At 73.1% G+C, this 56,475-nt stretch carries 50 protein-coding genes, 1 pseudogene and 1 riboswitch (2 of these 52 only partly in view); of the genes and pseudogenes, 22 read left to right on the forward strand and 29 right to left on the reverse strand.

The genetic code is table 11. The annotated features are described in order from the left end of the window. The 8 genes from cobO to ABZ117_RS22140 all read right to left on the reverse strand — a co-directional run. On the reverse strand, positions 1-288 hold the start of the coding sequence (gene cobO / locus ABZ117_RS22105; RefSeq protein ID WP_356823223.1) for a cob(I)yrinic acid a,c-diamide adenosyltransferase. Its footprint begins 312 nt before the window's first position; 288 of the gene's 600 nt are visible here — the first part of the coding sequence; the start codon lies at positions 286-288; its stop codon lies off the left edge, out of view. Beyond that, entirely contained in the window at positions 288-2,348 is a 2,061-nt protein-coding gene (locus ABZ117_RS22110) for a putative cobaltochelatase (RefSeq protein ID WP_356823225.1), read from the reverse strand. The genes cobO and ABZ117_RS22110 overlap by 1 nt, the downstream gene beginning before the upstream one ends. Continuing rightward, on the reverse strand, positions 2,345-5,995 hold the full coding sequence (gene cobN / locus ABZ117_RS22115; protein WP_356823227.1) for a cobaltochelatase subunit CobN: 3,651 nt from the start codon (positions 5,993-5,995) through the stop codon (positions 2,345-2,347). Before cobN ends, ABZ117_RS22110 begins: the two co-directional genes overlap by 4 nt. Further along, positions 5,992-7,500, reverse strand: coding sequence for a cobyric acid synthase (locus ABZ117_RS22120; protein ID WP_356823229.1), 1,509 nt, complete (start codon positions 7,498-7,500; stop codon positions 5,992-5,994). Before ABZ117_RS22120 ends, cobN begins: the two co-directional genes overlap by 4 nt. After that, positions 7,497-8,441, reverse strand: coding sequence for a cobalamin biosynthesis protein (locus ABZ117_RS22125; protein WP_356823231.1), 945 nt, complete (start codon positions 8,439-8,441; stop codon positions 7,497-7,499). Before ABZ117_RS22125 ends, ABZ117_RS22120 begins: the two co-directional genes overlap by 4 nt. A 112-nt stretch (positions 8,442-8,553) precedes the next feature. Further along, positions 8,554-8,696: riboswitch (cobalamin riboswitch) on the reverse strand. Between the two features lie 130 nt (positions 8,697-8,826). Next, positions 8,827-9,054 (reverse strand): hypothetical protein, encoded by a 228-nt coding sequence (locus ABZ117_RS22130; protein WP_356823232.1) that lies wholly within the window; start codon positions 9,052-9,054, stop codon positions 8,827-8,829. Positions 9,055-9,089: 35 nt separating this feature from the next. Then, on the reverse strand, positions 9,090-10,352 hold the full coding sequence (locus tag ABZ117_RS22135; protein WP_356823234.1) for an inorganic phosphate transporter: 1,263 nt from the start codon (positions 10,350-10,352) through the stop codon (positions 9,090-9,092). A 143-nt stretch (positions 10,353-10,495) separates the two neighbouring features. Then, entirely contained in the window at positions 10,496-11,251 is a 756-nt protein-coding gene (locus ABZ117_RS22140) for a lysozyme (protein ID WP_356823235.1), read from the reverse strand. A gap of 259 nt (positions 11,252-11,510) precedes the next feature. Here ABZ117_RS22140 and ABZ117_RS22145 point away from each other — a divergent pair, with 259 nt between their 5' ends. The 3 genes from ABZ117_RS22145 to ABZ117_RS22155 all read left to right on the forward strand — a co-directional run bounded on the left by ABZ117_RS22145 (position 11,511) and on the right by ABZ117_RS22155 (position 15,418). Continuing rightward, positions 11,511-12,197 (forward strand): class II aldolase/adducin family protein, encoded by a 687-nt coding sequence (locus ABZ117_RS22145; protein WP_356823237.1) that lies wholly within the window; start codon positions 11,511-11,513, stop codon positions 12,195-12,197. A 505-nt stretch (positions 12,198-12,702) separates the two neighbouring features. Next, entirely contained in the window at positions 12,703-13,830 is a 1,128-nt protein-coding gene (locus ABZ117_RS22150; RefSeq protein ID WP_356823239.1) for an alpha/beta fold hydrolase, read from the forward strand. A 172-nt stretch (positions 13,831-14,002) separates the two neighbouring features. Further along, positions 14,003-15,418: a hypothetical protein gene (locus ABZ117_RS22155; RefSeq protein ID WP_356823241.1), complete on the forward strand. Its 1,416-nt coding sequence runs from the start codon at positions 14,003-14,005 to the stop codon at positions 15,416-15,418. Between the two features lie 16 nt (positions 15,419-15,434). Here ABZ117_RS22155 and ABZ117_RS22160 read toward each other — a convergent pair whose 3' ends face one another. Beyond that, entirely contained in the window at positions 15,435-15,848 is a 414-nt protein-coding gene (locus ABZ117_RS22160) for a VOC family protein (RefSeq protein WP_356823243.1), read from the reverse strand. Between the two features lie 307 nt (positions 15,849-16,155). Here ABZ117_RS22160 and ABZ117_RS22165 point away from each other — a divergent pair, with 307 nt between their 5' ends. From ABZ117_RS22165 to ABZ117_RS22175, 3 genes are all read left to right on the forward strand, one after another. Further along, the gene (locus tag ABZ117_RS22165) at positions 16,156-17,754 is read left to right on the forward strand and encodes an ABC-F family ATP-binding cassette domain-containing protein (protein WP_356823245.1); all 1,599 of its coding nucleotides are present in this window, start codon (positions 16,156-16,158) and stop codon (positions 17,752-17,754) included. A gap of 336 nt (positions 17,755-18,090) precedes the next feature. Beyond that, the gene (locus tag ABZ117_RS22170) at positions 18,091-18,312 is read left to right on the forward strand and encodes a helix-turn-helix domain-containing protein (protein WP_010355597.1); all 222 of its coding nucleotides are present in this window, start codon (positions 18,091-18,093) and stop codon (positions 18,310-18,312) included. 117 nt (positions 18,313-18,429) lie between these two features. Further along, complete coding sequence (locus ABZ117_RS22175; protein WP_356823247.1) at positions 18,430-19,233, forward strand: enoyl-CoA hydratase/isomerase family protein; 804 nt, start codon at positions 18,430-18,432, stop codon at positions 19,231-19,233. Positions 19,234-19,660: 427 nt separating this feature from the next. Here ABZ117_RS22175 and ABZ117_RS22180 read toward each other — a convergent pair whose 3' ends face one another. The 5 genes from ABZ117_RS22180 to ABZ117_RS22200 all read right to left on the reverse strand — a co-directional run bounded on the left by ABZ117_RS22180 (position 19,661) and on the right by ABZ117_RS22200 (position 24,557). Further along, positions 19,661-20,416: an SDR family oxidoreductase gene (locus ABZ117_RS22180; RefSeq protein ID WP_356823249.1), complete on the reverse strand. Its 756-nt coding sequence runs from the start codon at positions 20,414-20,416 to the stop codon at positions 19,661-19,663. A gap of 5 nt (positions 20,417-20,421) precedes the next feature. After that, positions 20,422-22,212: a glycoside hydrolase family 15 protein gene (locus tag ABZ117_RS22185; protein WP_356823251.1), complete on the reverse strand. Its 1,791-nt coding sequence runs from the start codon at positions 22,210-22,212 to the stop codon at positions 20,422-20,424. A 157-nt stretch (positions 22,213-22,369) separates the two neighbouring features. Further along, positions 22,370-23,167 (reverse strand): SURF1 family protein, encoded by a 798-nt coding sequence (locus ABZ117_RS22190; protein WP_356823253.1) that lies wholly within the window; start codon positions 23,165-23,167, stop codon positions 22,370-22,372. 49 nt (positions 23,168-23,216) lie between these two features. Beyond that, on the reverse strand, positions 23,217-23,450 hold the full coding sequence (locus ABZ117_RS22195; protein WP_356823255.1) for a hypothetical protein: 234 nt from the start codon (positions 23,448-23,450) through the stop codon (positions 23,217-23,219). Positions 23,451-23,573: 123 nt separating this feature from the next. Continuing rightward, positions 23,574-24,557, reverse strand: a complete 984-nt coding sequence (locus ABZ117_RS22200; protein WP_356823257.1) for a DEDDh family exonuclease — start codon at positions 24,555-24,557, stop codon at positions 23,574-23,576. A 556-nt stretch (positions 24,558-25,113) separates the two neighbouring features. Between ABZ117_RS22200 and ABZ117_RS22205 the strand changes: the two genes are divergently transcribed. After that, complete coding sequence (locus tag ABZ117_RS22205) at positions 25,114-25,824, forward strand: VIT family protein (RefSeq protein ID WP_356823259.1); 711 nt, start codon at positions 25,114-25,116, stop codon at positions 25,822-25,824. A gap of 566 nt (positions 25,825-26,390) precedes the next feature. Here the strand turns inward: ABZ117_RS22205 and ABZ117_RS22210 are convergent. Together ABZ117_RS22210 and ABZ117_RS22215 are read right to left on the reverse strand one after the other, a co-directional pair. Next, entirely contained in the window at positions 26,391-27,794 is a 1,404-nt protein-coding gene (locus ABZ117_RS22210; RefSeq protein ID WP_356823260.1) for a CoA transferase, read from the reverse strand. A gap of 48 nt (positions 27,795-27,842) precedes the next feature. After that, positions 27,843-29,363, reverse strand: coding sequence for a S8 family serine peptidase (locus ABZ117_RS22215; RefSeq protein WP_356823262.1), 1,521 nt, complete (start codon positions 29,361-29,363; stop codon positions 27,843-27,845). Between the two features lie 506 nt (positions 29,364-29,869). Between ABZ117_RS22215 and ABZ117_RS22220 the strand changes: the two genes are divergently transcribed. From ABZ117_RS22220 to moaA, 3 genes are all read left to right on the forward strand, one after another. Beyond that, on the forward strand, positions 29,870-30,226 hold the full coding sequence (locus ABZ117_RS22220) for a DUF485 domain-containing protein (protein WP_356823264.1): 357 nt from the start codon (positions 29,870-29,872) through the stop codon (positions 30,224-30,226). Further along, positions 30,223-31,878 carry a cation acetate symporter gene (locus ABZ117_RS22225; RefSeq protein ID WP_356823266.1) on the forward strand — a complete coding sequence of 552 codons (1,656 nt, stop codon included), beginning with the start codon at positions 30,223-30,225 and terminating at the stop codon, positions 31,876-31,878. Before ABZ117_RS22220 ends, ABZ117_RS22225 begins: the two co-directional genes overlap by 4 nt. A 172-nt stretch (positions 31,879-32,050) precedes the next feature. After that, a complete protein-coding gene (moaA, locus tag ABZ117_RS22230; RefSeq protein WP_356823268.1) occupies positions 32,051-33,040 on the forward strand; it encodes a GTP 3',8-cyclase MoaA in 990 nt (329 codons plus the stop codon). 38 nt (positions 33,041-33,078) lie between these two features. Here moaA and ABZ117_RS22235 read toward each other — a convergent pair whose 3' ends face one another. Further along, on the reverse strand, positions 33,079-33,723 hold the full coding sequence (locus ABZ117_RS22235) for an NAD(P)-binding domain-containing protein (protein WP_356823270.1): 645 nt from the start codon (positions 33,721-33,723) through the stop codon (positions 33,079-33,081). A 59-nt stretch (positions 33,724-33,782) separates the two neighbouring features. Next, positions 33,783-34,583 (reverse strand): inositol monophosphatase family protein, encoded by an 801-nt coding sequence (locus ABZ117_RS22240; protein WP_356823331.1) that lies wholly within the window; start codon positions 34,581-34,583, stop codon positions 33,783-33,785. A 131-nt stretch (positions 34,584-34,714) separates the two neighbouring features. On the opposite strand from ABZ117_RS22240, the gene ABZ117_RS22245 reads away from it, so the two are divergent. Next, positions 34,715-35,647, forward strand: coding sequence for a LysR family transcriptional regulator (locus ABZ117_RS22245; protein ID WP_356823272.1), 933 nt, complete (start codon positions 34,715-34,717; stop codon positions 35,645-35,647). 56 nt (positions 35,648-35,703) lie between these two features. Here the strand turns inward: ABZ117_RS22245 and ABZ117_RS22250 are convergent, their stop codons facing one another. Together ABZ117_RS22250 and ABZ117_RS22255 are read right to left on the reverse strand one after the other, a co-directional pair. After that, positions 35,704-35,940 (reverse strand): hypothetical protein, encoded by a 237-nt coding sequence (locus ABZ117_RS22250; protein ID WP_356823274.1) that lies wholly within the window; start codon positions 35,938-35,940, stop codon positions 35,704-35,706. 216 nt (positions 35,941-36,156) lie between these two features. Then, positions 36,157-36,525: a DUF3099 domain-containing protein gene (locus tag ABZ117_RS22255; RefSeq protein WP_356823276.1), complete on the reverse strand. Its 369-nt coding sequence runs from the start codon at positions 36,523-36,525 to the stop codon at positions 36,157-36,159. Between the two features lie 255 nt (positions 36,526-36,780). Between ABZ117_RS22255 and ABZ117_RS22260 the strand changes: the two genes are divergently transcribed. Continuing rightward, positions 36,781-37,062, forward strand: a complete 282-nt coding sequence (locus ABZ117_RS22260) for a GlsB/YeaQ/YmgE family stress response membrane protein (RefSeq protein ID WP_356823278.1) — start codon at positions 36,781-36,783, stop codon at positions 37,060-37,062. Between the two features lie 91 nt (positions 37,063-37,153). On the opposite strand, the gene tyrS is transcribed toward ABZ117_RS22260, so the two are convergent. Genes tyrS through ABZ117_RS22275 form a run of 3 tightly spaced genes read right to left on the reverse strand, consistent with a single transcriptional unit; the run spans position 37,154 to position 41,396 of the window. Further along, positions 37,154-38,422: a tyrosine--tRNA ligase gene (gene tyrS, locus ABZ117_RS22265; RefSeq protein ID WP_356823280.1), complete on the reverse strand. Its 1,269-nt coding sequence runs from the start codon at positions 38,420-38,422 to the stop codon at positions 37,154-37,156. Between the two features lie 56 nt (positions 38,423-38,478). After that, complete coding sequence (locus ABZ117_RS22270; RefSeq protein WP_356823282.1) at positions 38,479-39,876, reverse strand: TldD/PmbA family protein; 1,398 nt, start codon at positions 39,874-39,876, stop codon at positions 38,479-38,481. Then, positions 39,873-41,396, reverse strand: a complete 1,524-nt coding sequence (locus ABZ117_RS22275) for a TldD/PmbA family protein (RefSeq protein WP_356823284.1) — start codon at positions 41,394-41,396, stop codon at positions 39,873-39,875. The genes ABZ117_RS22270 and ABZ117_RS22275 overlap by 4 nt, the downstream gene beginning before the upstream one ends. A 249-nt stretch (positions 41,397-41,645) precedes the next feature. Between ABZ117_RS22275 and fabG the strand changes: the two genes are divergently transcribed. The 3 genes from fabG to ABZ117_RS22290 all read left to right on the forward strand — a co-directional run bounded on the left by fabG (position 41,646) and on the right by ABZ117_RS22290 (position 43,651). Further along, positions 41,646-42,365, forward strand: a complete 720-nt coding sequence (gene fabG, locus ABZ117_RS22280; RefSeq protein WP_356823286.1) for a 3-oxoacyl-[acyl-carrier-protein] reductase — start codon at positions 41,646-41,648, stop codon at positions 42,363-42,365. A 5-nt stretch (positions 42,366-42,370) separates the two neighbouring features. Continuing rightward, a complete protein-coding gene (gene fabI, locus ABZ117_RS22285; RefSeq protein WP_356823287.1) occupies positions 42,371-43,138 on the forward strand; it encodes an enoyl-ACP reductase FabI in 768 nt (255 codons plus the stop codon). Between the two features lie 162 nt (positions 43,139-43,300). Beyond that, positions 43,301-43,651, forward strand: a complete 351-nt coding sequence (locus tag ABZ117_RS22290; protein WP_356823289.1) for a hypothetical protein — start codon at positions 43,301-43,303, stop codon at positions 43,649-43,651. Here ABZ117_RS22290 and ABZ117_RS22295 read toward each other — a convergent pair. Beyond that, positions 43,629-44,321 carry a FadR/GntR family transcriptional regulator gene (locus tag ABZ117_RS22295; RefSeq protein WP_356823290.1) on the reverse strand — a complete coding sequence of 231 codons (693 nt, stop codon included), beginning with the start codon at positions 44,319-44,321 and terminating at the stop codon, positions 43,629-43,631. The genes ABZ117_RS22290 and ABZ117_RS22295 overlap by 23 nt on opposite strands. Positions 44,322-44,391: 70 nt before the next feature. On the opposite strand from ABZ117_RS22295, the gene ABZ117_RS22300 reads away from it, so the two are divergent. From ABZ117_RS22300 to ABZ117_RS22315, 4 genes are all read left to right on the forward strand, one after another. After that, positions 44,392-45,720 carry a CynX/NimT family MFS transporter gene (locus ABZ117_RS22300; RefSeq protein WP_356823292.1) on the forward strand — a complete coding sequence of 443 codons (1,329 nt, stop codon included), beginning with the start codon at positions 44,392-44,394 and terminating at the stop codon, positions 45,718-45,720. A 47-nt stretch (positions 45,721-45,767) separates the two neighbouring features. Further along, positions 45,768-45,887, forward strand: a complete 120-nt coding sequence (locus ABZ117_RS22305; protein WP_356823294.1) for an SGM_5486 family transporter-associated protein — start codon at positions 45,768-45,770, stop codon at positions 45,885-45,887. A 222-nt stretch (positions 45,888-46,109) separates the two neighbouring features. Then, complete coding sequence (locus tag ABZ117_RS22310) at positions 46,110-46,316, forward strand: hypothetical protein (RefSeq protein ID WP_356823295.1); 207 nt, start codon at positions 46,110-46,112, stop codon at positions 46,314-46,316. A gap of 75 nt (positions 46,317-46,391) precedes the next feature. Then, complete coding sequence (locus tag ABZ117_RS22315; RefSeq protein ID WP_356823297.1) at positions 46,392-46,910, forward strand: histidine phosphatase family protein; 519 nt, start codon at positions 46,392-46,394, stop codon at positions 46,908-46,910. 276 nt (positions 46,911-47,186) lie between these two features. Here ABZ117_RS22315 and serB read toward each other — a convergent pair whose 3' ends face one another. Next, entirely contained in the window at positions 47,187-48,410 is a 1,224-nt protein-coding gene (gene serB, locus ABZ117_RS22320; protein WP_356823298.1) for a phosphoserine phosphatase SerB, read from the reverse strand. 734 nt (positions 48,411-49,144) lie between these two features. Between serB and ABZ117_RS22325 the strand changes: the two genes are divergently transcribed. Further along, a complete protein-coding gene (locus ABZ117_RS22325; protein ID WP_356823300.1) occupies positions 49,145-51,745 on the forward strand; it encodes an FHA domain-containing protein in 2,601 nt (866 codons plus the stop codon). A gap of 86 nt (positions 51,746-51,831) precedes the next feature. Here the strand turns inward: ABZ117_RS22325 and ABZ117_RS22330 are convergent, their stop codons facing one another. From ABZ117_RS22330 to ABZ117_RS22345, 4 genes and pseudogenes are all read right to left on the reverse strand, one after another. Beyond that, positions 51,832-52,608 (reverse strand): transglycosylase SLT domain-containing protein, encoded by a 777-nt coding sequence (locus ABZ117_RS22330; RefSeq protein WP_356823302.1) that lies wholly within the window; start codon positions 52,606-52,608, stop codon positions 51,832-51,834. 320 nt (positions 52,609-52,928) lie between these two features. After that, a pseudogene (locus ABZ117_RS22335) lies at positions 52,929-54,016 on the reverse strand (S-adenosylmethionine:tRNA ribosyltransferase-isomerase). Further along, positions 54,013-54,312, reverse strand: coding sequence for an SDR family NAD(P)-dependent oxidoreductase (locus tag ABZ117_RS22340; protein ID WP_356823304.1), 300 nt, complete (start codon positions 54,310-54,312; stop codon positions 54,013-54,015). The pseudogene ABZ117_RS22335 and the gene ABZ117_RS22340 overlap by 4 nt, the downstream one beginning before the upstream one ends. Before the next feature lie 147 nt (positions 54,313-54,459). Then, the gene (locus ABZ117_RS22345; RefSeq protein WP_356823306.1) at positions 54,460-54,705 is read right to left on the reverse strand and encodes an SDR family NAD(P)-dependent oxidoreductase; all 246 of its coding nucleotides are present in this window, start codon (positions 54,703-54,705) and stop codon (positions 54,460-54,462) included. A 230-nt stretch (positions 54,706-54,935) separates the two neighbouring features. Between ABZ117_RS22345 and ABZ117_RS22350 the strand changes: the two genes are divergently transcribed. Both ABZ117_RS22350 and ABZ117_RS22355 read left to right on the forward strand, forming a co-directional pair. Next, positions 54,936-56,105: a GAF domain-containing sensor histidine kinase gene (locus tag ABZ117_RS22350; protein WP_356823308.1), complete on the forward strand. Its 1,170-nt coding sequence runs from the start codon at positions 54,936-54,938 to the stop codon at positions 56,103-56,105. Continuing rightward, positions 56,098-56,475, forward strand: the 5' portion of a protein-coding gene (locus ABZ117_RS22355) for a response regulator transcription factor (protein WP_356823310.1). 264 nt of this gene lie beyond the right edge of the window; only the first 378 of its 642 coding nucleotides appear in the window; the start codon lies at positions 56,098-56,100; its stop codon lies off the right edge, out of view. The genes ABZ117_RS22350 and ABZ117_RS22355 overlap by 8 nt, the downstream gene beginning before the upstream one ends.

The following is a 56,475-nucleotide window of genomic DNA, read 5'->3' on the forward strand; positions in this document are numbered from 1 at the left end:
CACCCAGGACCAGCCCTCGCCCATCTTGTGCCAGTCGACGGTCCCGCCCTCGCCGGAGGCGCCGAGCACGCGCAGCGCGTTCTCCTCGCCGACCTTCCACTTCGCGGACTTGACGAACTGGAACACCCCGATGGGCCACCCCTGGTTCCAGGCGCGCAGCGCCAGCCCGAACGCGGCGGTGGACTTGCCCTTGCCGACGCCCGTGTGCACGACGACCAGCGGGCGGTTCCTGCGCTGCCGGGTCGTCAGACCGTCGTCCGGTACGACACTCGGCTGTCCCTGCGGCACTACGCGGCCCTCCTCGACGTTCCCTGTACATCCCTGACCAGCCCGGCGATCGAGTCGGCCCGCAGCTCCTCCAGCGTGACCGCCGTACCGCCCAGCTCCCCGGCCAGCCGGCCGGCGAGCCCCAGCCGCACCGGCCCCGACTCGCAGTCCACGACCACCGAGGCGATCCCGTCGGCCGCGAACAGCCGCGCCGCCCGCTCCGCGAGGGCCACCGGCTCCGCCCCGCCGGTCGCCCGCCCGTCGGTCACCACCACGACCAGCGCCCGCCGCGCCGCGTCCCGCAGCCGCTCCACCCGCAGCACCTCGTGCGCCTTCAGCAGCCCGGCGGCCAGCGGGGTACGGCCACCGGTCGGCAGCGACTCCAGCCGCACCGCGGCGGCGTCGACGGACGACGTCGGCGGCAGCGCCACCTCGGCCGCGGAGCCCCGGAAGGTCACCAGGCCCACCTTGTCCCGCCGCTGGTAGGCGTCGACGAGCAGCGACAGGACGGCGCCCTTGACGGCGCTCATCCGCTGCCGCGCCGCCATCGACCCCGAGGCGTCCACCACGAACAGCACGAGGTTCCCCTCGCGGCCCTCGCGGGACGCCTGCCGCAGATCGTCCCGGCGGATCACCAGGCCGGGACCCGACCGGCCGCGCGCCCGCTGATGCGGGGCGGCGGCCTGCACGGTCGCGGCCAGGTGCAGCTTGGTCAGCGCTCCCCGCGGCCGGCGGGACCCCGTGGTCCGGCCGTGCTCGGTGCGCGCCCGCGACCGCCGCCCGGCGGCACCCTCACCGATCCCGGGCACGCTCAGCACCCTCGCCCTGAAGGGTTCCGCGGCACGCGCCGGGGACCGCTCGCCCGCGCCCGCACCGGACGGCCGGGGCTCCTCGCCGTCCGCGGCCTCCGGCCGCGCGGCGGTGTCCCCGCCCTGCGGACCGGCGTCCGGCTCCGGCTGCCCGCCGCCCCCGCCGGGGCCACCGGGGCCGGGGTCGTCGTCACCGTCCCCGTCCCCGTCCGAGTCGTTCCCGTTCCCGCCGTCCCCGCCGTCCCCGCCGTCCGGGTCGTTCCCGGCGAACTGCTCCAGCGTCTCGTCCAGCTTGTCCTCGTCGAGGCCCGGCGCGTCGAACGGGTTGCGCCGGCGCCGGTGCGGCAGCGCGAGCAGCGCCGCCTGCCGCACGTCCTCGGCGAGCACGTCGGTACGCCCGGCCCACGCGGCCAGCGCGGACGCCGTACGGGCCATCACGATGTCGGCGCGCATGCCGTCCACCTCGAAGGCCGCGCAGGTCGCCGCGATCTGCCGCAGCGCCGCGTCACCCAGCCGCACCTGCGGCAGCAGCTCCCGCGCCGCGACGACCCGCTGCCGTACGGCGGCCTCCTCGCCGGCCCAGCGCGCCGCGAAACCCGCGGGATCGTCGTCGTACGCCAGCCGGCGCCGCACGACCTCCACACGCTGCTCCGGCTCCCGCGAGGCGGCGACCTCCACGGTCAGCCCGAACCGGTCGAGCAACTGCGGCCGCAGCTCGCCCTCTTCGGGGTTCATGGTGCCGACGAGCAGGAAGCGGGCCGCGTGCCGCACCGACACACCCTCGCGCTCCACGTAGGAGGCGCCCATCGCGGCCGCGTCCAGCAGCAGGTCGACCAGGTGGTCGTGGAGGAGGTTGACCTCGTCGACGTACAGGATCCCGCGGTGCGCGTCAGCCAGCAGGCCCGGCTCGAAGGCCTTGACGCCCTCCGCGAGGGCCCGCTCGATGTCCAGGGCGCCGACGAGCCGGTCCTCCGAGGCGCCCACAGGGAGTTCCACCATCCGGGCGGCGCGCACGGCGGCGGGGCCGGTCTCGTGCGGCCCGTCCGGGCACGACGGGTCCGGCGCCGCCGGATCGCACGAGAACCGGCAACCGGGCACCACGGCCACCTCGGGCAGCAGCGCCGACAGCGCCCGCACCGCCGTGGACTTAGCGGTGCCCTTCTCGCCGCGCACCAGCACACCGCCGACCGCCGGTGAGACGGCGTTCAGCAGCAGCGCGAGCCGCAGGTCGTCCTGGCCGACAACGGCCGTGAAAGGGAACGGGGTGGTCACTGGTCGCCCTCCAAGTCGCCTTCCAGCTCCAGATAGGTGGCGCGCAGCCGCTCCAGCGTGTCCGCGTCGGGCTCCGCCCACAGGCCGCGGTCCGCCGCCTCCAGCAGCCGTTCGGTGATGCCGCGCAGCGCCCACGGGTTGGACTTCTTCATGAAGTCCCGGTTCTCCGGGTCGAAGACGTACTCGGCGCTCAGCTTCTCGTACATCCAGTCGTCGACCACGCCGGCCGTCGCGTCGTACCCGAACAGGTAGTCCACGGTCGCCGCCATCTCGAACGCGCCCTTGTAGCCGTGCCGCCGCATGGCCGCCATCCAGCGCGGGTTGACGACCCGCGCCCGGAAGACACGGTGGGTCTCCTCGCCCAGCGTGCGGGTCCGCACCTGGTCCGGTACGGCGCTGTCGCCCACGTACGCCTCGGGGTTGGCGCCCGTCAGGTGCCGGACCATGGCGACCATGCCGCCGTGGTACTGGAAGTAGTCGTCGGCGTCGACCAGGTCGTGCTCGCGGGTGTCGACGTTCTTCGCCGCCACGGCGATCCGCCGGAACGCGGTCTCCATGTCCCCGCGCGCCGCCCGCCCGTCGAGCCCGCGCCCGTAGGCGTAACCGCCCCACACCGCGTACACCTCGGCGAGGTCGGCGTCCGAACGCCAGTTGCGCGCGTCGATCAGCGGCAGCAGGCCGGCGCCGTAGGCCCCCGGCTTCGAGCCGAAGATACGGGCGGTCGCCCGCCGCCGGTCGCCGTGCCCGGCGGTGTCCTCGTCCACGTGCGCCCGCACGTAGTTCGACTCGGCCGGTTCGTCCAGCTCGGCCACCGTCCGCACCGCGTCGTCGATCAGCCCGACGACGTGCGGGAACGCGTCCCGGAAGAAGCCGGAGATGCGGACGGTGACGTCGATGCGCGGCCGCCCCAGCTCCGCCGGCGGGATCACCTCGAAGCCGGTCACGCGGCGCGAGGCGTCGTCCCACACCGGCCGGCAGCCCAGCAGCGCCAGGATCTCGGCGATGTCGTCGCCCTGGGTGCGCATCGCCGAGGTGCCCCACACCGTGAGGCCCACGGACTTCGGGTACGCGCCGGTGTCCTGGAGGTAGCGCTGCACCAGCGAGTCCGCCAGCGACTGGCCGACCTCCCAGCTGAGCCGGGACGGGATCGCCTTGGGGTCGACCGAGTAGAAGTTCCGGCCGGTCGGCAGCACGTTCACCAGGCCGCGGGTCGGGGAGCCCGAGGGGCCCGCCGGGACGTAACCGCCGTCCAGGGCCCGCAGGATGTGCCCGATCTCGTCGGTCGTGCGGGCGAGCCGCGGTACGACCTCCGTGCAGGCGAACTCCAGCACCGTCACGGCGGCCGGCAGTTCATCGGCCAGCACCTCGCGCACCAGGGGGGCGCACTCGGCGGTGGCCCAGCCGCGCGCCTCCATGCCCTCCGCCAGCCGCCGGCACAGCTGCTCCAGCAGGTCGATCGTGTCGGCGGCGGTCCGGGCCGGGCCGTCGACCAGGCCGGTCAGCTCGGCCGGCACCTTCACCCGGGCGCCCGGCTCGGCCAGCAACTCCTTCTCGTCCAGCCCGAAATGAGCCGCGAGCGAGGCCCGCAGGCCGGGGATGGCGTTCGCCTGCCCGCCCCACACCTGCGAGGCCCGCAGCACGGCGAGGACGAGGTTGACCCGGGGTTCGGCGACCGGTCCGCCGCCGAGGATGTGCAGGCCGTCCCGGATCTGCACATCCTTGATCTCGCACAGATAGCCGTCGATGTGCATGACGAACTCGTCGAACGCGGTGTCGTCCGGCTGCTCGTCCACGTGCAGGTCGTGGTGCAGCTCCGCCGCCTTGACCAGGGTCCAGATCTGGGCGCGGACGGCCGGGGCCTTCACCGGGTCGAGGTCGCTGACCAGGGCGTACTCGTCGAGCAGTTGCTCCAGCTTGGCCAGGTCGCCGTACGTGTCGGCGCGGGCCATCGGCGGGACCAGGTGGTCGACGACCGTGGCGTGCCCGCGCCGCTTGGCCTGGGTGCCCTCACCGGGGTCGTTCACGATGAACGGGTAGATCAGCGGCAGGTCGCCGAGGACCGCGTCCGGCGCGCAGCCGGCGCTGAGCCCGAGGCCCTTGCCCGGCAGCCACTCCATCGTGCCGTGCTTGCCCATGTGCACGACCGCGTCGGCGCCGAAACCGTGTTCCAGCCACCGGTAGGCCGCCATGTAGTGGTGGGAGGGCGGCATGTCGGGGTCGTGGTAGATCGCGATCGGGTTCTCGCCGAAGCCGCGCGGCGGCTGGATCATCACCACGACGTTCCCGAACCGCAGCGACGCCAGCACGATGTCGTCGCCGTCCACGTACAGGCCGCCCGGCGGCTCGCCCCACGCCTCGGTCATCGCGTTCCGCAGCCCCGGGTCGAGCTGCTCGAACCAGGCCCGGTAGTCGGCCAGCGGCACCCGGGCGGGCGCCGCGGCCAGCTGCTCCTCCGTCAGCCACTCCACGTCGTGGCCGCCGGCCTCGATCAGCCGGTGGATCAGCTCGTCGCCGCCGGCGGGGTACTCGGTCAGGGAGTAGCCGGCGTCCCGCAGCGCGTCCAGCACCCGCACCGCGGACGCGGGCGTGTCCAGGCCCACCGCGTTGCCGACCCGGGAGTGCTTGGTCGGGTACGCGGTGAACACCAGGGCGATCTTCTTCTCGGCGTTCGGCTTGTGCTTCAGCCGGGCGTGGCGCAGGGCGATCCCGGCGACCCGCGAGGCCCGCTCGGGGTCGGCGACGTACACCGGCACGTCGTCGGGGCCCTGCTCCTTGAAGGAGAACGGGACGGTGACGAGACGGCCGTCGAACTCCGGGATCGCGACCTGCATCGCCGCGTCCATCGGGGACAGGGCCGCGTCGGACTCCTCCCACGCGGCCCGCGAGGAGGTCAGGCACAGGCCCTGGAGGACGGGCACGTCGAGGTCGGCGAGGGCGCCGATGTCCCAGGCCTCCTCGTCGCCGCCCGCCGAGGCCTGGGAGGCGTGCGTGCCGCCGGCCGCGAGGACGGTGGCCACCAGCACGTCGGCCCGCTCCAGCAGCCGGTACAGCCCGGTGTCCGCGCCGCGCAGCGAACCGCAGTACACCGGCAGGGCGTTGGCGCCCTTCGCCTCGATCGCGTCGCACAGCGTGTCCACGAAGGCGGTGTTGCCGCTCAGTTCGTGCGCCCGGTAGAAGAGGACGCCCACGGTCGGGCGGCCGGCCACGACCGGTCGGTCGCCGTGCACCCCGTACTCCGGCATCCCGCGCGGCCCCTCGAAGCCCTCACCGGTCAGCAGCACGGTGTCCGACAGGAACCGGGACAGCTCCAGCAGGTTCTCCGGGCCGCCCTCGACCAGGTACTTCAGCGCCTCGGCGACCACACCGGCCGGCACGGACGACTCGGCCATCAGCTCGGCGTCCGGGACGGCCTCGCCGCCCAGCAGCACGGTCGGGATCCCGGACGTCCGCAGCACCGCCAGCCCGTCCTCCCAGGCGCGCTTGCCGCCCAGCAGCCGTACGACGGCGATGTCCGCGCCCTCCACCAGGGCCGGCAGCTCCCCGGCGACGTCGACCCGGGTGGGGTTGCCGATGCGGTAGCCGGCGCCACAGGCCCGGGCCGCCAGCAGATCCGTGTCGGCGGTCGACAACAACAACACTGTGCTCATGCGGGCGCTCCCGGTGGAATGAAAGGCAGTCCTTGCGGCGCGCCCGACTCGATGAGCCGCCAGAGCGCGTCGGTGTCCGCGTGCTGTTCGATCAGGTCGCCGAGCCGGTCGAGCTGCTCCTCGCGCAGCGCGGCGAAGGAGGTGTCCGGCGCGGGCACGAAGCGGCGGCCCGCGGCGGCGGCCACCTCGCGCAGGAAGGCCCGCCGGAAGCCGTCCGACTCCAGCGAGCCGTGCCAGTGGGTGCCCCAGGTCCGGCCGGCGCGGCAGCCGTCCAGGAAGGGCTCCCCGCCGGTGACCTCGGCGACCCCGTGATGGATCTCGTACCCCTCCACCCGCTCGCCGAGGGCCTCGCCGACGGGCCGGGTGAGGGTCTTCTCGCGGGCGAAGCGGACCCGGACGGGGAGCAGGCCCAGCCCGGGGACGTGTCCGGCGCGGGACTCGACCTCGTCCTCGATGTGCTCGCCGAGCATCTGGAAGCCGCCGCAGATGCCGAGCACGGGGCGCCCCTCGGCGGCCCGCCGCAGGAGCGCGTCCGCCAGCCCGCGGTCCCGCAGCCACTTCAGTGCCCGTACGGTGCCGCGGGTGCCCGGGACCACCACGAGGTCGGCGTCGGCCAGCTCCTCGGGGCGGTCCACGAAGCGCACGACGACGCCCGGTTCGGCGGCGAGGGCGTCCACGTCGGTGAAGTTGGACATCAGCGGGACCGCGCAGACGGCGACCCGCAGCACGTCCGCGCCGACCGGGGGCGTCACCGAGGACTCGCGGACGGTGCCCCGCAGGGACACTCTCAGCCCGTCCTCCTCGTCGATGCCGAGGCCGTGCCGGAAGGGCAGGACGCCGTACGTCCGCCGCCCGGTGAGCCCGTGCAGCATGTCCAGGCCCGGCTCCAGCAGCGACACATCGCCGCGGAACTTGTTCACGAGGAACCCGGCGACCAGTTCCTGGTCCTCGGGGGAGAGCAGGGCGACGGTGCCGAAGAAGGACGCGAAGACACCCCCGCGGTCGATGTCGCCCACCACCAGCACGGGCAGCCGCGCGTTGCGGGCGATGCCCATGTTGACGATGTCCGTCCGCCGCAGGTTGATCTCGGCCGGACTGCCCGCCCCCTCACAGATCACCGCGTCATACGTGCCCCGCAACTCGGCCAGGCAGTCCAGCACCGTGCCGAGCAGGCGCTGCTGGCGCCCCCCGTGGTAGCCGCGCGCGCTCAGCTCCCCGACGGGCTTGCCGAGCAGCACCACCTGGCTGCTCTGCTCGCCGCCCGGCTTGAGCAGCACCGGGTTCATCAGCGCGGTGGGCTCGATCCGGCAGGCCTGCGCCTGCATGGCCTGCGCCCGCCCGATCTCCGCGCCCTCCAGGGTGACGAACGAGTTCAGGGACATGTTCTGCGCCTTGAACGGCGCCACCTTCACGCCCTGGCGGACCAGCCAGCGGCAGATCCCGGCCGTCACGACGCTCTTGCCGGCGTCGGAGGTGGTGCCGGCGACGAGGAGACCCCCGTTCACTTCCCACGTCCCTTCATCAGGCCGCGCGCGGCGAGCGTGGTGCCGAGCGCGAGCAGGCCGACGCGGCGGGAGAGCCGTACGGCCCGGTCGATGTCGGTGACCCGGACGGGCCGTCCGGCGCCGCCGTTGAGCACGGGCCGGTGTTCGACCCGGCCGCCGTAGGAGAGCGTCCCGCCCAGCCGTACACCGAGGGCGCCCGCGAACGCGGCCTCCACCGGCCCGGCGTTGGGGCTCGGGTGCCGGGAGGCGTCGGCCCGCCAGGCCCGCGCGGCACCGCGCGGATCGGGTCCGGCGAGGGTGGCGAGTACGGCGGTGAGCCGGGCCCCGGGCCAGCCGGCGACGTCGTCGAGGCGGGCGGAGGCCCAGCCGTAACGCCGGTGGCGGGGCGACCTGTGGCCCACCATCGCGTCCAGGGTGTTGACCGCCCGGAATCCGAGCAGCCCCGGAACACCGGCCACGGCGCCCCAGACGAGGGCGCCGACCACGGCGTCGGAGGTGTTCTCGGCGACCGACTCGACCACGGCCCGGGCGATGCCGTCGGCGTCCAGCACCTGCGGGTCCCGGCCGCACAGGTGGGGCAGCCGGGCCCGGGCGGCCTCGACATCCCCGGCCTCCAGCGCGCGCCCGACGGCGCGGGCCTCGCGGGCGAGTGAGGTGCCGCCGACGACGGCCCAGGTGGCGGCGGCGGTCAGCGCGGCGGAGACGGCGGGACGGGGGCGTGCGACGCGTGCGGTCAGCGCGCCCAGTGCGACGGCGCCACCGGCGCACACGGCGGTGTGCAGGGCACCCCAGCCGCGGTGGTCGTGCCACAGGGCGCGTTCGACGGCGGTGGCCGCCCGGCCGAACGCGGCGACCGGATGCCCGCGGCGCGGATCGCCGAGGAGCAGGTCACCGAGGAGGCCGGCGGCGGCGCCGTACGCGTAAGTGCGATCGGCACCCATCGGCTCAGCCGGCCGCGGGGGCGGGAGCGGTCCGGGTACGGGTCCTCGAACGGGTCCTCGATGGGCAGCCGAGCATGTCGCTGTAGGTCCTCACTCAGGGTGTCCGCGCCCTGGTTCGACGTGAATCGGCGGCGAGAGTTCCTGGCTCCCGGGGACGACTCCCCGGTGACAGTGGCGGGACCGCGCCGGATTCGCACCGGCTTCCTCTTCTGCCGCCGTAGATGGCCTGGGCAGTCCACCACGCGCCCGGAAGGGCCGTCAACTCGCCGTTGACCTGCGTGGGGAGAGTGTGCCCATCCCCACACCGGGGGACGCGCGGGACGGGCGGGAACAGGACAGAGGCTCCCCGCACCACCGGTGCGGGGAGCCTCCGAGAGGGTCCGGGTCAGGCCTTGGCCACGACGAGGTGGATGCCGTACGCCACCGCCGCCGCGCAGGCCGCGAAGCAGAGGTAGGCGCCGGTGACGGTCAGGCCGGCGGTGCCGCCCTGCGCCACGGCCTTCTCGCGCCGGTTCAGGCCCGCGATGCCGAGGGTGAACAGGGACACCAGGCCCACGGTGGCCACGAGGCTCACTCCGAAGACGGAGCCGAGAGCCGCCCAGTCGATCTTCATGGGGATGCTTCCTTCGGTAACCGGGGTGACCGGGCTCAGACGGTGGCGGCCGGGGCGGCCGGGGGAGCGTGCTCGGTGGCCGGGGCCGGGCTGGTGGCCTGCTGCGGGAAGGCGATGTCCAGGTCGATGGCGACCGGGCCGGCCGGGGGCGGGGTCACGGCGGCGATGGCAGTGGTGACCACACCGGCCGGCTCGCCGGTCTCGTGGACCAGGTGGGTGTGGTCCACGACCTCGCGGCGGGAGAACTTCCAGATCGCGGCGCTGGCGGCGACGAGGAAGACGGCGACGGCGGCGGTGCCCCAGTCACCCAGGCCGGTGACGGACTCGGCACCCGCGCCGACCAGCGCGGCGGCCGGAAGGGTGAGCGCCCAGGCGATGAACATACGGGTCGCGGTGGACCAGCGGACCACACCGCCCTTGCGGCCGAGGCCGGCGCCCATCACCGAGCCGGAGACGACGTGGGTGGTGGAGAGGGAGAAACCGAGGTGGGAGGAGGCCAGGATGGCGGTCGCGGCGCTGGTCTGGGCGGCGAAGCCCTGGCGCGGCTCCAGGTCGGTCAGGCCCTTGCCCATGGTGCGGATGATGCGCCAGCCGCCGATGTAGGTGCCGAGCGCGATGGCCAGGCCGGCGGAGAGGATCACCCAGGTGGGAGGGTTGGAGCCGGGGGCGATGGAGCCGCCCGCGACGAGGGCGAGCGTGATGATGCCCATCGTCTTCTGGGCGTCGTTGGTGCCGTGGGCCAGGGAGACCAGGCCGGCGGAGGCGATCTGGCCGGCGCGGTAGCCCTTGCGGGTGGCCTCGCCGTCGGCGGTGCCGCCGATGCCGTAGGAGAACCGGGTGGCCAGCAGCGAGGCGAGGCCCGCCACGATCGGCGCGGCGACCGCGGGGAGCAGCACCTTGGTGACCAGGACGTCACCGTGGACGGCACCGAAGCCGGCGGAGGCGACGGTGGCACCGACCAGGCCGCCCATCAGGGCGTGCGAGGAGCTGGAGGGCAGGCCCACCAGCCAGGTCAGCAGGTTCCAGAGGATCGCGCCGACCAGGGCGGCGAAGATGACCTCGGGACGGATGCCGCTCTCGTCGACGAGACCCTTGGAGATCGTGTTCGCGACCTCCACGGAGAGGAAGGCGCCCACAAGATTGAGGGCGGCGGACAGCGCCACCGCGATCTTGGGCTTCAGGGCGCCTGTGGAGATGGTGGTGGCCATCGCGTTCGCGGTGTCGTGGAAACCGTTCGTGAAATCGAACGCGAGAGCGGTTACCACCACTATCGCGAGGATCAGCGAGAAGCTTTCCATTTACCCAGGCAATCGTTCGAGGTCATTGGCAGGATGAACGTAGGCAACCTGGGTGAACGGAAGATGAACTGGGACCGGCGTGAGAGTGACTGTCGGACGCGTTCGGCGTGCCGCTCCGCCCGGACGCCCCATGCGCCCCTTGGCTACTGGCCGCGCGCGAACGTCCGCAGCCGGCTCACGGAGCCGTCGAAGAGATTCTGGTCACCCGGCAGCGTGCCCCCGATGCCGTACTGCCAGAACGTCCAGTACCGCCAGCCGCCCGGCAGTGTGCCCGGCCGCGCGGTGCCGTGCCGGGCGATCCACAGCGGGTTCGAGCCGGCGAAGGCGTGGCTGTTGCCGGTGCACAGCTTCCACCACTGGGTCGTGGTGTAGATGACCGGGCGGCGGCCGGTCCGCCGCCTGACCTCGTCGCTGAACGACCGGATCCAGCCGACCATCCGCGCCCTGCCCAGGCCGTAGCACTTGTGCCGGGTGCTGTACGGGTTGTACTCGACGTCCAGCGCCGGCGGCAGCGTCCAGCCGTCCGCCTGCCAGTCGCCGCCGTGGCGCACGAAATACGCGGCCTGCCGGGCGCCGGAGGAGCGGTCCGGCAGGGCGAAGTGGTACGCGCCCCGGATCAGGCCCGCCGTGCGCGCGCCGGTGTACTGCCCGGAGAAGTAGGGATTGCGGTACGTCGTGGACTCGGTCGCCTTGACGTAGACGAACCGCGCGCCCTTCGCCCGGGCGGCCGGCCAGTCGACCCGCTTCTGATGGGACGACACGTCGTGCCCACGGGGGAACGTCGTGGCCGACTCCACCGGTCCGGCCGACGCGGTGGCGGTCCCCGCGAGGGCGAGGGTCGCCGTGGCCGCCGCCGCGAGGGCGCCGGCGCGGCGGACAAGGGTGTGTGTAGGGGCCATGCGTCTCTCCGGTGTGACGGACGGCCGGACCCCGCGGGCAGCGGCGGTCGTCCGGATCGTCCAGTGGGCAGGAGTGGGCAGGAGTGGGCAAGAGACCATTGAAGGACCGGGGATCACATAACCCGTGTCCGTTTCAGGCGTTTCGCGACCGGATCCGCCCGTTCGGTGGTACGGCTCCTGGTACGGCTCCGGGCGCGGCCCTCGTCGGGAAGTGACCGGTCCGCACCCGGGGCACCGGGCCGGCTGGCAGGATCGCCGCATGGCTGAACCGCGGCGGAACCCGGCAGAAGCGGAAGACATCCGGCAGGAAGAGGGCCGCCTCTGGGCGGAACTGGTCGCGACGGCACGCAGGACCGTCGCCGACGGACTCGTGGTCGGCACCTCCGGCAACGTCTCCGCGCGCCTCGGCGATCTCGTGCTGGTCACCCCGACGGGCGTCCCCTACGACCGGCTCGCCCCCGGCGACATCACCGGCGTCGACCTGACCGGCCGCCGGGTGCTGGGCACCCTGGCGCCGACCAGCGAACTGCCCATGCACCTCGCCGTCTACCGCACCACCGACGCCCGGGCCGTCGTCCACACCCACGCCGTGCACGCCACCGCCGTCTCCACGCTCGTCAACGAGCTCCCGCTGATCCACTACATGGCCGGCGCCCTCGGCGGCCCCGTCCGGGTCGCCCCCTACGCCACCTACGGCACCGACGAGCTGGCCGAGCACATGCTCCGCGCCCTCGACGGCCGCTCCGGCTGCCTGCTCCGCAACCACGGCACGATCACGTACGGTGCCACCCTCGACCAGGCCTACGACCGCACCGCCCAGCTGGAGTGGATGTGCCGCCTGTGGCTCACGGCGTCCTCCGTGCCGGGCCTGACACCGTCCCTGCTCTCGGAGGCACAACTGGCCGAAGCCGGGGAACGCTTGAAGGGGTACGGCCAACGGAGGTGACCCCTTGCCACCCAGCCCACCGAACAGGGCCCCGCACACCCCGGCCCTCGACACGCCCCCGCCCCGCCTTCTCCGGCTCCGCCGCGCTTCCGGGGGGCGGGTTCTCCGGCTCCGCCGGGCTTCCGGGGGGCGGCAGCGGTCGCCCGGGCGCGTTCCCGCGGGCCGGCCGCCCAGGTCGCGTCTGGCTTCCGAGGGCCGGCCGCCCAGGTCGCGTCTCGCTCCGGGGGGCCGGCCGCCCAGGCTCCGGCATGCTTCCGGGGTCCCGTTTCCCCGGTTCCGTCTCGCTTCCGGGGTCCGGGCGTCGTCCTGGTTCCGGCGCGCTCTCGGGAGCCGAACGCTCCGGTTCCGCCGGGCTTCAGGGGACCGGCTCCCCGTCTTCCGGCGCGACGGCGCTCGGCCACGGCGTACGGGCCCGGCGGTGGCGGTCCGGGGCGCCCCGCCCCGGACCTCACCCCCGCCCACCGCTCCGCTGGCCGGTGGCGCACCCCGCCCCGACACTGGACCCGTGCGCACCGTCAGAGCCACCGCCACCGCGGTCACCGCCGCCGTCGCCGCCGGCCTGGCCTCCGTGGCCCTCGGACGGCTCGCCAGCGACGCCGCGCTGAAGGCGCCCGCGGGCCGCCCCCTGCCCACCGAACCCCGTCTCACCGTGCACGGCACGGACGCCGGCCGGATCACGCTGACCCGCGACCTGGCCACCCTGCGCCCCGGCACCTACGGCCTCGCCGGCGACGGCAGCCACGCGGTCGTCGGCCCCGTCCTGGAGGCGCCCCGGCACACCGCCGACACCGTCGTACGCCGCCTGGAACGCGTCACCCACGGCACCTTCGCCCCCGGCGACGCGGTGTGGCTGACCCCCAACCTGTACGTCGGCAACCCGGGCACCGCCCTCGGCCTCGACCACACGGACGTCGACGTGCCCGGCGAACTCGGCCCGCTGCCCGCCTGGTTCCTGCCCGGCCACCGGGACACCTGGGTGATCGCCGTGCACGGCCTCGGCACCACCCGCGAGCAGGTCCTCAACGTCCTGGGCTTCCTGCACGGCCGCAGCCTGCCCGTCCTCGCCCTCGCCTACCGGGGCGACCTCGGCGCCCCCCGCCCTCCGGACGGGCTGAACCACCTCGGCGAGACCGAGTGGCGCGACGTCGACGCGGCGATCCGCTACGCCGTCGGCCGCGGCGCCCGCCGGGTCGTCCTGCTCGGCTGGTCCACCGGCGCCACCATGGCCCTGCACGCGGCCGGGCACTCCACCGTCCGCGAGCACGTCGCCGGACTCGTCCTCGACTCGCCGGTGCTCAACTGGCAGGCCACGCTGCGCGCTCTGGCGACGGCCCGCCACACCCCCCGGCCGCTGCTGCCGCTCGCGGTGCGGGCCGCGCAGGGCCGGGCCGGACTGCACACCGGCCGGATCACCGAGGACACCGGGCCGGCGCTGCTCCGTGTCCCCACCCTGCTCATCCATGGCCCGGACGACCGGGTCGCCCCCTGGCAGTTCTCCCGCCGGCTCGCCCGGCACCGCGCCGACCTCGTCGCCCTGCACACCGTGCCGGGGGCCCCGCACGCGGCGATGTGGAACGCGGACCCCGGCGAATACGAGGAACGCCTGCGCCGGTTCCTGACCCCGCTGATGTGACCCCCGGCGCCGGGGCGCGGCCCGCCCCGGCCCGAGCCGTTCCGCTTGCGGCCGTACGACTGGCCGGAACATGCCCTCCCGACCGCCCTGTCACCCGGTGCGTTGGCCACCCCCGTCGCCCCCCGTGACATTCCGTTTGGGTTTTCGGACCATCAACCGGAAGACTGCACCCGTGACGTCCCGTATCCCGCGCGACTCCAGGCTCCGCCTCGTCCGACCACGACCCCTGGCCGCCGCCCCCAGAGCTGTGAACCAGCGGCACCCGCGCCGCGCCGCACCCCGGCCGCCGGAGGGCACGCCCGCACCCGCCGAGCTGGCCGGAATGGCCCGCACCGGTCTGGCCGGCGCGGTCCGTGTGGCCCGCTGGGCGGACGCCGCCCTCGGCCCCGGCCGGGACGGCGCCACCGCCGACGGCAAGGCCACCCTCTCCGAGGCCACCGCGGAACGCGCCGCCGCCGACCTGGGACTGAGCCCCGCTCAGATCCGCGCCGACTGGGACACCGCCCGCCTCGCCGGGCTCGTCGAGGTGCACGGCGACGACGCGCGCCCCGGCTGGCGTCTGCGCGCGTGGGACCGCGACGACAGCGCCGTCCTGCGCGGCTGGGTCGCCCTCTTCGACGCCTGGTCGCTCGCCTGCCCGGAACCCGAAGCGCACGAGCCCGCCGCCGTCGCCGAGGTCGTCTCGGCCATGCCCCAGGTGCTCTCCTTCCTTCAGCTGTCCGCCGGTCCCGTCCCGGTCGAGCAGCTGCTCGACCTGCTCCAGCAGCGGGTCACCGAACTGCGCACCGAACGCTGCGAGGTCTCCTACGAGCCCGGCACCGGCCGGCCCGCCGGATCCCCCGCCCCGGCGGAACCGGCCCCCGCCGAGGCCCCCCTCGCCCCGCTCCTCGACTGGGCGCTGCGGGCCCTCGCCTCCGTCGGCGCCCTCACCTACGGCGCCGGCCAGGCCACCCTCACCCCGCTGGGCAGCTGGGCGGTGTGGGTCAAGCTGGAGCAGATCTGCGTGGCCGCGCAGAGCCCCGCCGGCAACATCGAGCAGTCGGCCGAGGACATGCTCCGCGGCTGCGCGCAGCTCCGCCCCAACGCGGCCCGCGCCGAGTACCGCGCCTGGCTCGCCGCCCGCCCCGTCGGCAGCGCCGTCACCGAGCTGATCCACGCCGCCCGCGGCGACGACGCCCTGCTGCGCGGCCTGGCCTTCGAGGCGCTGCGCGTCGTCGGCGCCCCCGCCGAGCCCGAGGTGCGGGCCGTCGTGGACGAGCCCGCCCTGCGGCCCTACGCCCTGCTGTGGCTCGCCGAGCACGACGGCGTCGACCCCGAGGACGCCCACGAGGCCCTCACCCGCGAGGAGGCCACCTGGCTGTGGGTGGACACCGCCGCCGCCGTCGCCGACCACGGTGAGGCGCCGATGCTGGTCCGGCACCTGGAGTCCGCGGTGCAGCCCACCGTCCCCCAGCTGCTCGACGAGGTCCGCGCCGTCGGCCACCCCCGCACCGTGCAGGTCCTGGTCGCGCTCGCCGCCGCCCACCCCGACCCGGCCCTGGCCAAGGCCGTGCGCCGGGCCGCGTTCCAGGTGCACACCGGCCGGTGAGCGGCGCGGGGCCGGGTCAGACGCCGATCTCGGGGGCGTACGTGCCGAAGCTCCAGACGTTGCCCTCGCCGTCCCGCGCCAGGTAGTCCCGCGAGCCGTACTCCTGGTCCGTCGGCGGCATCAGGATCTCCACGCCGTGCGCCACGGCCCGCTCGTGGTGGGCGTCCACATCGTCCACCACGACGTAGACCCCGGCGGGTCCGCCGTCCCTCAGCGCCGTGTCGAAGACGCCGCCGCGGCCTCTGGAGCCGATCATCACCGCGCCGTTGCCCTGGACCAGCTCGGCGTGCAGCACCGTGCCGTCCGCCGTCTCGTACACCGACAGCTCGGTGAAGCCGAGGGCCTCCGTCAGCTGTCTGATCGCCGCCTTCGCGTCCGCGTACAGCAGCGTGGGGCAGATGCCCGGCCGTGCGCCACCCGTGCCCGCCATGCCGACCACTCCTTCGCGCATCGCTTCCGGTGTCTTCCGAGTGTGGCAGGCGCCACCGACAACACCCCGGCCGAGCGGCACCGCCCGGGCCCCCGGGCGGGCGACGTACCGGCCCCGCCGGAGCCCGGCGCCCCCGCCCGGCCACCGGATCCGGTTCTCCCACGCCGGGGCCCGCACGCGCGGACGTAGAAAAAACCGCTTGCCCGGCCCCGTTAGACTTGGCCCATGGCCATTCTCCTCGCGCATTAGACGGCGGGAACGTCCGCAGCCGCCCACCCGTCAATTCCGTACGCCCTGGAGTCTGTCCTTGATCTCCGCCTCCGGTATCGAGCTGCGCGCCGGTGCGCGCGTCCTCCTCGAGAACGCCAGCTTCCGTGTCGCCAAGGGCGACCGCATCGGTCTCGTCGGCCGCAACGGCGCCGGCAAGACCACCCTCACCAAGTGCCTGGCCGGTGAGGGCGTCCCCGCCGGCGGCACGATCACCCGCTCCGGTGAGGTCGGCTACCTGCCGCAGGACCCCCGCACCGGTGACCTGGACGTCCTCGCCCGCGACCGCATCCTGTCCGCGCGCGGTCTCGACGTACTGATCCGCAAGATGCGCGACAACGAGCAGCGCATCGCCAACGGCCAGGGCGCCACCCGCGAGAAGGCCCTCAGGCAGTACGAGCGCCAGGAGACCGAGTTCCTCACCAAGGGCGGCTACTCCGCCGAGGCCGAGGCCGCCACCATCGCCGCCGCGCTGAATCTGCCCGACCGGGTGCTCGGCCAGCCCCTGCACACCCTGTCCGGCGGTCAGCGACGCCGTATCGAGCTGGCCCGGATCCTGTTCTCGGACGCGGACACCCTGCTGCTCGACGAGCCGACCAACCACCTCGACGCGGACTCGATCGTCTGGCTGCGCGACTACCTGAAGACCTACCGCGGCGGCTTCATCGTGATCTCCCACGACGTCGACCTGGTCGAGACGGTCGTCAACAAGGTGTTCTACCTGGACGCCAACCGCTCCCAGATCGATGTCTACAACATGGGCTGGAAGCTCTACCAGCAGCAGCGCGAGGCCGACGAGAAGCGCCGCAAGCGCGAGCGCGCCAACGCCGAGAAGAAGGCCGCCGCGCTGCACACGCAGGCCGACAAGATGCGCGCCAAGGCCACCAAGACGGTCGCCGCGCAGAACATGGCCCGCCGCGCGGACAAGCTGCTGTCCGGCCTGGAGGCGGTCCGCCAGTCCGACAAGGTCGCCAAGCTGCGCTTCCCCGACCCCTCGCCCTGCGGCAGGACCCCGCTGATGGCCGAGGGCCTGTCGAAGTCGTACGGCTCGCTGGAGATCTTCACCGACGTCGACCTGGCCATCGACCGGGGTTCCCGGGTCGTCATCCTCGGCCTCAACGGCGCCGGCAAGACGACGCTGCTGCGTCTGCTCGGGGGCGTGGAGCGGCCCGACACCGGTCAGGTCGTCCCCGGCCACGGCCTCAAGCTCGGCTACTACGCGCAGGAGCACGAGACCCTGGACCCCGACCGCACGGTCCTGGAGAACATGCGCTCGGCCGCCCCCGACATGGACCTGGTCGACGTCCGCAAGGTGCTCGGCTCGTTCCTGTTCTCCGGCGACGACGTCGACAAGCCCGCCGGTGTCCTCTCCGGCGGCGAGAAGACCCGGCTGGCCCTCGCCACGCTCGTCGTCTCCTCGGCGAACGTGCTGCTCCTGGACGAGCCGACCAACAACCTCGACCCGGCCAGCCGGGAGGAGATCCTCGGCGCCCTGCGCACCTACAAGGGCGCGGTCGTCCTGGTCACCCACGACGAGGGTGCCGTCGAGGCGCTTCAGCCGGAGCGGATCATTCTGCTCCCGGACGGCGTCGAGGACCTGTGGGGTTCCGACTACGCGGATCTCGTCGCCCTGGCGTGATCGAAGGCCTGATCCACTGCGTATGGATCATTCGGCCGATCCGTGATCCACCATCTGTGTGAGATCTCCTCGTATCGAGGTGTGTCGTACACGGATTTTCCGGCCGATCTCCCGGCAGTCGGGGGATCGGCCGTTTCGCGTCTCTGACCTGCTGCTTCGCGAATCCACCCGTTCGGACCCACGGACACCGCCGCATGGAATGTCCGATTCCGATTGTGGGGACCGACTCCTGTCGTCACAACGATGTCGCACGGACCTTGCCGAATGGGTGGCCATCGGGCCCGGAAGGGGTGATCATGAGGAGAACCAGAGCGCACTTCCCATGAGGAGGCACGGGTGGCCGAGACTCTGAAGAAGGGCAGCCGGGTGACCGGCGCCGCGCGCGACAAGCTCGCGGCAGACCTGAAGAAGAAGTACGACTCCGGTGCGAGCATCCGGGCGCTGGCCGAGGAGACCGGCCGCTCGTATGGCTTCGTACACCGGATGCTCAGTGAATCGGGCGTCACGCTGCGTGGACGCGGCGGAGCGACCCGGGGCAAGAAGGCCGCGACGTCCTGACGCCGGGCGGCCCATCGGCTTCGATGGTGGCCACCCGGTCGGCGGACTGACCGGCCGGGTGGTTACTGTGCAGTCACTTAGCTCTGCTCTGCTGACCGCACCCATCGGAGGCGCCCCATGGCTTCGCCCGACCAGGACCTCATTCCTGTACTCGACAAGGACGGCGTACGGCTCACCGTCGACGACGCGCTCGCCACGGTGACGCTGACCAATGCGGCCAAGCGCAACGCCCAGAGCCCCGCTCTGTGGCGGGCGCTCGCCGAGGCCGGTCAGCTGCTGCCGGGCTCCGTCCGGGTCGTCGTGCTGCGCGGCGAGGGCAAGTCCTTCTCCGCCGGGCTGGACCGGCAGATGTTCACCCCGGAGGGAATCCCGGGCGAGCCGTCCTTCATGGAACTCGCGCGCCGTGACGACGCCGGGCTCGACGCCACCATCGCCGAGTACCAGGAGGCGTTCACCTGGTGGCGGCGGAACGACATCGTGTCCATCGCGGCCGTCCAGGGCCATGCCATCGGCGCCGGCTTCCAGCTCGCGCTCGGCTGCGACCTCCGGGTCGTCGCCGACGACGTGCAGTTCGCCATGCGTGAGACCAGCCTCGGACTCGTTCCCGACCTGACCGGCACCCACCCGCTGGTGAGCCTCGTCGGATACGGCCGCGCGCTCGAGATCTGCGTGACCGGACGGTTCGTCGGGGCCGAGGAGGCGGTGACGAGCGGCCTGGCCAACCTCGCCGTGCCCGCGGCGGAACTCGACGCGGCGGTGCGGGACCTGGCCGCGGCGGTGCTGGCCGCGCCCCGGGACGCCGTGGTGGAGACCAAGGCGCTGGTGCGGGGCGCGCAGGGCCGGGACTACGACACCCAGCGCGCCGCCGAGCGCGCCGCACAGACCCGCCGCCTGCGGGACCTGGCCGGCCTCGGCGAATAGCCCCACGCGCGTGCCGGCCGCACCACCGCCGCCGGCACCGCACGGCTGCTGCCGGCGTCCCTACGGCGCCCGGTCCACCGCCGGCTCCGCCGGTCCACCGCCGACTCCGTCTGTACGGTGCCGGGTCCGTCTGTACGGCGCCTGGTCCGCCGCCGGCTCTCTGTCCGTACGGCCACCCGGTCCGCCGAACACTGCCGTATGGCCGGTGAACGACTGGTGTGAGGCCCGTCGGGCGGGCCGGGCTCGCACTCACGGCCCGCCCGGTCCGCCGGGCTCGCGCTCTCGCCCGTCCGGCCCCGCCGGGCCGCACCCACGGGCCCGCCGGGCTCGCGCTGACGGCCCGTCGGGTTCGCCGGGCTCGCGCTCACGCCCGTCCGGCGCCGGCGGGCCGGACCCACGGCGCCGCCGGGCCGCCGTCGCCGGTCGGCTAGAAGCCGTGCATCATGCCCCCGTCGACGGGCACCATGAGGCCGGTCAGATAGGACGCGGCCGGGGACAGCAGGAACGCGGCCACCCTGCCGAACTCCTCCGGCGTGCCGTAACGGCGCAGCGGGATGCGTGACTCGTTCGCCCTCCGGGTGGCCTCGGGGTCCGCGGACAGGGCGTCCAGCTCGCGCACGCGGTCCGTGTCGATCCGCGACGGCAGCACCCCCACCACCCGGATCTTCCGAGGGCCCAGCTCGTCCGCGAGCGACTTGGCGAATCCGGCGAGTCCGGGCCGCAGCCCGTTGGAGATGGTCAGCCCCGGGATGGGCTCGTACACCGACCCCGACAGCACGAATCCGATGACCCCGCCCGCCGTCAGCTCGGCCGCCGCCGCGCGGGCGACGCGTACCGCGCCGAGGAACACCGACTCGAACGCGCCGCGCCACTGCTCGTCGGTGTTGTCGGCGACGAACCCCGGCGCCGGCCCGCCCACGCTCACCAGCACCCCGTGGAAACCGCCGAAGTGCTCACGCGCGGCGGCGATCAGCCGCTCGGCGGCGTCCGGGTCGGCGTTGTCCACGGCCACGCCCACCGCGTTCGGGCCCAGCGCGGCGGCGGCGTCGGCGACCCGCTGCTCGTCCCGGCCGGTGATGACCACCTTCGCCCCGTCGGCGACGAGTTCCCGCGCGGCGGCGTTGCCCAGCCCGCGCGTGGCTCCGGTGACGACGTACACCCGGTCCTTCAGTCCAAGATCCATGGCCCCTATCCTGCCTCGTCGTCCCCGAACAGGGTGAGGGCGGTGTTGACCAGGGCGACGTGACTGAACGCCTGCGGGTAGTTGCCCAGCTGGCGGCCGTCCACCGGGTCGTACTCCTCGGCCAGCAGCCCCACGTCGTTGCACAGGCCCACCAGCCGGTCGAACAGCTCCCGCGCCTCCTTCGTCCGGCCGGTCCGGTGCAGCGCGTCGGCCAGCCAGAACGAGCAGGCCACGAAGGCACCCTCGGCACCGGGCAGCCCGTCGATCCCCGAGCCCGCGTCCTCGGTGTCGTAGCGGCGCAGGAAACCGCCGTGCCCGAGTTCGCCGCGGATCGCGTCGACCGTGCCGACGACCCGCGGGTCGTCCGGCGGCAGGAATCCGACACGGGGGATGAGCAGCAGCGCGGCGTCGAGTCCGCGGGAACCGTAGTACTGGGTGAAGGTGTTCCGCTCCCGGTCGAAGCCCTTCTCGCACACCTCCCGGTGGACCTCGTCGCGCAGGCCGCGCCAGCGCTCCAGATCGCCGCGCAGCTCCGGGTGCCGCTCCAGGGTGCGCACGGCCCGGTCGAAGGCCACCCACACCATCACCTTGGAGTGCACGAAGTGGCGCCGGCCGCCGCGCACCTCCCACAGGCCCTCGTCCGGCTGCCGCCACGCCGACTCCATGTACTCCATCAGCGCACGCTGCATGGCCCACATGTGCGGCTTCGTGGGCAGGCCCCCGCCGCGGGCCAGCGACAGCGAGTCCATCACCTCGCCGTACACGTCCAGCTGGAGCTGGTCGACGGCGCCGTTGCCGGTCCGCACGGGGGAGGAGCCGGCGAAGCCGGGCAGCCACGGCAGGTCCGTCTCCGGCAGCCGCCGCTCGCCCGCGACGCCGTACATGATCTGGAGGTCGGCCGGGTCGCCGGCGACCGCGCGCAGCAGCCAGTTCCGCCACGCCTCGGCCTCCTCGTCGTAGCCCGCGGTGAGCAGTGCGCCGAGGGTGAGGGTGGAGTCGCGCAGCCAGCAGTAGCGGTAGTCCCAGTTGCGCACCCCGCCCGGCTGCTCGGGCAGTGACGTGGTCGCCGCGGCGACGATTCCGCCGGTCGGGGCGTAGGTGAGGGCCTTGAGGGTGATCAGGGAGCGGACGACCGCGTCCCGGTGGGGACCGTCGTACCGGCACCGCCGCGCCCACCGCCGCCAGTCGGTGACGCTGTGCTCCAGCGCCTCGTACGGGTCGATGAGCGGCGGGCGCTTCTCGTACGAGGGGTGCCAGGTGAGCACGAACGCGATCCGTTCGCCCTCCTCGACGGTGAACCGCGCGTGGGTTGCGTGGTCCTCGCCCCAGGCGTCCACGGCCGGCTCGGTGCGCAGCCAGACGGAGTCCGGGCCCGCGACGGCCACCCGGTGGCCGTCCACGCGCCGCATCCACGGCATGACCGAGCCGTAGTCGAAGCGGAGGCGGAGCGTGCTGCGGACGGTGACCCGGCCGCTGAGGCCCTCCACGATCCGTACGACGTCGGGGGCGCGCTCGCGCTGCGGCATCAGGTCGGTGACCCGCACCGTGCCGTCCGCCGTCTCCCACTCGGTGTCGAGGACGAGGGTGTCGGACCGGTAGGCGCGGCGGGTGCAGACGTCCGCCCCCTCGGGGGCGACCCGCCAGTGGCCGTGGTTCTCGTCGCCCAGCAGCCGGGCGAAGCAGGCGCCGGAGTCGAAACGGGGCAGACACAGCCAGTCGACGGAGCCGTCCCGCCCGATCAGGGCCGCGCTCTGCTCGTCGCCGATGAGGGCGTAGTCCTCGATGCGCGCGTTCACGGGATGCGGTTTCCCGGTGGACCAGAGGGCCAACCAGGGGGTGCGCCGCCGGGGTGATCCCGGGAACCGTCGGCGCCGCAGAGCCGACAGCACCCCGGTGGGCGGTGTCCGCCTCGGACCTGGGCGGTCTCCGCCTCGGACCTGGGCGGTGCGCGCCTCAGACCGTGGCCGGCTCGATCTCCTCCGGCTTCCGCTCGGCCGCGGCCTCCTCCCGGTCGCGGATCTCGCGCCGGACCAGGAACCACCAGCCGACCGGTACGGCCGCCGCGAACAGCCACCACTGGATCATGTACGCGTAGTTCAGCGGGGCGTCCTCGCTGCCCGGGTCGGAGATCTGCTCGGGGGAACCGCCCCTCGCCGCGGGCGCGGTCTGCTCGACGTAGCCGCCGAGTACCCGCGCGCCCAGGCGGTGCGCCTCCTCCGCGCTGTTGATCAGCATGATCTGCCGGTCGGGGAGACCCTTGACGTTCTTGATGCCGCTCGCCGCGGTGGTCTCGTCGGCCTTCAGCCGTCCGGTGATCGTGGTCCGGCCGGCCGGCGGGGCGGGGATCTTCGGGAACGCGGTCTGCACGCCGTTCGCGGGGATCCAGCCGCGGTTGACGAGCAGCACCTTGCCGTCCGTGAGCACCAGGGGGGTCAGGACGTGGAAGCCGACCTCGCCGTCGGCGCTGGTGCGGCGCCGGACCACGACCTGCCTGGCGGTGTCGAAGGTGCCGGTGGCGGTGACCGTGCGGTACTTCTGCGTGCGGGTCACGGCGTGCCCGGGAGACGTGAGCCGCTCCACCGGGACCGGTTCGGCGTGCAGCGCGGCGGAGACCAGGTCGTTACGGGCGGTGCGCTCCTGGTACCGGTGCTGCTGCCAGAAACCCAGCTTGATCATCGTCGGGATCAGCGCGATCGCGACGAGGGTGAGGATCACCCACTGGCGGGACAACAGGAAGCGGTAGCGGTGCACCCCACGACGGTACCTCCGGGCCGCGGGGTGCAATCAGGCGGGTACCGGGTCACACCCGGTCGACGATGCCCGCGTTTCCCTCGGCGCGGGCGCAGTGCGCGCCGCAGAACCAGTGCCCGTCGACGTCGACACCCTGGCCGATGATCTGCACGCGGCAGTGCTCGCAGATCGGGGCCATGCGGTGGATCGCGCACGAGAAGCAGTCGAAGACGTGCACCGCGCCCTGCGCGTGCACCTCGAAGGTCATTCCGTAGTCATTGCCGCAGACTTCACATGTCGCCATGGGCCACAGGGTGAGCCGTCGCCGATCCGCGGGCGAGCCGGCGCCGGGTGAGTCGTGCGGCAATCACCCGTTCGTACGGTGACCCGCCGGGGCGAGGGTTGACCGGCGGACCCGCCGCCCGGTTCACCCGTCGGCGGGCTCGACGTCGCCGAGCAGCTGCCCGAACGCGGCCTCGTCCACGACCGGCGTGCCGTACTGCCGGGCCTTGACCGTCTTCGAGGTGCCCGAGTCCGGGTCGTTGGTCACCAGCAGGCTGGTCAGCCGGGAGATGCTGGTGGCGACGTGCAGTCCGGCCTGCACGGCCCGGTCCTCCAGCAGTTCGCGCTCAGTGGACGTGTCACCCGAAAAGGCTACCCGCATGCCCTGTTTGAGGCGTTTGCCCTCTTCGTAACGGCCTGGGTTGGGATGCGGACATACCGGACGTTTGCGGGAGGGGCGCCAACCGCCGGACGGGTAGCCGCCGTAGCCGCCCGACGCCTGCCGGGGCACGGACCGGTCCGACCACTCGGTCAGTGGCCGGCACTCCAGCAGCGGCAGCCGTACGCCGCCCACCGCCGCGGCCCGCAGGCTCGGCCGGAACGCCTCCGCCAGCACGCGCGCGTCGTCCAGCGCGTGGTGCGCCCGCTGCTGCACCACCCCGAAGTGCGCGGCCAGCGACTCCAGCTTGTGGTTGGGCAGCGGCAGGCCCAGCTCCTTGGAGAGCGCGATGGTGCACAGCCGTTGCCGCACCGGCGCCTCGCGCCGCACGCGCGCGTACTCACGGGCGATCATCTGCCAGTCGAAGACGGCGTTGTGCGCCACGAGGACCCGGCCGTCCAGGCGGGCGGCGAACTCCTCGGCGATGTCCCCGAACAGCGGCGCGCCCTCCAGCACGTCACTCGTCAGACCGTGTATCCACACCGGCCCCGGATCGCGCTCCGGGTTGACCAGCGTGTACCAGTGGTCCTCGACCTCACCGCGCCCGTCCAGCCGGTACACGGCCGCGGAGATGATGCGGTCGTCGCGGGCCAGACCGGTGGTCTCCACGTCAACGACCGCGTATCCGCGCGGATACGCGGCCGGCCACGGGGTGGGGGAGGACACGGCGGTCGCATGGTCTTCGAGCATGGTCCCTGAGGATACGGGCCACGACTGACAGCGCCCTCCGTCAGGTACCGGCCGCGCCGCACGGGCTCGCCCGCCGCCCACGCGCGCGTGCCGCAACACCGGGAGCGCACCGTCGAGTTCGGTCCGCGCCCACAGGGGCGCCCCGGCACCGCCACCGGGCCCCCGGCCGCCGGCGGTCCGGACGGCGCGGTACGCGGCCGTGTACCGGGGCCGGCAACACGTGCTCACCGGCGATGTCTTCACCCGCCCGGGCATCGGCGCCCTGCGGCCTCCCACCGGCCCGCCATCCTGAAAGTTGCGCCCGTTCGGGGATGGTATGCCCCGTATGACCCTTCGGCTGTAGCCCCGTACCCTGGGCGCCGGTTGGCCCGTACCCCGGCGAACTGCTCCACCGGTCGACCGGGTTGGCGGAGCCGCCGCAGAGGGCCGGTCCGGCACCACGGCAGGGCCCCGCCGGCCCCGCCGAGCCTGTCGCGTCGGCGACGGCATCGAGCGACGGCACCGGCAGGAGCGTCGGTGCGGTTGCCGTGACCCTCGGGATGGCATCCTCCGTGCTGTGACGGAACCCACCCACGACGAGACCCACGGCGGCGCGCTCGGCTCCCGGCTGAACTGGCTCCGGGCCGCCGTGCTGGGCGCGAACGACGGCATCGTCTCGACCGCGGGCCTGGTCGTCGGCGTGGCCGGGGCGACCGGGAGCCGGGCCGCCCTGCTGACCGCCGGACTGGCCGGTCTGCTGGCCGGTTCCATGTCGATGGCGGCCGGTGAGTACGTCTCCGTCTCCACCCAGCGTGACTCCGAGATGGCGGCGCTGGCCGTGGAGCGCCGGGAGCTGCGCGAGCAGCCGGAGGCCGAACTGGAGGAGCTGACCGAGCTGCTGGAGGCGCGTGGCCTGTCCCGGCAGGTGGCCCGCGAGGCCGCCGAACAGCTCACCGCGCGGGACGCGTTGAGGGCCCACGCGCGCGTGGAGCTGGGCATCGATCCCGACGAACTGACCAACCCCTGGCACGCGGCCTGGGCGAGCTTCCTGGCCTTCACCGTGGGCGCGCTGCTGCCGCTGCTGGCCATCGTGCTGCCGCCGGCGAGTCAGCGGCTCCCGGTCACGGTGGCCTGCGTACTGGCCGCGCTCGTCCTCACCGGCTGGAGCAGCGCCCGCCTCGGCGCGGCCGACCCGGGGCGCGCGGTGCTGCGCAACGTGGCGGGCGGCGTGCTGGCGATGGGCGTGACGTACGCGGCGGGGAGCCTGCTGGGCGCGGCGGGCGTGTGACGGTCACGCGGCGGGACCGGCCGAGCCTCCCAGCGAATGCCGGAACAACTGAAGGCGTCCCGAAGCGCACTCGGTCACCCACCGAGGTCACCGTACGAGCCTCCTTCGAAGCGGCACCCGCCAGGCGCGGCAGCGACCCGTGGACGTACGCCGCGAGACGGCCCGGCACCCACTGCTGACAGCGCCTGCGAACCCCTGAAGGCGCCGACGCCCGCTGCCCGGGACCACGACGATGCCCCGGGCAGCGCCAAGGCCACCCGTGGCGTCACAGCCAGCGGGCCGGGTTCGAGCCCAGGGCCCGGGATGGCCGGGCTCTGGGAGGGTGGGGGCCGCCGCCCCGAAGCCCTGCAAGCATCGGCGCCCGCTGACGGGGGCCGCGACAGCGAACCGGGCGACGCGAGGGCCACTCGTGGCGTCACAGCCAGCGGGCCGGGTCCCAAACCCAGGGCCCGGGATGGCCGGGCTCTGGGAGGGTGGGGGCCGCCGCCCCGAAGCCCTGCAAGCATCGGCGCCCGCTGACGGGGGCCGCGACAGCGAACCGGGCAGCGCCAAGGCCACTCGTGGCCTCACAGCCAGCGGGCCGGGTCCGAGCCCCAGGGGCCCGGGGGGCGGGTCCAGGCGGTGGGGCCGTCTGTGAAGGACACGGCCGGGCCGGCGTGCCGCAGTCGGCCCAGGGGACCGTCGGTCCTGGTCAGCCAGGCCTCCGGGCCCGGGTACGCTGCCGCCTCGGCCGGGTCCGGGTACGGTGCCGCCTCGGCCGGGTCCTGGCCGAGGCCGGCCGTCAGCCAGTGGGCGGTCCGGGCCAGCGCCAGCCGGACCAGCCGGCTCCCGCCCTCGTACGACTGCTCGGTCAGCGCCCGCAGCACGGCCGCCGCCAGCAGATAACCGGTGCCGTGGTCCAGGGCCTGCGCGGGCAGCGCACCCGGCTCCCCGGCCGATCCCTCGGTCACCGCGATGCCGGTGGCGGCCTGCACCAGGCTGTCGAAGCCGCGCCGCCCGCCCCACGGCCCGTACGCGCCCCACGCCGACACCTGTGCCACGATCAGGCCGGGGTGCCGCGCGACCAGTTCCCGCGGGGAGAGCCCGAACCGGTCCAGGGCGCCGGGCCGGTACCCGGTGACCACGACGTCGGCCGCGCCGAGCAGATCCTCGAAGGTGTCCCGGCCGACCGCCAGATCGAGCGTCGCGGACCGTTTCCCGAAGCCCGTGTCGGCGTGCTGGTCGGGGAGTTCCGGCAGCCACGGGGCGTCCACGCGCAGCACGTCCGCGCCGAGCAGCGCGAGGGTGCGGGTGGCGACCGGGCCCGCCAGAACCCGGGTCAGGTCCAGCACGCGCACTCCGGCGGCGGGCAGCAGGGGAGCGGTGGCCGGATCGAGCGGGGGCAGCACGCGCGTACGTGCCGCGTCCAGCCGCTCGCGCTCGACCAGCGGCCGCAGGGCCACCTCGGCGGCCTGTTCGTGCGCCTGCCACTGCGCCGGCGTACGCAGGGCCACCGCGAGGCCGCCCGCGCCGCGGACCGCGTCCTCCGCCTCCAGGGCGGACAGCGCGGCGAACCGGCCGGCGGCCTTCTCCACCGGGGCGTCGTGCGGCAGATCCAGCGCGCCGAGCAGCCGGGCCCGGTGGTGCGGGTAGTTGGCGTGGGTGCGCACCCAGCCGTCGGCCGTCCGCCAGAACCGGGACAGTGGCGCGAAGAGGACCGGTGCCCGTCCGTCGACCCGCAGGAGGCGCTCGCTGTGGAAGGCGGCGGCGACCGCACCGTCGTCGACCCGGACGCCCGGCACCTCGCCGAGTCCGGCCCGGCGGGCCGCCAGCTCGGCGGCGGCCAGCGCGCACGCGCCCACGCACGCGCGGGCCAGCTGCCGTACGGGAAGGCGGGCCGGGAGCACGCCTTCCCGTACGACGGTGGTGAGCCGTGCGAGCCGGGCGGGGTCACCGCCCAGCGCGGACCACGCGTAATTGAGTGCAGTCATGACTGCACTATGCAGTATTGACTGAATCAATATATCGAGGGAGGGGGTCTACCTCGTCACGGCGGCCAGCGCGTCCGCCGTCCCCCAGCCGTAGAAGCCGTTGTGGTTCCTCGTCCCCTCGCACACCGCGTCCACCTTGCCGTCCCCGTCGATGTCGTACGGGTCCGTGCACGGCGTAGCGTCGGCCTCCGCGTACAGCAGTGCCTTGACGAGGGCCGCGGAGGCGTGCGGATGGGTTGACTTGATCAATGCGGCGACCCCGGCGACATGCGGTGTCGCCATGGACGTGCCCGCCATGTAGCCCCACTTGCCGCCGGGCAGCGGGCCCAGGATGAGGCCGCTGGTCGCCGGGGGCCGCGGCGCCTGGTAGGCCGTCGAGTCACCGCCGGGCGCGGCGATGTCGATCACGCCGAGGCCGTAGTTGGAGAAGGAGGACTTCAGGCCCTTGGCGCCCGTCGCCGCGACCGTCACGACACCCGGCAGCTGGGTCGGTATGTCGTAGCACGTGTGCGGGTCGATCACCCGCGGGGAGGGCGTGCCGTCGTTGGGGGAGACCGGGTCGGTGATCGAGTGGGAGGCGAGGTCGTAGCGCTCGTTGCCGGCCGCCGCGATGTTGACCGTGCCCTTCTTCTCCGCGTAACGCGAGGCCCGGGTCACGGCGTCCACGAGCGCCCTCTGGTCCGGGTCGGTGGTGCAGTTGAAGTACCACGGGTCGGTGTAATAGCTGTTGTTGGTCACGTCGACGTGGTGCTCGGCCGCCCACACGAAGCCGCAGACCACGGCCTCCGTGTAGAAGTATCCGTCCGGGTTGGCGACCTTGATGCCGGCGACCCTGACGCCCGGTGCCACACCCGTGACGCCCACGCCGTTCTTCGCCGCCGCGATCTCGCCCGCCACGTGCGTGCCGTGTGGACTCTCCGACGCGCTCGGCCGCCAGGCGCCGTCCGTCGTGTCCGGCCTGCCCGACACGCAGTTGGCGGACGCCTCGCGGTCGAAGTTGGGCGCGATGTCCGGGTGGGTGTCGTCGACGCCCGTGTCGATGACGGCGACCGTGACGTCGCGGCTGCCGAGGGTTATCTCGTGCGCCTTGTCCGCCTTGATGGCCGGCAGGTCCCACTGGAGCGGCTCCAGCGGGTCCTGGCCGTCGGCCGCCCGGGTGCCCGCCTCGGCAACCTCCTCGGCGCCGAGCACCTTCGGCGTGCCGACGTCGGTGGTGGACTGGGCGGGCAGCGGCGCGTTGCGGGTGGCACCAGCCGAGTCGACCCCGGGCACCGTGCGTATGGTCTCGGCGAACCCGGGGTTCGCGGAGTGGACGACGATCACGCCGATCCGGTCGTAGGTGATCACCACCGAGCCCCCGGCCTCGGCGATCGCCTTCCGCACGCGGTGCGCGACACCGTGCCCCGGGCCGACGTTGACGACATAGCTGAGTACGGGCCCGTCGGCGGCGGACACCGGGGCGCTCCCGGCGGCGGACGCGGTGGTGCCGGGCAGGAACGCGAGTGCCGTGGCGAGGGCCATCCCGGCCGGGAGGGCGAGGGCGCGACGGCGGCGTGGCTTGACGGTCATGGGTCGGTTCTCTCCAGTTCGTTCGCGGTACGAGCGGTACGAGCGGGTCGTGCGGGACTGCGGCGAGGCGCCGCCCTGGCGGCGGTCAACCGGCCGCGCGCAGCACGTCGAGAACCGGCGCGGCGAGCGCGAGCCGGCGTCCGGAACGCAGATGAGCCATGGGATCTCCACATCATCCGGGTACAGAACCGCCCGGGGCACGGGTGATGCCTGGGCAGGTACATGACGGGTGGTGCAGGCCGAAGCTATCTGCCGCGCCCGGTCTCCGGAAGAGCCCGACGCGTGCCGCCCGGAAGCCGCGCACCCGCGCACTCCCGCGCGCGTGCGCCCGCGGAACCGAACCGGCGTGAACCACTCCGCGCGCGGCGCCGTGACCGTGATCAGGGGGGCCGGCCCGATCACGGTTCCCCGGAACACGAGAAGCAGGGCGCCACGTGACATCCGGTCACCTGGCGCCCGCCCAGCCGAGTCGGACAACGCGCAGGTCCGTCACCCGAGGAGACTCCGTGGCCACCGAGACACCGCCCCCCGCGACACCGGGGGCCCCACTTCCCTCCACCGAGGAGTCCACCGAGGTGCAGCAGAGCGCGGAATTCGGTGAACTGCGCCGCGCCCACCGCTCCTTCGCCTTCCCCCTCACCGTCGCCTTCATCACCTGGTACCTGCTGTACGTCCTGCTGTCCAACTACGCGGGCGGCTTCATGGGCACCAAGGTGGCCGGCAACATCAACGTGGCTTTCGTCCTGGGCCTCGCCCAGTTCCTCACCACGTTCCTCATCGCCTGGTGGTACGCGCGGCACGCCGCCGCCGAGCTGGACCCGCGGGCCGACGCCATCAAGTCCCGGATGGAGGGCGGCGCATGAGCCCCGCACAGCACACCCTTTCGGCCGCCGGCCGGGCATCGCACACCCTGCTGGCCGCCGGTGAGGCGAGCGAGCACCGGACCCTGATCATCACCCTGTTCGCGGTGTTCGTCGTCGCGACCCTCGTCATCACCGTCTGGGCCGGCCGGCAGACCAAGGACGCCGCCGACTTCTACGCCGGCGGACGGCAGTTCACCGGCTTCCAGAACGGACTGGCCGTCTCCGGGGACTACATGTCCGCCGCGTCGTTCCTCGGCATCGCCGGCGCCATCGCCCTGTTCGGCTACGACGGCTTCCTGTACTCCATCGGCTTCCTCGTCGCCTGGCTCGTCGCCCTGCTCCTGGTCGCCGAGCCGCTGCGCAACTCCGGCCGCTACACGATGGGCGACGTCCTGGCCTACCGGATGCGCCAGCGCCCCGTCCGCACGGCCGCCGGCACCTCCACGATCGTCGTGTCGATCTTCTACCTGCTGGCCCAGATGGCGGGCGCCGGCGTCCTCGTCTCGCTGCTGCTGGGCATCACCAGCGACGGCGGCAAGATCGGCATCGTCGCCCTGGTCGGCGTCCTGATGATCGTGTACGTCACCATCGGCGGCATGAAGGGCACCACCTGGGTCCAGATGGTCAAGGCGGTGCTGCTGATCGCGGGCGCCCTGCTGCTGACCTTCCTGGTGCTGCTCAAGTTCGACTTCAACGTCTCGGACCTGCTGGGGAAGGCCGCCGCCAACAGCGGCAAGGGCTCGGCGTTCCTGGAGCCCGGCCTGAAGTACGGCGCCACCGGCACCACCAAGCTGGACTTCCTCTCGCTCGGCATCGCCCTGGTCCTCGGCACCGCCGGTCTGCCGCACATCCTGATCCGCTTCTACACGGTCCCCACCGCCAGAGCCGCCCGTAAGTCGGTCTTCTGGGCGATCGGCCTGATCGGCACCTTCTACCTGATGACCCTCGCCCTCGGCTTCGGAGCGGCCGCACTGATCAAACCTGACGAGATCACCGGCTCCAACAAGGCGGGCAACACCGCAGCCCCCCTCCTGGCGCTGCACCTGGGCGGCCTCCACTCCGACTGGGGAGCCGTCCTGCTCGCCACCATCTCGGCGGTCGCCTTCGCCACCATCCTCGCGGTCGTCGCGGGCCTGACCCTGGCCTCGTCCTCGTCCTTCGCCCACGACATCTACGCGAACGTCATCAGGAAGGGCCAGGCCACCGAGAAACAGGAGATCAACGCGGCCCGCTACGCGACCGTGGGTATCGGTGCCGTCTCCATCCTCCTGGGCGCCCTGGCCCGCGACATGAACGTGGCCGGACTGGTGGCCCTCGCCTTCGCGGTCGCCGCCTCCGCCAACCTGCCGACCATCCTCTACAGCCTGTTCTGGAAGCGGTTCACCACCTCGGGCGCCCTGTGGTCGATCTACGGAGGCCTGGTCACGGCGGTCGGCCTGGTGCTGTTCTCGCCGGTGGTCTCCGGCAAGGAGTCCTCGATGTTCCCCGGTGTCGACTTCCACTGGTTCCCGCTGGAGAACCCCGGGATCATCTCCATCCCGGTCGGCTTCCTGCTCGGCGTCGTGGGCACCCTGCTGTCGAAGGAGGTCCCGGACGCCGGCAAGTACGCGGAGCTGGAGGTGCGGTCCCTGACCGGCACCGGAGCGCACTGAGGGTTCGTACGGACGGCCGCGTCGCGGGGGACTGTACGGTCCTACGACGCGGCCGTGCCGCACCTCGTGGGATCGGGCCGCTGTCGTTGTCGGTGCGGTCACGTAGGCTCGCAGATGACAGGAGACACGCAGCCGATACGGAGCGAGTGATCCGGAGAGGGAGGGGGCCCACGTGCTCATCGACACCTACGGCCGGGTGGCCACCGACCTGAGGGTCTCACTGACCGACCGGTGCAATCTGCGCTGCACGTACTGCATGCCGGAAGAGGGCCTCCAGTGGCTGGCCAAGCCCGACCTGCTCACCGATGACGAGATCGTCCGGCTCATCGACATCGCGGTCCGCACGCTCGGCATCGAGGAGGTCCGCTTCACCGGAGGCGAGCCGCTGCTGCGTCCGGGTCTGACCGGCATCGTCGAGCGGGTCGCGGCCCTCGCCCCGCGCCCCATGATGTCCCTCACCACCAACGGCATCGGCCTCAGGCGCACCGCTGCCGCGCTGAAGGCGGCGGGCCTGGACCGGGTCAACGTCTCCCTGGACACCCTCCGCCCGGACGTCTTCAAGACCCTCACCCGCCGCGACCGTCACAAGGACGTGCTGGAGGGCCTGGAAGCCGCCCGGGAAGCCGGTCTGACCCCCGTCAAGGTCAACTCGGTCCTGATGCCGGGCCTGAACGACGACGAGGCCCCGGACCTGCTCGCCTGGGCGGTGGAGCACGACTACGAGCTGCGCTTCATCGAGCAGATGCCCCTGGACGCCCAGCACGGCTGGAAGCGCGAGGGCATGGTCACCGCCGGCGACATCCTCACCTCGTTGCGCACCCGCTTCGGCCTCACCCCCGAGGGCGCCCAGGAGCGCGGCTCGGCACCGGCGGAACGCTGGCTGGTGGACGGCGGCCCGCACCGGGTGGGCGTGATCGCCTCGGTCACCCGCCCGTTCTGCGCGGCCTGCGACCGCACCCGCCTCACCGCCGACGGCCAGATACGGACCTGCCTGTTCGCCACCGAGGAGACCGACCTCCGCGCGGCCCTGCGTTCGGGCGCGCCGGACGAGGAGATCGCCCGCGTGTGGCGCCTGGCGATGTGGGGGAAGAAGGCCGGAGCGGGCCTGGACGACCCCTCGTTCGTACAGCCGGACCGGCCCATGTCCGCGATCGGCGGCTAGCAAATCGTCGGTTCCACTGCGTGCTGCCGCCCGGTGGCTCAGCGGGCGAGGGAGACGGCGAACGGCTCGAAACCGTGCCGGCGCAGGATGTGCGGCACGACCAGGATCATGGCCTCGGTGGCGCGGGCCGTGGTGATGTCCCCGAGGTCCTCGATCCACGCGGGCTGCCAGCCCAGGTCGCCGAGCAGGCCGGTGACGGTCGTCTTCGCGGGCGCGTCGTCGCCCGAGACGTAGACGGTCGGCGGGGTGGCCAGCGCGCCGGGGGCGGTCATGACCATGAACAGCATGGTGTTGAGGGTCTTGATCACACGGGTGTCGGGGAGGGCGGCCTGAAGCCGTTCGGCGAGGCTGCTGCCGGGATAGCACAGGTCGCCGGGCAGGCCGTCGACGTCACGGGTGGCGTTGGAGACGTCGACGAGGATCTTCCCGGCGAGTTCCGTGCGCAGGCCGGTGAGGCGGTCCAGGGCGCTGTCGCCGGGCGTCGCGTTGATCACGAGGTCCGTGGTGCGGGCGGTGGTGCGCTGGTCCGAGAAGGAGATTCGCGGGTCGACGACGCCGGTGAGCGCCGGGGTGCGCTCGTCCGGGTTCCGGCGGCCGAGGACGACGTGGTGTCCGGCCGCGGCGAGCTTGCCGGCGAGGTTGGCGCCGACGCGGCCGGCGCCCAGAATGCCGATGCGGGTCATGAGGTGATGCTCCTTGCGGTGTCGGCTGGGAGGAACGGGAGCGGGCCGCTTCGCGGTGCTCAGGCGATCGCTGACAGGGCCGCGAGGGCGGCAGCGTGGACGCCGGGAGCGGCGGCCAGGAAGTCCCGGCCGGCCGTGGTCCACGGTTCGCCCGCCAGGTCGGTGACGGTGCCGCCGGCCTCGGAGACCAGCAGGGCACCGGCGACCAGGCCGGAGCGGACATCGGAGAACTGCCAGAACGCGTCCATGCGTCCGGCGGCGACGTGGATGAGCTGCATCGTGGCGGGAACGGACACCCGCACGACGAGTCCGGCGGTGAGCATGGCGGTGACCGAATCGCCGATCCGCCGGTAGGTGCGCACGTCCTCACCGGGCTTGGCCTGACCGGTGCCGACGAGCGCCGCGCCCAGGCCGGACTTGGCGGACACATTCAGAGGCCGGTCGTTCAGGCGGGCACCGCCGCCGGCGGCCGCGGTGTAGGTGTCGCCGGTCAGCGGCAGGTGGACGACGGTGAGCACCGGCTCGTTGTCGCGGACCAGGGTGGCGGTGACGGCCCAGTCCGGCATGCCGTGGACGTGGTTGATGTTGCCCTCTGCGGGGTCGACGACCCACCACTCGCCGGGCGGCAGCGCGCCGCCCGCCAGTTCGTCCTCGGCCCACTGCGATCCGCGCCGGGCCCGCAGCAGCGGTTCCCGCAGCACGTCCAGCACCGCGTCGTCGTTGGCGTGGAGCTCCTGGACGACCTCGTCCAGGCTCACACCCCGGGGGTGCGGGGTGTAGCGGTCGAGCAGCGTGCGGCCGGCGGTCCGCACCGCGGCGGTCACGTCGGACATGAGCGTCGTGCCGGCGGCGAAAGGCATGGCTGTGCTCACGGCGTGGCTCCCTGGGATTCGGTCGGTCGCGGGGCGGCTTGTCCCGCGCCCGCTCCTCGAAGGTAGGCCGCCCGACCATTAACAACAAGTGCATGCTTTTCACTCGTAGAGTTACTCTCATGCAACTGGATCTGAACCTGCTCACGGCCCTGGACGCGCTGCTCGAAGAGGGCAGTGTCGCCGGCGCCGCGGCCCGCCTCCACGTCACCGCACCGGCGATGAGCCGCTCCCTGGGCCGCATCCGCAAGGCCACCGGTGACCAGATCCTGGTCCGTACCGGCCGCAGCATGGTGCCCACCCCGCGCGCCCTGGCCATCCGCGCCCAGGTCCACGCCCTCGTGCAGCAGGCCCACCAACTGCTGTCCGCACAGCAGGAACTCGACCTGGCGGCACTGGAGCGGGTGTTCACCGTGCGCTGGCACGACGCGCTGACCACCGCCTGCGGCACGGCCCTCATCACGGCCGTCCACCGCCAGGCCCCCGGCGTGCAGCTGCGCCTGCCCGCCGAGTCCGGCACGGACACCCCCGAGCTACGACGGGGGGAGGTCGACCTCGAATCCAGCTCCGGCCGGCCGGCACTCCCCGACATCCGCCACCGCCTCGTCGGCCGCGATCAGCTCGTCGTCGCCGTCCGGCCCGGCCACCCGCTCACCGAGGGCCCGCTGAGCATCGAGCGCTACGCCGCCGCCGAGCACCTCACCGTCTCGCGGCGGGGCCGGCTGCGCGACCCGGTCGACGACGCCCTGACCGCACGCGGGCGCGAACGCCGTGTCGTCGCCACCGGGCCCACCCTGGCCTTCGCGCTGCAACTCGCGCCCGAGACCGACCTGGTGCTCACCCTGCCCGACGCGGTCACCCGTGCGGCCCGGGACCGGCTCGGCCTGATCACCCTGCCGCTGCCGCTCCAGATGCCGGCCGTCCCGCTGTACCTGCTGTGGCACCAGCGCCACGACGACGACCGTGCCCACACCTGGCTCCGCGACCTGGCCACCGAAACCGTCCGGGCACTGTTCTCACAACCGCCCGCCCCGCCGCGGGACGTCACCCCCTGAACCGGGCGCCGACGACCGGCATCCGCGGATCGATCAGCGGTTCAGGAGGGCCTTCGTCAGTCCGCCACCGGCGGCCCGGCGTCTTCGGACGCCTGCCACTCCTCGAGCGTCACCACGTCCTTGAGGAACCCCCGTACCCCGAGGAACTGCGACAGATGTTCGCGGTGCTCGTCGCAGGCGAGCCACGTCTTGCGGCGCTCCGGAGTGTGGATCTTGGGGTTGTTCCACGCCAGCACCCACACGGCGCCGGTGCGGCAGCCCTTGGCGGAGCAGATCGGGGTCTCGTCACTCACGGGTTCGTCTCACCAGAACGGGGGGGAACAAGGCGACGCCGAGCAGCCACGGGGGGAGCTGCCCGGCGTCGGTCTGTCGCTCCGACGGGGGATGCGGAGCGCGTACGCAGTATGTCACGCACACCCCGCCGCCCGGCACCGGAACAGCAGGATTGATCTGAGGTTTTCTTGAGCTTGACATGTGACGGCATTCCGCTTCCGCGGCGTCCGCCGTGCTCAGACAGGACCGGGGCGCTCACCGGGCATTCCGGACGGCTCCGCCCGTTCGTCCTCGCCCGGTTCCGGCGGCGTGATCATCGGCCGCAGGGGCACGGTGACGAACGTCGACGGAAGCGACGGCGGCCTCTCCCGGCCCGCGTTGGCGATCACCACGGCGATGTAGGGGAGGACCGCGCCGAGCACGAGCGCGACGACGGCCACATACCGCTCGACGTTCCACAGACAGACCGCGAGGATCACCGAGAGGGTACGGATCGACATCGAGATCACATACCGCCGCTGCCGGCCCCGTACGTCCTCGGCGAGTCCCGTCCGGGCCCCGGTGATCCGGAACACCTGGACGTCGTCGCCGTGCTGCTTCCGCATCACATTCCACCATCCGCCCGCTTCGGACTTCCCCGGCTCGCGCCGCCGTCCACACCCGGCGGGGAACCGGAGGGGTGCCGGACCGGGGCACTGTCAACGGTACGCCGCGCCCACGCCGTCCACGAGACCGGGTCCCGCGCAACCTGCGGCGATGCGGGCCGCCCCGCCGCGTACGGCGGAACCCGGCATGCGCCCGACGGTGCGCGGCAGCACACTGACCGTAATGCTCACGTCGAGCCGTACGAGGAGGCAGCCATGGGCTGGTTGTGGGCGATCATCGTGGGATTCGTGCTGGGTCTGATCGCCAAGGCGGTCATCCCGGGCAAACAGCACAGCCCCCTGTGGCTGACCACCATCTGCGGTGTGCTCGGCGCCATCGTCGGCAACGCCGTGGCCCGCGCGCTCGGCGTGGCCGCGACCCCCGGCATCGACTGGAGCCGGCATGCCTTCCAGCTGGTGGCCGCGATCATCATCGTCGCCGCGGTGGACGCCCTGTACATGGCGACACTGGGCAAGCGGAAGCACCAGCGCGCCTGAGCCCCCGTGCGGCGGAAGGGGCACGAGGTGCGCCGGCGCCCGCCACCAGGCGGACGCCGCACACACCCCGCACCCACGCCCCTACGGCGTCTCAGCCGCCGGTGACCTCCACCGCGGCCAGGTTCTTCTTCCCCCGCCGCAGCACCAGCCACCGCCCGTGCAGCAGCGCGTCGGTCCCCGGGACGAAGTCCTCGGCGGCGACCTTCACGTTGTTCACGTAGGCCCCGCCCTCCTTCACGGTCCGCCGGGCGGCGGACTTGCTGGCCACGAGACCGACCCCGGCGAACAGGTCGACCACCGCGGCCGGCTCCGCGACCCGGATGTGCGGCACCTCGGACAGCGCCGCGGCCAGCGTCCGCTCGTCCAGCTCCGCCAGCTCGCCCTGGCCGAACAGCGCCTTCGACGCGGCGATCACCGCGGTCGTCTGGCCGGCGCCGTGCACCAGCGTCGTCAGCTCCTCGGCGAGGGCCCGCTGTGCGGCGCGGGCCTGCGGACGCTCCTCCGTCTGCCGCTCCAGCTCCTCGATCTCGGCGCGGGAGCGGAAGCTGAAGATGCGCAGGAACTTGGAGACGTCCCGGTCGTCCGCGTTGACCCAGAACTGGTAGAACGCGTACGGCGTGGTCATCTCCGGGTCGAGCCACACCGTGCCCGACTCGGTCTTGCCGAACTTGGTGCCGTCCGCCTTGGTGATCAGCGGGGTACCCAGCGCATGCACCTGGGCGTCCGGCGCGACCCGGTGGATCAGGTCCGTGCCGGAGGTGAGGTTGCCCCACTGGTCGCTGCCACCGGTCTGGAGCGTGCAGCCGTGCCGCCGGTACAGCTCCAGGAAGTCCATGCCCTGGAGGATCTGGTAGCTGAACTCGGTGTAGCTGATGCCCGCGTCGGAGTTGAGCCGCCGGGAGACGGCCTCCTTGGCGATCATCTTGTTGACCCGGAAGTGCTTGCCGATGTCCCGCAGGAACTCGATGGCCGACATGCCCTGGGTCCAGTCCAGGTTGTTGACCATCACCGCGGCGTTCGGCCCGTCGAAGTGGAGCAGCGGCTCGATCTGGGCGCGCAGCCGCTCCACCCAGCCGGCCACGACCTCCGGCGCGTTCAGCGTGCGCTCGGCCGTGGGCTTGGGGTCGCCGATGAGGCCCGTCGCCCCGCCGACCAGCGCCAGCGGACGGTTCCCCGCCTCCTGGATGCGGCGCATCGTGAGGATCTGCACGAGGTTGCCGAGGTGGAGACTGGGCGCGGTCGGGTCGAAGCCGCAATAGAACGTGACGGGACCGTCCGCGAACGCCTTGCGCAGTGCGTCCTCGTCGGTGGAGAGGGCGATGAGCCCCCGCCACTTCAGTTCGTCGACGATGTCCGTCACGGTTCTCGTGTCTCCTCGAAGATGTCCGGGCAGTCGGGTGACAGCCGCCTACGAGGTTATACGCCCTGACTGACAGAGCTCATGTTGAAATCGGGGACGCGCAGCGCGGGCATCGCGGTCCTCGTGAACCAGTCGCTCCACTCGCGCGGCAGCGTCTTCTCGGTCCGCCCGGCCTCCGTCGCCCGGCCGAGCAGGTCCACCGGCGACTCGTTGAACCGGAAGTTGTTGACCTGCCCGGTCACCTCGCCGTTCTCCACGAGGTACACGCCGTCCCGGGTCAGGCCGGTCAGCAGCAGCGTCGCCGGGTCGACCTCGCGGATGTACCACAGGCAGGTCAGCAGCAGGCAGGGCCCGCGCGTGTCCGCGACCATCTCCTCCAGGGAACGCTCCCGCCCGCCGTCCAGGATCAGGTTCCCCGGCGCCGGGGCGACCGGCAGCCCGGTCAGGCCCGCACTGTGCCGGGTCGTGGTCAGCCGCGTCAGCACCCCCTCGCTGATCCACTCGGTGGCGCCGGCCGGCAGCCCGTTGTCGAACACGGAGCGGTCACCGCCGGAGGAGTGCGTGACCACGAACGGCGAGCACTCCAGGCCCGGCTCGTCCGGGTCGCTGCGCAGGGTCAGCGGCAGTGTGCTCAGCTTCTCGCCGACCCTCGTGCCCCCGCCGGGCCGGGAGAACACCGTCCGCCCCTCGGCCGCGTCCCGGCCCGACGCCGACCACAGCTGGTAGATCAGCAGATCCGCGACCGCGGTCGGCGGCAGCAGGGTCTCGTACCGGCCCGCGGGCAGTTCCACCCGCCGCTCCGCCCAGCCGAGCCGTACGGCCAGCTCGGCGTCCAGCGCCCCGGGGTCGACGTCCTCGAAGTCCCGCGTGGAGCGGCCGGCCCACGCCGAGCGCGTACGGTCCGGCGACTTCGCGTTCATCTCCAGCGTGCCGCTGGGCTGGTCGTGGCGCAGGCGCAGCCCGGTGGACGTGCCGAGGTACGTCGACACCAGCTCGTGGCTGGCGAAGCCGTACAGCTCCCGGCCGCCCGCACGCGCGCGTGCGAAGGCCTCGCCGAGCGACGGGGCGAAGCCGGCGAACACGGCGGAGGAGGTCTCCGCCGGCGCGTCCGTGAAGTCCGGGGACTGCGGCGCCCCGCCGACCAGCGGCTGCGCGTCCTCGGCGGGCCCGGCACCGCGGGCCGCGGTCTCCGCGGCCCGCACCAGCGGCTCCAGCTCCTCGGGGGTGACCGCCGACCGGGACACGACACCGGAGGCGGTGCCCTCCCGGCCGTCGACGGTCGCGATCACGGTGAGCGTACGGCCCCGGGTGACCCCGTTGGTGGTGAGCGCGTTGCCCGCCCAGCGCAGGTTGGCGGTGGAGTGCTCGTCGGCGATGACGACACAGCCGTCGGCGCGGGACAGCGCCAGGGCCTGCTCGACGATCTCGTGCGGCTTGGTGGTGCGGGCGCTCATCGTCCGGCCTCCTGCGTGGTGTTGAGGATGTTCACTGCCCGGAACAGGGCGGAGGGGCAGCCGTGGGACACGGCGGCCACCTGGCCCGGCTGGGCCTTGCCGCAGTTGAAGGCACCGCCGAGGACGTACGTCTGCGGACCGCCCACGGCGGCCATGGACCCCCAGAAGTCGGTGGTCGTCGCCTGGTAGGCCACGTCCTTCAGCTGCCCGGTGATCCGGCCGTTCTCGATCCGGAAGAAGCGCTGCCCGGTGAACTGGAAGTTGTACCGCTGCATGTCGATCGACCAGGACCGGTCACCGACCACGTAGATGCCCCGGTCGACGCCCCCGATCAGATCCTCCGTGGACAGCCCGGCCGGGTCGGGCCGCAGCGACACGTTGGCCATGCGCTGTACCGGGACGTGATCGGGCGAGTCGGCGAAGGCGCACCCGTTGGACCGCTCGAACCCGGTCAGCCGCGCGATTCGCCGGTCGAGCTGGTAGCCCACCAGCGTGCCGTCCTTCACCAGGTCCCAGGACTGCGCCTCGACGCCCTCGTCGTCGTAGCCGATGGTCGCGAGGCCGTGCTCGGCGGTGCGGTCGCCGGTGACGTTCATCAGCTCGGAGCCGTACCGCAGCTTGCCGAGCTGGTCGAAGGTGGCGAAGGAGGTGCCGGCGTAGGCGGCCTCGTAGCCGAGGGCGCGGTCCAGCTCGGTGGCGTGGCCGATGGATTCGTGGATGGTCAGCCACAGGTTGGAGGGGTCGACCACCAGGTCGTACAGGCCGGGCTCCACGCTCGGCGCCCGCATCTTCTCGGCCAGCAGCCCGGGCATCCGCTCCAGCTCGGCGTCCCAGTCCCAGCCGGTGCCGGTCAGATACTCCCAGCCGCGGCCCGCCGGAGGTGCGAGGGTGCGCATGGAGTCGAACTCGCCGCTCGACCCGTCGACCGACACGGCCGTCAGCTCGGGGTGCAGCCGCACCCGCTGCTGGGTCGTCACGGTCCCGGCGGTGTCGGCGTAGAACTTGTTCTCGTGCACGGTGAGCAGCGAGGCGTCGACATGGTCGACGCCGTTCGCGGCCAGCAGCCGCCCGCTCCACTCGGCCAGCAGCGCGGCCTTCTCCTCGTCCGGCACCGAGAACGGGTCGATCTCGTACGACGAGATCCACGTCCGGTCGGCGTGCACCGGCTCATCGGCCAGTTCGACCCGTTCCGTCGACCCTGCCGCCCTGATCACCTGTGCCGAGAGCTTGGCCATCGCGACCGCCCGGGAGGCGACGCGCGCGGCGGCGTCCATGGTCAGGTCCACCCCGGAGGCGAAGCCCCACGTACCACCGTGCACCACCCGGACCGCGTACCCGAGGTCGGTGGTGTCCGACGTCCCGGCCGGCCTGGCGTCCCGCAGCCGCCAGGACGCGCTGCGCACCCGCTCGAAGCGGAAGTCCGCGTGCTCGGCCCCCAGCGCACGCGCGCGGGCCAGCGCGGCGTCGGCGAGGGCCCGGAGGGGAAGCGCCGTGAAGGCTTCGTCGATGGAATGAGGCACGGAGGTCTCCCTGCTGTCGTGGCCTGTCGCCCCGATCATGTCCTGCGGGCGGTCGGGCGGACCACACCTTCGGGGGGCGCGGACCGGCCGAATCTGTAGGGACCCGACAGCGACACTCCCGCGCCACTGTCGGTGCCCGAATGTCCCCGCGGGAATCCGGACCGATAGGTTTCTGGTGAAGCCGCCTGTCATCCAGGTGTCCGGGCGGATTGTCGGACTGCATCAGACCGCTATCGAAAGGGTGATCCGTTGAGCCGCTCGGTTCTCGTCACCGGAGGCAACCGGGGCATCGGCCTCGCCATCGCCCGCGCATTCGCCGACGCAGGCGACAAGGTCGCGATCACGTACCGCTCGGGTGAGCCGCCGGCCGCCCTGACGGAATTGGGCTGCCTGGCCGTCAAGTGCGACATCACCGACCCGGAGCAGGTGGAGCAGGCCTACAAGGAGATCGAGGACCAGCACGGCCCGGTCGAGGTACTGATCGCCAACGCCGGCGTCACCAAGGACCAGCTGCTGATGCGCATGTCCGAGGAGGACTTCACCTCGGTCATCGACACCAACCTCACCGGCACCTTCCGTGTCGTCAAGCGCGCCAACCGCGGCATGCTGCGCGCCAAGAAGGGCCGGGTCGTCCTGATCTCGTCCGTGGTCGGCCTCCTCGGCTCGGCGGGCCAGGCGAACTACGCCGCATCCAAGGCCGCCCTGGTCGGCTTCGCGCGTTCCCTCGCCCGGGAACTGGGCTCGCGCAACCTCACCTTCAACGTCGTCGCTCCCGGCTTCGTCGACACCGACATGACGAAGGCGCTCTCCGACGAGCAGCGCAAGAACATCGTCTCGCAGGTGCCGCTCGGCCGTTACGCGCAGCCGGAGGAGATCGCCGCGACGGTGCGGTTCCTCGCCTCGGACGACGCCTCGTACATCACTGGAGCCGTCATTCCCGTTGACGGCGGACTGGGAATGGGTCACTGATCACCATGAGCGGAATTCTCGAGGGCAAGCGCATCCTGGTCACGGGTGTGCTGATGGAGTCCTCCATCGCCTTCCACGTCGCCAAGCTCGCCCAGGAGCAGGGCGCCGAGATCATCCTGACCGCGTTCCCGCGGCCCACGCTGACCGAGCGCATCGCCAGGAAGCTGCCGAAGCCCGCCAAGGTCATCGAGCTGGACGTGACGAACGGGGAGCACCTCGCGCGCCTGGCCGACATCGTCGGCGAGGAGCTGGGCGGCCTCGACGGCGTCGTCCACTCCATCGGCTTCGCCCCGCAGGACGCGCTCGGCGGCAACTTCCTCAACACGCCGTTCGAGTCGGTCGCCACGGCCATGCACGTCTCGGCGTTCTCCCTGAAGTCGCTGACCATGGCCTGCCTGCCGCTGATGCAGAACGGCGGCTCGGTCGTCGGCCTCACCTTCGACGCCCAGTACGCCTGGCCGCAGTACGACTGGATGGGTCCGGCCAAGGCCGCACTGGAGGCCACCAGCCGCTACATGGCGCGCGACCTCGGCAAGCAAAACATCCGCTGCAACCTCATCTCGGCGGGCCCGATCGGCTCCATGGCCGCCAAGTCCATCCCGGGCTTCAGCGACCTGGCCGCCGTGTGGGACTCCCGCTCGCCGCTGGAGTGGGACCTGACGGACCCCGAGCCGGCCGGCCGCGGTGTCGTCGCCCTGCTGAGCGACTGGTTCCCGAAGACCACGGGCGAGATCATCCACGTCGACGGCGGTCTGCACGCCATCGGCGCCTGACCCCCGCCGGACCTCACCGACGCCCCGCTCCCCGCCGTCACGGCGGGGAGCGGGGCGTCACCCGTTCGGCTCACCCGCCGGGCCGCCCCCACCGCACCGGCGCACCCTGGAGTACGCCGTCCCCCGCAGGTCCCTCCGCAGCCCGGCCGAGGAGGTCCCCTTGTGCGCCTGTCCCGCAGTCTCGCCCCGGTGACCGTGGCCCTGGCCCTCGTCCTCTCCCTGCCGTACGACGCGTTGCCGCACGCGCGCGTGAGCGACGGGAAAGCGCCCGCGCCGAGCCGGTTCGGCGCCACCTGCCGTACGGCCGTGCACGGCTCCCGCGTGGTGGCCTACTGCCACAACCCGTACGTCGACATCGACCGCGTGCGTCTGCACATCGAGTGCGCCCGCTGGTGGGACATCGACACCGACAGCGCCCCGGTGGACGCCGGGCCCGCCCTGACCGTACGGCTCACCGGCCGGTGCTGGAAGGAGGTCGGTACCGTCTGGGTCAGCCACCAGAAGGCGCGGTGAACCGCCCCGGACGGCACAGGAACGGATAGCTCGCGGCCTCCTGGGCCGCCGACTCCGCGTCCCCCGCGCGGATCGCGTCCATCAGCCGCGCGTGGTCCATGTGTGTCCCGGGAGTCAGCTCCGCGCCCACGTCCGCGCGCAGCCAGTCCCGCAGCACCTCGCCCAGGTCGGCGTACATCGCGGTCATCACGTCGTTGTGGGATGCGGCCACCACCGCCAGGTGGAACGTGGCGTCGGCCGTCACGAAGGCCTCCGTGTCCCCGGTCCGCCACGCCTCCTCGCGCCGCGCCAGCAGCGTGCCCAGCTGCCTGAGGTCCTTCTCGGTGCGCCGCTCGGCGGCCAGCTTCGCGGCGGCCGACTCCAGCGTGGAACGCAGCTCGGCGATGTGCCGCGGGTCGGCGTCCGCGAACCGGCGGTGCATCACCCCGGCCAGCTCGCTCGTCGCCACCACGTACGTGCCCGAGCCCTGGCGGATGTCCAGCAGACCGTTGTGCGCCAGCGCGCGGACGGCCTCACGGACGGTGTTGCGGGCGACCCCGAGCTGCTCGACCAGTTCCGGCTCCGTCGGGATGCGCGAGCCGACCGGCCACTCGCCGGAGGTGATCTGGTTGCGCAGTTCGGCGATGACCTGCTCGGACAGAGCCGAACGACGGGGGTGGCTCAAGGGCATGGCACACCTTCGCACGCGAGGCCCGGGCACGGGCCTCCCGGGGATGGACAACCAATCATCCCATGATTCTATGATGGACCTCATGGCTAGTGAGGAAACCCGCACAGCGGACACCCGTACGGCGATGTCACCGACCGAACGCGGTACGGCCCCCGACGCACGCCCGCACGGAACGACCCCCGGCGCGCCCCGCACGCGCGCGTGGGCGGCCCGGCTGGTGGTCGTCGGCATCGTGCTCTCCGCGCTCAACCTCCGCCCGGCCATCACCAGCCTCGGCGCGCTCCTGGAGGAGGTCCGCGACGGCCTCGGCATGAGCGGCAGCGTGGCCGGCCTGCTCACCTCCGTGCCCCCGCTGTGCTTCGCCGTCTTCGGCGTCACCGCCCCCCGCCTGGCCCGCCGCTTCGGAGCGGCCGCCGTGGTGTGCGCCGGCATGGCCGCCATCACCGCCGGCCTGCTCATACGGCCCTACGCCGGGAACACCGCCGGATTCCTGGCCGGCAGCGCACTCGCCCTGATGGGCATCGCCGTCAGCAACGTCCTCATGCCGGTCATCGTCAAGCGCTGGTTCCCCGACCGCGTCGGCTCCATGACCGGCCTGTACTCGATGGCCCTCGCCCTCGGCACCTCCCTCGCCGCCGCGGTCACCGTCCCCCTGACCGATGCCCTCGGCGGCCACTGGCAGAGCGGGCTCGCCGTGTGGGCGGCCGTCGCCGCCGTCGCCGTCATGCCCTGGCTGCCGCTCGTCCGGGACCGCGGCACGGCCCCGGCCGAGGAACACCGCCGGACGCCGCCGGAACCGGCCGGGACCACCGCGCTGCGGATCTCCCGCAGCCGCACCGCCTGGGCCCTCGCCGTCTTCTTCGGCCTCCAGGCCACCGCCGCCTACATCACCATGGGCTGGATGCCGCAGATCTTCCGGGACGCCGGTGTTCCGGCCGGCACCGCGGGCGTGCTCCTCGCCGTGACCATGGTGATGGGCGTGCCGCTGGCCTTCGTCATCCCGCGGGTCGCCACGCGGCTGCCCCACCAGGGACCGATCGTGCTGGTGCTGGGCGTCTGCGGACTCGCCGGATACGCCGGGCTGTACCTCGCCCCGGCCGGCGGCGCCTGGGCCTGGGCGATCCTCCTCGGCGTCTCCAACTGCGCGTTCCCGCTGGCACTGACGATGGTCGGCATGCGGGCCCGCAGCGGGCCGGGCGTGGCCCAGCTGTCCGCGTTCGCGCAGAGCACCGGCTACCTGATCTCGATCCCCGGCCCGCTGCTGGTCGGCGTGCTCTACCAGCAGAGCGGCGGCTGGGGCCTGCCGATCGCCCTCATGGCGGGCCTCATGGTGCCGCAGATGGTGGTGGGCTTCCTGGCGGGCCGCGACCGTACGGTGGAGGAGGAGGCGGCGCGCTGACCCGCCCCCGCGGCCGGATGCGGGGGACGAGGTGCGAGACTGGGCGCATGCAGCCTGTGCTCGACCCGAACCCGCAGAACGGCCAGAAGAAGATGCTGCTCGTCTTCGGTTCGTTCTTCGCCATCTTCGTGATCATCGCCGTCATCGCGATCATCGCGTCTCCCTGAACGACCGGCCCGCCCCGCCGGCCACCGTCCCCCGCTGGACGGCCGCCCCGCCCGAGCCGCATTCCGCGGGGACGGTGGGGCTGGCCCCCCATCCCCTAGGGGGCCAGGGTCAGGGTGAAGTGGGTGGAGTTCCGGATGGGTTGGCGGCCCCGGATTCCGTAGCTTCGAGGGGTGACCGCACCCGGCGGTGACGGACCCGCTCGAGGACCCACGGAGGCGATCATGCCGACCCGCACCCACTCCCGGCCCCACCCGGCGACCCCGGGCGGCTTCGACACCAGGCTGCCCTGGTGGGCGCTCGCCCTGCCCGCGCTCGCGTTCGTCGCCCTGCTGGCGCTGATACTGAACCCGTCGGACGCCCACGCGGCCGGCGGCGCCCCGGCCACAGCGCGCTTCCTGGAGCACGCCCAGCGGCTCCTCGCCCGCTGACCGGGCCCCTCAGGCGGTGAATCCGCATGTCAACTCCCTGAGCCGGGTGGCCTGTTTCATGCGAAGCTGGATTCCATGAGCGTCGCAGAACCCCGCAGGATCGCCCTCTTCCGGCATGCGAAGGCCGACTGGCCCGATGTCTCCGACCATGAGCGCCCGCTCGCCGAGCGGGGCCGCCAGGACGCCGCGATCGCCGGACGCAAGCTGGCCGACACCGGCATCACCTTCGACCTGGCCCTGTGCTCCACGGCGACCCGGACCCGCGAGACCTGGAAGCTCGCCGTCCATGAGCTGTCGCACCGGCCGAGGACGGTCTACGAGGAGCGGGTCTACGACGCCTCGCCCGGCGAGCTGATCGCCGTGCTGGACGAGATCCCGGAGGACGTGCGGAACGTGATCCTGATCGGCCACAACCCGGGAGTGCACGGCCTGGCCGAGATCCTGGCCGGCTCGGCCGAGGGCGACGCCCGCGAACGGATGAACCGCCGGGGCTTCCCCGCCGCCGGATTCGCCCTGCTGACGGTCGACGGCCCGTGGAAGAGCGTGGAACCGGGCGTGGCCACCCTCACGGACTACTGGGCACCCTCCGAGTGACCCGGCCGGTCGCCCCCGGCAGATGACTGCCGGCAGGTGACTGCCGGCAGGCGGCCTCCGGCCGGCCCGGTGCACCGCTGGGCAGGTACGCCGAAGGGTCCGGCACCGCACCGGGCGCCGGACCCTCGGGCAAGCGTCGCCGGCCGGACCGGGCCGCGCGGTGCCGTGCACGTCCGACCGGGGCCGGAGCCGCCTCGGACCAGGGCCGGGGTCGCCTCGCACCGCCGGAGTCGCCTCGGACCAGGGCCGGGTCCGGCCCGGGCGGGGACGCGGGGCTCAGCCCTCGTCGTGGGTGTCGGCCGCCTCGACCTCGTCCCGGGTGATGCCGAGGAGATACAGGACCGTGTCGAGGAAGGGGAAGTTCACCGCCGTGTGCGCGGCCTCACGGACCACCGGCTTGGCGTTGAAGGCCACACCCAGCCCCGCCGCGTTCAGCATGTCCAGGTCGTTGGCGCCGTCACCGATCGCCACGGTCTGCGACAGTGGCACCCCGGCCTCCGCGGCGAACCGGCGCAGCAGCCGCGCCTTGCCCGCCCGGTCCACGATCTCGCCGACGACCCGGCCGGTCAGCTTCCCGTCGACGATCTCCAGCGTGTTGGCCTGCGCAAAGTCCAGCCCGAGCCGCTCCTTCAGGTCGTCCGTGACCTGGGTGAAACCGCCGGAGACCACGCCGACCTCGTAGCCGAGCCGCTTCAGGGTGCGGATCAGCGTGCGCGCGCCCGGGGTCAGCCGGACCTCGGCGCGCACCTTCTCCACCACCGACGCGTCCAGCCCCTCCAGCAGCGCCACGCGTGCGTGCAGCGACTGCTCGAAGTCCAGCTCCCCGCGCATCGCCGCCGCCGTCACCTCGGCGACCTGGTCCTCGCAGCCCGCGTGGGCGGCGAACAGCTCGATGACCTCGTCCTGGATCAGGGTCGAGTCCACGTCCATGACCACCAGCCGCTGGGCCCGCCGGTGCAGGCCCGCCGAGACGACCGCTATGTCGACACCCAGTGCCGCCGCATCGGAGACGAGGGCCGTGCGCAGCGGCTCGGTCTCCACACCGGACACCGCGAACTCCACCGCCGTCACCGGAATCTTGGCGAGCCGGAAGATACGGTCGATGTTGCCGCCGGCCTTGGCGATCCGGGCGGCGATCGCGGCCGTCGACTCGGCGGTCAGCGGATGACCGAGTACGGTCACCAGTGAGCGCCCGAGGCCGCGCGGACGGTTGTCGCCGTGCCCGGAGAGGATCTCCGCCTGCATCTTCATCGACTCGGCCCAGCTGTGCACGGTGGCCCGCAGGTCACCCTCCAGGCCGGCCGGCGGCTGCGTCACCAGCGCGCACAGCACCAGGCGGCCCCGGGTGACGACCTGCTCGATGTCGACCACGTCCACGAGGTAGGCGGCGAGGGTGTCGAAGAGGCCGGCCGTGATGCCCGGCCTGTCCTTGCCGAATATCTTGACGAGGAGGGTGGGCATCTCAGAGGTCTGCGAAGCGGGGATCTGCGAAGCGCTCATGGTGTCACCACCGTATCCGGCACCCCGTGCCTCCTGCCGCCGAGGTCCGCCTGACGGACAGGGAACAACAGGTGCAGGGCCGGTGTCGACCAGCTTGCCGCCGGAAGCCGGCGCCGCCCTGTGCGCGCGGTACCGGTCCGGTTCCCTCACGAGGATCCCACGGCCGGCCCGGGACGGCAGATCCAGGCGATGATCACCGCGCCGCTTCATGCTCCCCGGCCGGGGAGCGCGGGCAGCGGCTCGCCGTCCCGCGAGCCCTCCGCGCACCCGCCCGGACGCGGGTGCGGGAGCCTTCGCGCCCGAGGACCAGCACGCGGACCAGGATCAGGACCGGGAGCGAAGGCAGGAGCAGGAGCAGGACCGGGGTCCGTACCACCGTGCCCGCAGGGGCGGGAAGTTCGGCCGACGCGTCGGCAACTCCCCACGCCGCAGGGGTCGTAGCAAGGACCACGACGAGGGGGCAGGACACCGGCGGGCCTCGCGCCGAGTGGCGTGATCCCGACGCAGGAGTGGGCCACCCTGCGAGTGGGACGGAGCCGCCCGCTCCGGGTGCCGCAACGGCCCCCGCCTGGGCCCGGGCCGGATCGAAGGTGAGTCGAAGCGCGCGCCGACACCCTTGGCCAGGCCCGGATTTCGGTCAGGGGGCCGAGCCTGAAATAGTTCCCCACGATGTTCGACATCCCTAGACTCCCCGCGACGGGGGCAATTCGGGGGACAACTCAGTGGGGCATGGAGTGCCGGAACTCGTACTCGAAACAAACGGACGTACCTGGACGCTCGATCCGTCCAGGACCTACACCCTCGGACGCGATCCGCAGGGAGACATCGTCTTCGACGACGCCAGGGTGTCCTGGCGGCATGCCACGGTCAGCTTCGACGGCCGCGGCTGGGCCATCGAGGACCATGGCAGCACCAACGGCACGTTCGTGCAGGGCCGGCGGATCCAGCACATGGAGATCGCCCCCGGCGCGTCGCTGCACCTGGGCAACGCGACCGACGGTCCGCGGCTGAACCTGTCCGCCGCCGTCACGCCGGCCGGCGACCCGGCCCAGCAGCCGCGGTCGGCGCCCTACGCGGCGGCCGGCGCGCCGGGCTGGTCCCAGCAGGCACCCGCCCACCAGCAGCCCGACCCGCACCGGACGCCCGCGCACCAGGCATCCGTGCCGCACCAGGCGTCCGCGCACCCCGAGGCTCCCGGGCAGGAGTGGCAGCAGGCGCCCGCGTTCCCGCAGCAGCAGGGCGGCCCCGCCGAGCAGTACGCGCAGCAGACGCCCGGTGGTGGCGCGGGGGCGCCGCCGGTCCACGGTGACCGCAGCCCGACCACGTTCCACCAGTTCTCCCTCGGCCGCGTGATGCGCATCGGCCGCGCCCTGGAGAACGACCTGGTCGTCTCCGACCTCCAGGTCTCCCGCAACCACGCGGAGTTCCACGCCACACCCGACGGCCGCTTCGAGATCCGTGACCTCGGCTCGCACAACGGCACGTACGTCAACGGCCAGCCGATCGCCAAGGGCGGCAGCGCGCTGCTCGGCCCGACCGACATCGTCGGTGTCGGCCACTCCGCGTTCCGCATCGTCGGCGACCGCCTCGAGGAGTTCGTCGACACCGGTGCGATCTCCTTCTCCGCGCGCCACCTGACCGTGACGGTCGACGGCGGCAAGCAGATCCTCAAGGACGTCTCCTTCGGTGTCCCGGAGAAGTCGCTGGTCGCGGTGATCGGCCCTTCCGGCTCCGGCAAGTCGACCCTGCTCAAGGCGCTCACCGGCTACCGGCCCGCCAATCAGGGCGAGGTCCTCTACGACAACCGGAACCTGTACAAGCAGTTCGCCGAGCTGCGCCAGCGCATCGGTCTGGTCCCGCAGGACGACATCCTGCACAAGGAGCTGACCGTCAGGAAGGCCCTGAAGTACGCGGCCAAGCTGCGCTTCCCGGCCGACACCACCGCGCAGGAGCGCAACGCCCGCATCGACGAGGTGCTGCGCGAGCTGAAGCTCGACATCCACAAGGACAAGAAGGTCACCTCGCTGTCCGGTGGCCAGCGCAAGCGGGTGTCGGTGGCGCTGGAGCTGCTCACCAAGCCGTCGCTCATCTTCCTGGACGAGCCGACCTCCGGTCTCGATCCGGGCATGGACCGTGACGTCATGCAGCTGCTGCGCGGCCTCGCCGACGACGGCCGCACGGTCCTCGTCGTCACCCACTCCGTGGCCGAGCTGGCACTGTGCGACAAACTGCTGGTCATGGCGCCGGGCGGCGCGGTCGCCTACTTCGGTCCGCCGGAGGAGGCCCTGAACTTCTTCGGCTACGACAGCTGGGCCGACGTCTTCTCCGCCTTCGAGAACTACCGCGACTACGACTGGGCGGGCCGCTGGAAGGGCTCGCAGCACTACCAGATGTACGCGGCGGACCTCGACTCGGTCGCCCCGCAGTCCGCGCCCGTCCCGGTGCCCCAGGCCGTCCGACCGCCCAAGCCGCAGGGCTGGGGCTCCCAGCTGATGACCCTGATCCGGCGCTATGTGTCGGTCATCGCCTCCGACAAGGGCTTCCTGGCCCTGACGGTGATCCTGCCGGCGGTCCTCGGCGCGGTCAGCCTGCTGATCGACCACAGCCGCGGCCTGCTGGTCAACGAGGCGATCAACCCGAGGACCGGCACGCACGTCCCGAACGGCACCGCCACCACCGTCCTGCTGATCCTCGCCGTCGGCGCGTGCTTCGCGGGCGCCGCGAACTCGGTCCGTGAGCTGATCAAGGAACGGGTGATCTACGAGCGGGAGCGCGCGACGGGTCTGTCCCGTTCGGCGTACCTGATGTCGAAGGTGGTCGTGCTCGGTGCCGTCACCGTGCTCCAGGGACTGATGGTCGGCGTCATCGGCTTCGCCAGCCGGGAGATCCCCGCGAAGGGGCTCGTCCTCGGCGGCTCGACGCTGCTGGAGCTGTGCCTGCCGATCATGGCGCTGGGCTTCACCTCGATGATGGTCGGCCTGGTGATCTCCTCGCTGGTGAAGACCGCCGAGAAGACCATGCCGCTGCTCGTCATGTTCGCGATCATCCAGGTCGTCTTCACCGGCTGTCTGTTCGCGCTGCACGGCACGCTCGGCGTCAACGAGTTCTCGTACCTGATGCCGTCGCGCTGGGCGGTGGCCGCGGCCGGCACCACGCTGGACCTCAACAACATCGCCCCGAACACCGACGACCCGGGCAGCACCGACCCACTGTGGGACCACACGGCCGCGGCCTGGGGGCTGGACATGGTCGCGCTGATCGCGCTCGGTGTGGCCTGCGGCTTCTTCGTGGCCCGCTTCCTGCGCCGCCACGAGCCGGAGGTCATGCGCAAGTAACCGCGCGCCCGTACGACACCGAAGGGCGGCGCCCCCGCAGTGGGGGTGCCGCCCTTCGGCGTCGTCACCGAGGTCCGCGCCGGCCCTCAGTACGCGCTGTTGACGTTGTCGATCGAGCCGTACTTGTCCGCCGCGTAGTTGGCGGCGGCGGTGATGTTGGCGACCGGGTCGTAGATGTTCCAGGACGTGCCGGAGACGTGGTACGCGGTGAAGGTCGGCGGGATGACCTGGAGCAGGCCCTTGGACGGGATGCCGTTGACGGCGTTCACGTCCCAGTTGTTGATGGCGTTGGGGTTGCCGGAGGACTCCCGCAGGATGTTGCGGTGCAGCCCGTTGTAGGAGCCCGGGATGCCCTTGGTCCGCATGATGTCCAGGGCCTGCCGGATCCAGCCGTCGAGGTTGTCGGCGTACGTCTTCGCGGCGACCGGCTGCATCTGCGGGCGCTGCGCGGAACGGTCGGCCGCCTGACGGGCGGCGTGCTCCTGCAAGGCCTTCCGGGCGGCGGCGGCTTCCGCGGTCCTCTTCTGCGCGGCGGCTTCCGCGGCCTTCTTCTGCGCGGCGGCGTCGGCGGCCTTCTTCGCGGCGGCCGCGTCCACGGCCTTCTTCTGCGCCGCGTACGCGTCGAGCTTGACGTTCGTGCCGGCCAGCTGGTCGGTGACCGTGCCCTTCACGTTCTTCAGGGAGGTGCCGGCCGCGACCTGCGCGGTCGTGGCGGGGGCGCCGGTGGTGACGGTTCCGGCGCTGCTGGGGACGGCCGAGAAGGCGAGAGCGGCGGTGCCGAGCGCGGCGACACCGGAGAGGACGATCCCGTGCTGCTTCGTCAGGGCACGACTGCGAGCACGGCCGAGAAAGTTCTTGGGCATGGCTGGTGGACCTCTTCGATAGCGCGGAGGCCGCTCTGCGTCCGCCGGGGGAAGTGGCTCCCCCCGCACGAACGCCGCGGGCGGAACCCGCGGCGCTGAGCGACGGAAGTAATTCTTAGCTGGCGCAAAATCCCCAGGCAAAGGTGTGACCTACGATCCCGGGTAGTGGATCAGGGAAGGGCAAAACGGGACAGACAGGGCTGTCTGTCCCGTTCATGCGGGCCGGTTCGTCTCCTATGCCCCTTCGTACGTGATGCAGGCCCTATGTGCGGGCTCACACGGCGTTCCCCGCACTCTCACGATGCGTTGCCGCCGCAACGCTATGGGTGAGGGTCGTCCTGCGGAAGGAGGAGATGGACGTCGCAGAACTCGTGCCACAGGTAGCGCCCGCGCAGCGCCTCCTCACAGGCACGGTCCACCGCCGCCCGCCCGGCGACGGCCTCCAGCATCAGCAGATGCGAGGCCTCCGGCTCGTGCAGCCCGGTCAGCAGCCCGTCCACCACCCGTACCCCGCGTGCGGGCGTCACCACCAAATCCGTCCGCCCCCGGCGGTCCGCACCTCCCCGTCCGGCCCCACCGCCGACTCCACGGCCCGCACGGCCGTCGTCCCCAACGCGATCCCTCGGCCTCCCGCCGCCCGTACGGCGGTGATCAGCCGGGCCGACGCCGCCGGCACCGCGAACCGTTCCGGATACGGCGGCTCGTACGCCCGGGCCGACGACACCCCCGTGTGCAGGACGACCGGCGCGAACAGCACCCCCCGGCTCACCAGCTCCGCCACCAGCCGTGCGGTGAAGGGCCGGGCCGCGCTCGGCATCTCCGCACTGCCCGACCCGTCCGGCGACGGCAGCGCGAACACCGTCTGGTACGCGGACAGCGGCTGGTCCCGCCGGGTGTAGGCGTACCGGATGGGCCGCCCGTGCTCCCACAGCACCTCCCGTACGTCCGCCCCGGCCGCCCGCGCCCACCACAGCCCCTCCCCGCGCGCTCAGCGGCTCCTCCGGCACCAGCCGGCCCCCGCCCGGCAACGCCACCTCCGTACCCGCCGCAGTGGACGCACGCGCGCGCGTGGTGCCGTGTCCGTCCGGTTCCCACAGCTCCACCGCCCACCGCCCGTCGTCCCCCCGGGGTGGAGAAGTGCACCACCACGCGCGCGTCCCCGGCCCGCCCGTCCACGGCGGCGGCCGGCGTCGGCGAGGTGTTCACCACCAGCACGTCCCCGGCCCGCAGCAGCTCCGGCAGCGCACGGAAGGCGTGATGCGCCACCCGCGTCCCGCGCGACACCAGCAGCCGTACGGCGTCCCTGCCGAGCCCCGGCCCCCGCAGCTCCGCCGGCGCGCGCGGACAGCTCCCCGGGAACCTTCCCCCACCCCCGGACCACCGGGGGAACCCCCGCCCCCGCGGTCACCGCTCCTCCCGCAGCCCGGCCGCGGTGTACCGGCCGCTCGCCGGACGCCGGTCCAGCAGCCGCAGGAAGAGCGGCGCGATCTCCTCCGGCGCCGGCATCCCCGACAGGTCCTCGTGCGGCTCGGCCGCGGCGAGCATCTCCGTGCGCATCCCGCCCGGATCCACCCACCACACCCGCAGCCCCGGCTCCTCCACCGCCAGTACCGCGGACAGCTGGTCCAGCGCCGCCTTCGTCGCCCCGTACGCGCCCCACGCGCGGTAGGCCTCCACCGCCGCGTCCGAACTGACACCGATCACGGCACCCGCGGGCGTCTCCAGGAGCAGCGCCCTCCTGCACCAGCCCCAGCGGGGCCACCAGGTTGGTCTCCAGAGCGGCACGGTAACCGTCCAGCGGCTGGCCGCCGAGCGGCACCAGCGGCTCGGTGCCCAGGACCCCGGCGTTGTTCACCACCAGGTCCAGCCCGCCCAGCCCGCGCGCCGCCGCCACCAGCTCCGCCCGGTGCCCCGCTTCCGTGACGTCACCGGGCACGCCCGGACCCGGGTGCCGTGACCGGCGACGGCCTCGGCCGCCGCCGCCAGGGCGTCCACGCCCCGGGCGTCGAACACCAGATCCCAGCCCCGCGCGGCCAGCGCCCCGGCCAGCGCCCGCCCCAGCCCCTTCGAGGCTCCCGTGATGATCGCTACCGGCATGACTACCGTCCCCTCGTCCCACCGCCCCGCGGGCGGTGCCATCACCGTAGGAACGGCACCCCCCGTACCGCCCCGGACGCGGGCCGCAGAGCCCGGGGTCCCTTCGGCCTGCACCCCGAGCCACCCGCCCCGCGCCCCGGGCCTACGCCGCAGGCCCTACGCCCAGCGGACCGGGTCCCGCCGGCATCGGACCGATCCGCGCCGTCACACCCCGCCGGTACCGTGAGCACATGAGCCAAGGCCCCCGGTCCGGCCTCGCCGCGGTCAGTTCCGCGCTGCTGGCCATGAGCAGGCACCTGGAGGTGCGCGACGTCCTCAAGACGATCGTCGCCTCCGCCCGTGAACTGCTCGACGCGCAGTACGCCGCCCTGGGCGTCCCCGACGACCACGGCGGCTTCGCCCAGTTCGTCGTGGACGGCGTCAGCGACGAACAGTGGCGCGCCATCGGTCCGCTCCCGCGCCAGCACGGCATCCTCGCCGCGATGCTCCGCGAGGCGAAGGCCGAGCGCCTCGCCGACGTGCGCAAGGACCCCCGCTTCGAGGGCTGGCCGTCCGCCCACCCCGACCTGGCCGACTTCCTGGGCCTGCCCATCCGCGACGGCGACGAGGTCATCGGCGCGCTCTTCCTCGCCAACAAGCAGTGCGCTCCGCAGGGACACCCCCCGCGCCCCAGGCCCGAGGGCGGATGCGGCTTCACGGAGGAGGACGAGGAACTGCTCGGCATCCTCGCCCAGCACGCCGCCATCGCCCTGACCAACGCCCGCCTCTACGAGCGCAGCCGCGAACTGACCATCGCCGAGGAACGCTCCCGGCTCGCCCACGAACTGCACGACGCGGTCAGCCAGAAACTCTTCTCCCTGCGCCTGACCGCCCAGGCCGCCGCCGCGCTCGTCGACCGCGACCCCGCCCGCGCCAAGGAGGAACTGCACCAGGTCGCCGCCCTGGCCGCCGAGGCCGCCGACGAACTGCGCGCCGCCGTCGTGGAACTGCGGCCCGCCGCCCTGGACGAGGACGGCCTGGTCGCCACCCTGCGCACCCAGATCCAGGTCCTCGACCGCGCCCACAGCGCGCGCGTGACCTTCACCGGCAACGGCTTCCGCGCCCTGCCCGCCGCCCAGGAGGAGGCCCTGCTCCGGGTCGCCCAGGAGGCACTGCACAACGCCCTGCGCCACTCCGGCGCCGCCCACGTCGACGTCAGCGTGCGGCGGCGCGGCTGCGGAGCGGTCCTGCGCGTCACCGACGACGGCGACGGCTTCGACCCCACGGCGGTCCGCCGCGCCGGACGCCACCTCGGCCTGGTCTCGATGCGGGACCGGGCGAGCGGCGCCGGCGGCACGCTGACCGTGGAATCAGCGCCCGGAAAGGGCACCACGATCGAGATGGAGGTCCCCGGTGGGTGAACCGATCAAGGTGCTCCTCGTCGACGACCACCAGGTCGTCCGCCGGGGCCTGCGCACCTTCCTGGAGGTCCAGGACGACATCGAGGTCGTCGGTGAGGCCGCCGACGGCGCCGAGGGAGTCGCCCGCGCCGAGGAGCTGCGGCCCGACGTCGTCCTGATGGACATCAAGATGCCGGGCACGGACGGCATCGACGCCCTGCGCCGGCTGCGCGAACTCGACAACCCCGCGCGCGTGCTCATCGTCACCAGCTTCACCGAGCAGCGCACGGTCGTCCCGGCGCTGCGCGCGGGCGCCGCCGGATACGTCTACAAGGACGTGGACCCCGACGCCCTCGCCGGCGCCATCCGCTCCGTGCACGCCGGACACATC

This window comes from Streptomyces sp. NPDC006309, assembly GCF_040613095.1.
Classification (GTDB): Bacteria; Actinomycetota; Actinomycetes; order Streptomycetales; family Streptomycetaceae; genus Streptomyces.

What these genes read in the sequence shown, in the direction of transcription:
- ABZ117_RS22125 (WP_356823231.1), bottom strand. Translation starts at nt 8,441, where the DNA reads ATGGGTGCCGATCGCACTTACGCGTACGGCGCCGCCGCCGGCCTCCTC.
- ABZ117_RS22305 (WP_356823294.1), top strand. Translation starts at nt 45,768, where the DNA reads ATGCAGCCTGTGCTCGACCCGAACCCGCAGAACGGCCAGAAGAAGATG.
- ABZ117_RS22215 (WP_356823262.1), bottom strand. Translation starts at nt 29,363, where the DNA reads ATGACCGTCAAGCCACGCCGCCGTCGCGCCCTCGCCCTCCCGGCCGGG.
- ABZ117_RS22175 (WP_356823247.1), top strand. Translation starts at nt 18,430, where the DNA reads ATGGCTTCGCCCGACCAGGACCTCATTCCTGTACTCGACAAGGACGGC.
- ABZ117_RS22255 (WP_356823276.1), bottom strand. Translation starts at nt 36,525, where the DNA reads ATGCGGAAGCAGCACGGCGACGACGTCCAGGTGTTCCGGATCACCGGG.
- ABZ117_RS22300 (WP_356823292.1), top strand. Translation starts at nt 44,392, where the DNA reads ATGATGGACCTCATGGCTAGTGAGGAAACCCGCACAGCGGACACCCGT.
- ABZ117_RS22350 (WP_356823308.1), top strand. Translation starts at nt 54,936, where the DNA reads ATGAGCCAAGGCCCCCGGTCCGGCCTCGCCGCGGTCAGTTCCGCGCTG.
- ABZ117_RS22130 (WP_356823232.1), bottom strand. Translation starts at nt 9,054, where the DNA reads ATGAAGATCGACTGGGCGGCTCTCGGCTCCGTCTTCGGAGTGAGCCTC.
- cobN (WP_356823227.1), bottom strand. Translation starts at nt 5,995, where the DNA reads ATGAGCACAGTGTTGTTGTTGTCGACCGCCGACACGGATCTGCTGGCG.
- ABZ117_RS22200 (WP_356823257.1), bottom strand. Translation starts at nt 24,557, where the DNA reads ATGCTCGAAGACCATGCGACCGCCGTGTCCTCCCCCACCCCGTGGCCG.
- ABZ117_RS22240 (WP_356823331.1), bottom strand. Translation starts at nt 34,583, where the DNA reads ATGCCTTTCGCCGCCGGCACGACGCTCATGTCCGACGTGACCGCCGCG.
- ABZ117_RS22295 (WP_356823290.1), bottom strand. Translation starts at nt 44,321, where the DNA reads ATGCCCTTGAGCCACCCCCGTCGTTCGGCTCTGTCCGAGCAGGTCATC.
- ABZ117_RS22260 (WP_356823278.1), top strand. Translation starts at nt 36,781, where the DNA reads ATGGGCTGGTTGTGGGCGATCATCGTGGGATTCGTGCTGGGTCTGATC.
- ABZ117_RS22235 (WP_356823270.1), bottom strand. Translation starts at nt 33,723, where the DNA reads ATGACCCGCATCGGCATTCTGGGCGCCGGCCGCGTCGGCGCCAACCTC.
- ABZ117_RS22135 (WP_356823234.1), bottom strand. Translation starts at nt 10,352, where the DNA reads ATGGAAAGCTTCTCGCTGATCCTCGCGATAGTGGTGGTAACCGCTCTC.
- ABZ117_RS22345 (WP_356823306.1), bottom strand. Translation starts at nt 54,705, where the DNA reads ATGCCGGTAGCGATCATCACGGGAGCCTCGAAGGGGCTGGGGCGGGCG.
- serB (WP_356823298.1), bottom strand. Translation starts at nt 48,410, where the DNA reads ATGAGCGCTTCGCAGATCCCCGCTTCGCAGACCTCTGAGATGCCCACC.
- ABZ117_RS22140 (WP_356823235.1), bottom strand. Translation starts at nt 11,251, where the DNA reads ATGGCCCCTACACACACCCTTGTCCGCCGCGCCGGCGCCCTCGCGGCG.
- fabI (WP_356823287.1), top strand. Translation starts at nt 42,371, where the DNA reads ATGAGCGGAATTCTCGAGGGCAAGCGCATCCTGGTCACGGGTGTGCTG.
- ABZ117_RS22195 (WP_356823255.1), bottom strand. Translation starts at nt 23,450, where the DNA reads ATGGCGACATGTGAAGTCTGCGGCAATGACTACGGAATGACCTTCGAG.
- ABZ117_RS22145 (WP_356823237.1), top strand. Translation starts at nt 11,511, where the DNA reads ATGGCTGAACCGCGGCGGAACCCGGCAGAAGCGGAAGACATCCGGCAG.
- ABZ117_RS22315 (WP_356823297.1), top strand. Translation starts at nt 46,392, where the DNA reads ATGAGCGTCGCAGAACCCCGCAGGATCGCCCTCTTCCGGCATGCGAAG.
- ABZ117_RS22330 (WP_356823302.1), bottom strand. Translation starts at nt 52,608, where the DNA reads ATGCCCAAGAACTTTCTCGGCCGTGCTCGCAGTCGTGCCCTGACGAAG.
- ABZ117_RS22310 (WP_356823295.1), top strand. Translation starts at nt 46,110, where the DNA reads ATGCCGACCCGCACCCACTCCCGGCCCCACCCGGCGACCCCGGGCGGC.
- ABZ117_RS22270 (WP_356823282.1), bottom strand. Translation starts at nt 39,876, where the DNA reads ATGAGCGCCCGCACCACCAAGCCGCACGAGATCGTCGAGCAGGCCCTG.
- ABZ117_RS22225 (WP_356823266.1), top strand. Translation starts at nt 30,223, where the DNA reads ATGAGCCCCGCACAGCACACCCTTTCGGCCGCCGGCCGGGCATCGCAC.
- ABZ117_RS22180 (WP_356823249.1), bottom strand. Translation starts at nt 20,416, where the DNA reads ATGGATCTTGGACTGAAGGACCGGGTGTACGTCGTCACCGGAGCCACG.
- ABZ117_RS22160 (WP_356823243.1), bottom strand. Translation starts at nt 15,848, where the DNA reads ATGGCGGGCACGGGTGGCGCACGGCCGGGCATCTGCCCCACGCTGCTG.
- ABZ117_RS22245 (WP_356823272.1), top strand. Translation starts at nt 34,715, where the DNA reads ATGCAACTGGATCTGAACCTGCTCACGGCCCTGGACGCGCTGCTCGAA.
- ABZ117_RS22210 (WP_356823260.1), bottom strand. Translation starts at nt 27,794, where the DNA reads ATGACTGCACTCAATTACGCGTGGTCCGCGCTGGGCGGTGACCCCGCC.